The sequence below is a fragment of the Clostridium yunnanense genome (assembly GCF_016595795.1).
GTDB classification, from domain to species: domain Bacteria; phylum Bacillota; class Clostridia; order Clostridiales; family Clostridiaceae; genus Clostridium_AR; species Clostridium_AR yunnanense.
Genome location: NZ_JAENHN010000009.1, coordinates 1 through 57,671, shown reverse-complemented (window position 1 = coordinate 57,671; position 57,671 = coordinate 1). Strand labels below are relative to the sequence as shown.

The window sequence follows — 57,671 nt, the reverse complement described above, 5'->3', positions numbered from 1 at the left end:
TATCAGTTACTATACCCATAATAATTGCAATAATTTCAGATTTTGTTTTTAGATTAGCCACAAGAAGAAGGGGTAAACTTAGGGATTCTAAGGCAAACAGAAGAGTAACTTTATAAAAATATGAACATATCATATATTGAAATATTAGAAGTGATTTATGGTAGAGAATAAATTAGTTTTTTATTTATATAATAGGTATGCATCGAAAACGGGAAATAAATGTTAAAAAATGTTAATAAATTTTTTATGTAATTAGATTGATTTTATTATATAATTAACTTATATAAAAAGTTAGGTTTTAATTAAAGAAAAATAGGTGTTTATTTATAAATGGTATTATGGATGTAACACTTTAATCCGAAATCTATTTTCAAAACTCCTCTGGGTTCTGAGAAGAGGGCTTTAAAATATAAACTTTATTACGAAGTGTGATATATCCATAGATTTTTTACGTGGGGTAGAAATGAAGAATTTATAGAATATGAGAGTTTGAGATGGGGAGTGTTTGGACGATGACAAAACTAAAGGAATTGGAAGAACAATTAGTTAACTTGAAACTACAAAAGAGAAATTTGATACTTGCGGGAAAAAAGACAGATGAAGTAGATGAACTTATAAAAGAAGTAGACAGAGATATAAAAAAAGAAAAAGAGCTTTCTAAATGATAAAGATAATTATGGAAGAGCATTCATTTTGAATGCTCTTTTATTATATTGTTCTCATCTATTTAAGTTCATAATTTTATGATTAAATCATATATCATATTATGAAGTTTAAGTAGTTTGGAGGAAACTATGTTATATAAGTTTTTAGAAGGAGAACTTTACGGTTTTATAAATGAGAAAGGTGATGTTGTTGTAGAACCACAGTTTCTAGGTCTTTTGCCAGCATCTGAAGGTTTTATTCCATTTTATCGAGAAGATGGTTATGGATTCATAAGCTATGATTGTAAAATATCAAAAACCTTTAATGAGTTTAGAGCATTTGAATTCTTTGGCGGAATGTCCATTATTGAAAGAGATGGACAATATGGATTTATTAATAAAAACTTGGATGTGATCGTTGAACCACAATATGATGGTGTTATGAACTTTTCAGATGGGTTAGCATTAGTTGAATTGGATGGTAAGAAGGGCTACATTAATTCAAGTGGAAAGGTACAAGTACCTATTAGGTATGAAGAAGCAAGCAGTTTTAGTGAGGGCTTAGCAGTTGTCGGTGATAATGAGAAAATGGGTTATATAGATATTAGAGGGAATCTAGTAATAAAGCCAAAATTTCATCGATGTAGTCTTTTTAGCGAGGGATTAGCTGTTTTTGAAGATGGAGATAAATATGGTTATATAGATAAGAGAGGAAGTGTTGTAATTCCTGCTCAATTTGATATGGCTGAGGGGTTTGTTGAGGGACTTGCTATAGTAATGAAAAATGGCAAGTTAGCTGTAATAAATAAGCAAGGTGGATATGTTACAGGGTTCTTATTTGACTATTCTTTAGAGTTTAGTGAAGGAAGATGTGCTGTAGGAATTGATAGAGGAGGAAAAGAGGTCTGGGGATATATAAATTCTTTAGGTAAACCAGCTTCTGACTTCAAATTTGAAAATGCATCTTACTATAGTGAAGGACTAGCTTCAGTACAGGAGAATGGCAAGTTTGGATATATAGATTTAAAAGGAAATTACAAGGTTAAGCCTGCATTACAAATGGCTTTTGATTTTGAATATGGGCTTGGAGAGTTTTTAATGGATGATAGAAATGGGTATATAAATAAGGATGGAAAAGTAATTTTCTACTCAAAGAACAAAGTAAATCTAGAAAAGTATATTATGGATAAGAGAGTGCTTTCTATAATGTAAGGTATTGAATGATTAAAAACAGCTATGTTATGGGAGATAAAACTCGTCATAATACAGCTGTTTTCTTCATGCTTTAGGAATTTATAATTTAATTATATATATCAAACTATATTTGAACTAAGTTAGGAATATCAATATTAGGATCTATATCAATATCATAATTTAATTCCTGATGACCGAACCCAAAAAGTTTAAAGAACTCATTTCTGAAGCCTTCAATATCAGTTAATTCTCTAATGTTTTCAGAGCTTATTTTATCCCATTGAATTAGTACTTCTTTTTGTACATCTTCTCTTAATTCTAAATCGTCTAATCTAATCATTTCACTTTCATCAAGTTTATTACCAGAATATAATTTTGAATCCATAAGTCTATATATTTGTTCAATGCAAGACTCATCAATATTCTTATCTTTCATTATCTTAAATAATAAAGCTATATAAAGAGGTACAACAGGAATTGCAGAGCTTGACTGAGTTACTAAAGCTTTGTTGGAAGATATATAAGCTTTTCCTCCTATACTTGAAAGATATTTGTTTAAACCGTCAGATGTTTTTTCTAAATGTTTTTTAGCTTCACCTATGGTTCCGTTTCTATATATAGGATAAGTAAGTTCAGAGCCTACATATGTATATGCTACTGTTGATGCACCTTCAGCTAAAACTCCAGCTTCTGATAAAGCTTTAATCCAAAGTTCCCAATCTTCTCCGCCCATAACTTTTCGTGTGCTTTCAACTTCATCTTCTGAAGCAGGAGAGATTGTTACTTCTTGTATTATATCAGTATGGAAGTTTACAGCCTTATTTGTATAAGCTTCACCTATTGGTTTTAATGTTGATTGATAAATCTGTCCTGTAATTGGATCAGTTCTTCTTGGGGAAGCAATACTATAAATAATTAAGTCGATTTTTCCTAAGTCATTTCTTATGAGCTCAATAGCCTTTTCTTTGACATCGTTAGAAAAAGCGTCGCCGTTTATAGTCTTAGAATAAAGACTATCTTGTTTTGCTAATCTTTCGAATTCAGCAGTGTTATACCATCCCGCACTAGCTGTTCTTGTTTTAGCTGCAGGTCTCTCAAATACAACTCCTATTGTATTAGCTTTTGCACCAAAAGCCATTGCTATTCTTGAAGCTAATCCGTAACCAGTCGAAGCTCCGAGAATAAGAACATTTTTAGGTCCTGTTATATTTTTTTGTTTTTTTATATATTCAACTTGTTCACGTACATTTATAGCGCAACCTTCAGGATGAGCTGTTAAACATATATAATCTCTAAATTTAGGTTTAATTATCATACTTAACTCCTCACGCGATATTTTATCAATAGAATATGTATTCTTAGTTTATCATAAATTAATTTGATATTCAAAGTAATTTGTTCAACAAAATCTTACTTGCAAAAGGTATAGTTATGGTTAAGCTGATGAATGTAGAGATAAAATGAGACTATCTTTTTAAAACAATTTGTGAATCGTAGTTATAAAACTTAAACTTAAATTATTTTAATAATATAGGATTTATCTATATAGATTGTTAATAAATGGACGAAGATATATATTGAGAATTATACAAGGTTTATAATAAATAAACTGATACTAGAATTAAGATAGTTAATATAATAACTTTAAAATACATTAAGAATAATCTTTATAGCAAATATAATTTACTTTTAGGAGAATAGGATGATAAAAAATTGTATGGAAGATATAGTAGAAGATTTACTTCCTGTGGTCTTAGTCAATTATAAAGGGGGATGTACTTGCAGTAGGTGTATAGATGATGTTAAGGCCATTGCTCTTAACAATTTAAAGCCACTTTATGCTGCTTCTGAAAATGGAAGGTTATACAACAAGATGAATGAAATGAAGACTCAGTTTAGAATAGATGTAATAAATGAATTGACCAAAGCTATGGAAAAGGTTTGTGAGAATCCATTTCACTGAAAATATATAAGTATAGTAAACTAAGAAAAAAGTCTTATCATGCATGTTGTGATAAGACTTTTTTTACGTTAAAGGAAAGTATAAAACTTTAGAGTTAGGTAAATCCAGGCATTTCAAAGGCTTTAGAAATTTTTTATGGCTATATAGTAAAAGAAAATAAAACTTGTTCAACTTCTAGGTTTTTACATAGGTAAGACAATGTAAAATCACCATATAAAAATAATTGATATTAATAACGATGAAATCTATAATTACTTTAAGATTTAATACTATAAAAAAATTTATTGCACATATTAACTTGGGATGTGTAAATTTAAAAATTTATTAAGTTAGGTTAAATATTACAACTTATTAAGGAAGTTAAGTATATATTTGGTATTATAATGATGATAAGAAGTTTTTACGAATTTGTTAAGAAATAATTCAGATTTACTTAAGAGAATTTTAATTAAATACCTTTATACTAAGTATTGTAGTTATTAAAAAAGTTTTTTAGAAGTAATACTTAAATATAAAGGTTAACTTGAAAATAAGATTTAACTTTAATATTTTCAACATTAAGTGTGAATATTAAAAGGAGTGATATATATGAACGGAAAGATATTAATTATTACAGCATCTACAGGACAAGGTCATAATTCGGTGGCAGATTCATTAAAAAATGAACTTCAAGACAAGGGGTATGAGGTTAAATGTATAGAGCCTATAAGAGAAAGTGCCAAGATGTTGGATAAGGTGGTATCTGGAGGTTATGAGATATTAGCAACTAAAACTCCAACTTTATTTGGTATGTTGTACAAAGCTAGTAATCATAGAGTTACTAGTGTGGGGTTAAACAAGATAATGGGAAGCTCTATAAAGGAAAGTACTTACGAAATAATAAAAGAATATAAACCTAGTTTAATAATATCAACACATCCTTTGCTTGTTAGTGTAATTTCTTCTTTAAAAGATGCTGGAAAAATAGATGTTCCATTTATTTCAGTAGTAACAGATTATAAGGCACACAGTTCTTATGTAAATTCTAGGGTAGACGGGTATATAGTTGGAAGTAATTACACTAAGAGTAGTCTTTTAGAAAAGGGTGTTGATGAGAAAAGGGTTCATACTTATGGAATTCCTATAAAAAGAACATTTTTAAATGCAAGTAATTCATTAAAGCAAGATGATATGTTCACTATACTTTTAATGGGAGGAAGTATGGGTGTAAAGTCCATGAAGAAAGCTTTGATTAGAATAATGGATGTAGATGTACCAGTAAGAGTTATAGTGGTTTGCGGTAACAACTTAATGCTTAAACAAGAGCTTGAAGGTATATATGAAAGTGTTCCTTTAGATAAGCAGCTTATCATACTTGGATATACTCAAAAGATTTCAGAACTGATGGATGCTTCTGATGTTATAATAACTAAAGCTGGCGGTCTTACAATCACTGAAGCGTTAAATAAAAAGCTACCTATAATAGTACCGTATTATATTCCGGGACAAGAAGAAGAGAATGTGACTTTTTTAGTTGGAGAAGAAGCTGCATTATATACTGAGTTAGACAGTTTAAATGAGGTTATAAAAGAATTATTTAATAATCCTAAGAAGCTTGAAGCAATGAGAGAGAATATAGAGCGTATAATTAAGGATACCTCTTTAGATAGTACTGTTGATTTATTGACGTCTTTATTAGCAATGTAATAGTATATTTAACTTTTTTACTATATAAGAAAATATAAAAAAGTTTTGGCTTCTAAACCTAAATAGTTTAATGATTTTAGAAGTTTTTTATAGTTATAAGAACGGCTGCATCTGCTTAGATTTCAATTTATTTAGATGTAGCCTTTATTTATAATAGTATTTTTTAAAATATTAGTTTCTAGCAATACTAATAATTAACTTTGTACCCAAAACAATTCTATTACATTCAAGTATATTTAGAGATAATATATAGAGGTAGTAAAATTTAAAGGTTATAAAATAAAGATGAATTGAAAAATCAATCATTTTTACAGTTAATATTTTAAGGGGTGCGTGGATGAAGATTAAATTAACTATTTCATTAGATGAAAGACTTATATTACCTATGAACTACAATCATGTACTTAAAGATGCAATAAATAAATGGTTTGATGATCCAAGTTATGGTTTGCTTATGGGTAAAGTTATAGGTGATGATAAAACTAGTTCTAAAAAGAGATTTACATTCTCTGAAATAAAAGGACTTAGAAAGATTAATGAAGCAGAAAATTATACTACCTTCTATAGGCAGTTTGAATTTGAGTTAGAAAGCTATGATGAATGGTTCATGATGTATCTTGCTAATAACTTAGCTATGGGACACTGGTTCTTGCTAGCTGGACAACCTGTCTTTGTGAGTGATGTGCAACTGTTAAGCATGGATGCGGCGCTTAATTACTAAATTAAAATATTTCAATTTAATATAAATACTATTTAATAAATTGAAGAAAGCCTATATCTTGCAGAAGAGATATAGGCTTTTAGTATAGTTTATAAGTAATTGTCTTTATTAACTTGGCGGCAGAGCCAAGTAATAAATGAATAGGGGTCAACAGTTATAGATGTACCGCTTCGTAATAGAATTTATATTTTTAAATTCTCTCACCAGGACTTGCGATAGTTTTAAAAATATATCTCGGTTTGAAGTGATACATATTTACTTAATTTAAAAATGGAGGTGTAAAGTTTTTGGTAAGCAAACGTACATCATTGCCATTTAAAATACAATTGGCAACTAAGTCTTTCGACTTATCATATAATTCAAATATTTCTTTAGCATAGCTTGCTTCAGAGTAAACCTTCCAGTAGCCAGATAATAAGCAAGGTTCGCTTCTCTTTATGAAGCCTTCTACGTCATGAAGTGGTATACCAAGAAAGACTCCGACTTCATGAGGAAAATCATTCGATTTTAGTCTTTTATATAAGTAATTCAGAACAACATCAGTGTTGTCTAAATCAGTATACCCATAATTTTTTAATAATGATCTGATTTTTTGGCACTTTAATATATTTGTAACGGAGGATTTATCATAAATTAGGATAGTTTCCCTATCGTTATATTGCTCTATAGACATATAGTCTAGTTCTAAATCAGACACAAATTGTAAGCTTATGTCATGCCATAATGGTAACAGGTTTCTTGTATTGTTAAATAAATTAATTATTGAACATGGTTTAACACCTGTTATTACTGGTGATATCAAATATGAAATAAAGGATTTAATATAATCTTCATCTCGCATAGTGTCTAACTGTCTAAAAAACAATAGGTTATCCAAATTAAAACCTCCTAAATACAATTTAGATTAGTGATTTAGCAAATTCTATACAGCGGTCTTCTTCATTGCCTTCAGGATATCCATTAACTATAAGTCCATCTGCTAACAGAATAGCGCCGTAGTCAGACATTCTATCTTGCCAATTTCTCATCCATTCTCCGTCTCCCCAACCATAGGATCCGAATAGAGCTACTTTTTTACCTGAGATAGCTTCTTTTATGGACTCGATAAAAGGCTCCATTTCTGTTTCTTCTATCACTTCATTTCCCATAGATGGTGATCCGAAGATTATTACGTCTGAATCTTCTATATCACTCTTACTTGCTGAAGAAACTTGTAATAGGCTAACAACTGAATTATGCTCAGATAGTGCAGAACTTATTAATTCTGCCATTTTTTCTGTATTGCCTGTACCACTATAGTAAATAATAGTTACCTTTGACATTAGTCTAACCACCTTTTTATTAAAATATTAGTAATGATATTCATTATCAGTTAAATGATAATATTTTATCATTTAACTGTCAATAGTTTATATGAAAAATGTTTATATTTTAACAATAAATTCATATAGTACATAATAAAAAATCTATAATAGCTTACCAATCTATATGCAAATATAAAGAAGTATGATTATTATCCTTGTAGTACTTTAGTTTAGCTACTAAAAGTACCATAATGTATACTAGTTAGTGAATTAACAAATTTTTAGAGTTAACATAATTTACATATTATTTTAAATGTAAACTATATATATTTATTATATTTATTAAAAGTGATATAATAATAAACGTATTTTTATATAAAAGAGGGATAAAATGGATAGGTTTTTCAATAAATTTGCCCCGTTTATTATTTCTGCCAATGTATTAATGCTTCATATTGTGGGATATATATTAGACTTATATATTGCAAGGAAATACATTATATTTTTATGGCTTGCAATTTCAGTTGTAGATGTGGTATTTGCTTTTAAGTGTGGAGTAACAATAAAGAATCTTCATGTATTTGCGTATACAGATAAGCTTACAGAGTTGTACAATAGAAGGTTTTTTGTTGGTAAGATTTTAAATGAAATGAAAAAAGTGAGACATAATGAGTTAGGAATATCATTGTTAATGATAGATGTGGACAACTTTAAATTAATAAATGATACCTACGGACATAGCGCTGGTGATTTAGTTCTAAAAGAACTAGCTGATATAATAAAGCCTAATATAAGATCTAAAGATACTATAACTAGATTTGGTGGAGAAGAATTTGCAATAATTCTACCTGAAACAAATAAGGAAAAGGCTATTATAGTAGCTGAAAAAATACGAAATTTAGTTGCAAGTCATGTGTTTAAGTTTAATGAAGATGAAAGAAGTATTACTGTGAGTATAGGTGTAGTTTCAGTTTGTGAAGAGATTGATACTCAATTGTTAGTGGATTTAGCTGATAGGGCGTTGTATAAGGCTAAAGAAATAAAAAATAAAGTTGTATATTCTGAAGTTGGAGATTTAGTTGTGTAATCGTATTATACATAAAGTTATGTCTTTGCATAATTGGACAAGCATTAATGGATTTAACCATATACAAGTAAAGAGTTCCTAGAGACAGATGCGCAAAAACTCGATGAAGGAGGTCACTTCAGCGAGTTTTTTATTATTGCTCAACTTATTTATTCGATTTAGATTTTATATTATTTTTTCTAGATAAAAATATATTTACAAAAAAATATAAGAATGTATACCCCAAGCCTAAGGAAGTTACGAATGCACCTTTAGCATTGCCTATAAGTGTTAAATCAGATGGATGGCCTAAGTAACTTTTATAATAATAATAAGTATAAAATGATGAATATAAAGAAGCTATAAGAAATATTATAGAAAGCTTAATCAAATCCTTTGTATCGCTTTTACAGTACTTTTCTATATTATCTAATCCTAAAAATTCATATATTTTCTTCATAAAAAACACCACCTAATTTTATAATCCTTAGGATTATTGACATTAAGGTGGTAAAGTATACCAGAGTAGGGGTGTTAAATTTGTTTTAACATAAGAAACATGGTGATATGACTAGCACTAATAAAGATAATTTATCACCTAAGTACAATCTTTCGACTATAAAAAAGCACATCACTACCAAGTATTAATGGTTCGCTCGACCTTATAAAATATTTACACAACTATATATAACCTTTCGGCTATATATAACCATTTCAACACTCAATAAAATCTTATCTCGACCTTATATGATAAGTTGGGACCTTATTATAATCAAGAAATGACTATAATAAAGCCTTTCCTAACCATATAAAATCTTATTTAAATAACAACAGTATTAACTGCAACTATTTAAATTCCTCTTACAAAAATAGATTAAACTATTTATAAGAATTGCCTTATCACCATGTTCCTTATGATATTAATATAACCTTAATAAAGATTTAAATGCGTGGAATATAAAGGAAATATTTTAAGTTTAGGCACTGCGCTAAAATTAATTGGTTAATCATCCGACGCTCTTTAGATGAACAACTCTATAATGAGTTTATATTTTTAGGATTAGAGTTGTTCATCCTTAATGAGCTTACGCAAAGAATTAATATTAAATGATACCTTTATAGTATATTAGCAATATAAATATGAATACTTATTAAAGTAGGGTTCTTTTAAGTGGATAGGATGTGAAGAAGTATTCAGTTTAATTTTTTATTTAACTTTTAGCAATTTTATGGAGGAAGCAATGAAAGAATATTTATTTAAGGCTAGAGCAATATGTAGTGAATTTAGCATATCTAATATAGCTAAGAGGTTTGATATAAATAGGAAGATAAAGTGGGAAGAACCATTAATACTTAAAGGTAGTCAGCTTCAAGGGTATGTTAAAAATATAGAAGATAAGGCTGTATATATCTATCATTTTGGCTCGATTGTATTTGTGAATTTTACAAATGATGAGATAGATGATTTTATAAATATAATTAAACTAACACCTAATAGTATTAAAAGTCTAAATAAATATATGAAGTATCAGTGCAGAGAAGATTTTAGGGTAGTTCTACATGAGCATATGGAAGAGCAATTAGAATATGAAAGCTTGGTTATAAACAGTATAGATGAACATCATTTTTCTATGACTGCTTTGGTTGTTGCAAAATCAGTTGCATTAGAGACTATAGAGGTAACAATGGATGTGGTTTTTGATGAGGTGGAGAAGATTATAAAAAGTCTTGAAAGTGGTAATCTTAACATTAATGAAAAACAGGCTGCATCTATAATTGGAAGGGTGCTATCTTTCAAACATACAACTATATCATACATAATGCTGCTAGATAAACCAGCCATCGCTTGGAAGAATGAAAGTGCTGAAAATTTATTTAATGATTTAGCTGATTTATTTGAACTTAATGATAGATATGAGAAATTAAATGCTAAATCACAAACTATGGTAGATATAATAGAAATATTTGCTAATTTGAGCCATTCTAAGAGAGCTAATAATCTTGAAATCATAGTAATATTATTAATACTCATAGAAGTAATAATGGCTTTTAGAGATTTAATATTTAGATGAAAGAGCATCCAAGTGAATTTATAAATCTATTTAAATAGGATTATGAATATTTTGGCTAAAATAAAAAATCAACTCAGCTAGAGTTGATTTTTTTGACAGATTAACTTTGAAGTCTAAAAAACTATATTTTTTTCTTCGCCATTTATCCACGCATATACATTATCAAAAACTATGTTAGCTCTTTTTATCATAGACTCGCTAGTAGCAAAAGCTACATGAGGGGTTACTAGAGTGTTTTTTGAGCTAAAAAGTGGATGAGATGAAGCAACTGGTGGTTCAGCTTCGAAAACATCTATACCTGCTCCGGCAATGATTCCGCTATTTAAGGCTTCTGCAAGTGCATCACTATCAACAACAGGTCCTCTTGCCATGTTTATGAGAATAGCATCTTTTTTCATTAGAGATAAAGTTTCTTTATTCATAAGCTTTGTTGTTTCTTTTGTTAATGGAACATGAAGTGATACTATGTCACTATTTTTTAATAAAGTATTTAAGTCTACATAATTAATTCCTAGTTCTTTGCCTTCAGTTCTTTCAGTTCTACTGTATCCAAGAAGGTTGCAGTTAAAGGCTTTAAGGATTTGAGCTGTTCTTAGTCCTATATCACCAGTACCAACTATTCCTACAGTTTTGCCGTTTAATTCGGTTCCTACAAGTCCAAGTTTTGTTCCCTCTGTACGGACGACTTCATCACATTGTTTAACATTTCTAAGTAAAGAAATTATCATTCCTATAGTAAGTTCTGCAACAGCTTCAGTTGCATACCCTTTTGCATTCGATACCTTTATACCTCTTTCTTCACAGGCTGCTTTATCAACATGATCAACTCCAGTGAAAGCTACAGCTATATATTTAAGGGTATCCACGCTTTTTATAACTTCGCCACTTAATGGATTGTTTGCAATCATTAGGATATCAGCTCCATGAGCTCTTTCTTTTAATATTTCAACATCTTTTTCAACTGTATCAAAGGCTAGGAACTGGTGCCCCATCTCCTTGAGCTTTGATGATAGATGAGAAAGAGTGTCTTTGCTTATGCCTAATGGCTCTAATAATACTATCTTCATAAGTATCTCCTCCTTAATTAATAACAATGTAAAGATGAAACACTTCAATCCGAAAATATAAATTTTATTATGAAGTGGTTCATCTATAAGTACACAATAATATTATAACTCCTTTCTCATAAATGAGGATAAAAAATATAATCTATCCACCTATTTCTTTACACACCATTGATTCTTGGTTGAACAACATTGGCTTATAACATAATATTTAATTATATTAAAAAAACAATTAAAGGGTGGGATTTTGTGAACGGGTTAAAAAAAGTCAAAATATCAACGATGGTAGTAGTAATATCTGCTTTAGCTTTAATTTCTACACTGATAATAGGAATTTTGGCAATGAGTAACATGAGTAGGATAAACAAGAACTTAGGGAATATGTATAAGGGAGATTTGCAGACTACATACTATGTAGCACAGATAAGGGCAAACTTCCTTAATGTGAGATTGAATGCTACTTCTGTAAGTTCTAAATTTAATGAACAAGATAATAACTTGATAAAATCTTACGACAAAATAGTACAAGATAACCTGTCGTTGTACGAGAAAAATGCTGTGAATTCGGAAGAAATAAATAGCATAGCTGAATTTAAAGGGTATTATACAGAATACATTAATTTATGGAACAATAATGTTGATAATTTAAGAGGGGGAGGAAAGCTCTCATCTAAAGATGCATCAAGATTTGGAGAATTGGGTGATAAGATTGGAAGTAATCTTGAGAAAACTATGGAGATTCACCAAAAGGTAGCACAGAACGTATATAATGATAGCAATATAATTTATACTAACAGTTACAAGATGTTCTTAACAATTTTGGTTACTATATTTATATTATTATCAGCAATTTCAATAATTATAATAAAAAATATAGCAAGTTCATCAAAAGATATGATAGATAAGATACAAAAGATAGCAGCAGGTGATTTTACTGTAGATATTAAGAGTTATGGGAAAAATGAGTTTGACATGATAAAGAGGTCTTTAAATAATATGCTAAATGATATTTCTAATACTCTTAAGGGATTTGTAGATAATTCTAAAACTATAGATATACAGACAGAAAGTTTGTCAGCAGTTGCAGAAGAAATGTACGCAACTACAGCGGACATTACTAACAGTATAACAGAAATAGCATCAAGTACTAATGATCAAGCTATAGGTCTTACTGGCATAGACAAGAGTATAACTAAGTTTAATGAAGATTTAGATAGTATATTACTTTCTATAGGTGATGTAGACAATAACTCAAGAGAAGTGGTTTTATTAGCTGATACAAGTAGTGAAGGTATGAATGGGATGGTTGATTCTATCAATAAGGTTTCTGTTTCACTAAGCAAGTTTATTTCCAGGTTATATGGATTGGGTGATAGCATTAATCATATAAATGAAATAACAAGTCTTATAAATGCAATAGCAGACCAGACAAACCTCTTAGCACTTAATGCTGCTATTGAAGCTGCGAGGGCAGGAGAAGCTGGTAAGGGATTTGCGGTAGTAGCTGAGGAAATAAGGAAATTAGCAGAGCAATCGAAAAATTCTTCAGGAGAGATAAACTCAATAGTAAATAGTATATCGAGTGATACTAAAAACCTTATAGATAGCTCAGATGTTATGAATAGCGAACTTTCAAATCAGTTAGCAGGTATAAATTCATCAGCAGATTCTTTTAAAAAGATACTCGAAGAAATAAGTAATGTTATACCACAAATAGAATCTATAGCTAAGTCGGCTGATAATGTTAAAGCAGAAAAGAATGCAATAGTTAAAGGTATAGGAGATTCTTCACAATCAGCAGAAGGGATTGCTTCATCATCTCAAGTGATTGCAGCATCATCAGAAGAAATAAATGCTTCTTCAGAGGAAATTGCAACAGCTGCTCAAACATTGTCAGCTATGACAAAAGATATGGTTAGTTCTATAGACAAGTTCAAACTAAGATAGACTAAAAAGGGCTATTGCAAAATGCAATAGCCCTTTAAGTTAAAACACATAGTTTATAGTATCAGTTCTTTCACCGTGTCTTTTATATACTCGTGTAACTCTTCTTCCTATATTACAAAGAATTTCATAATTTATAGTTCCCATTATTTCTGCAATATCATCTGCATCAAACTTAACATTCTCATCTCTACCTAGAAGTATTACTTCATCTGAGATTTGTACATTCTCTAAATCAGTGACATCCACCATAATCTGATCCATACATATATTTCCTACAACAGGACAGAGTCTTCCGTTTATTATAACCTTGGCTTTGCCAGACAATATTCTAGAATAACCATCTGCATAGCCTACAGGGATTGTAGATATTTTGCTTTTTCTTGTAGTTTTAAACTTTTGACCATATCCTATATACTTATTTTCATCTAGCATTTTTAAATGTACAATCTTGCTCTTCCATGTTAGTACTGGTTTTAAATCTAGGCATTCTTTCATAACATCTTCTGAAGGATAATAGCCATATTGGATTATTCCCGGTCTTACATAATCATAGCAACTCTCAGGAACATCTATTATTCCTGCGCTGTTTGCAATATTTCTTTTAAAATTTACGTTAAACTTATTTTTTATTTTTGTTATCTCTTTATTATATATATCTAATTGTTCTTCTGTATACCTCTTATCTTTACTATCTGCTGATGCAAAATGAGAAAATATACTCTCAACCTTTATATTCTCTAGATTACATATAGCCTCGACAATTTTTATATCTTCATCACTTTGTAGAAATCCTATCCTACCCATGCCTGTATCTAGTTTTATATGAATACTGCTTATTTTATGATTTTTTATTGATGCTTCTGATAACTTTTTTGCAAAATCATAAGTTGATACAGTAGCTTCAATATCATATTTTATTATTTCTTCTATAACATCTTCTGTACATATGCCTAATATCATTATAGAATCATTAACTCCATCTTTTCTTAGTTCAAGGGCTTCCATCATATTGGCCACACCAAATCTATTTATTCCTATGTTTGATAAAAGCTTTGCACATTCTAGAGCACCATGTCCATAAGCATTGGCTTTTATAACACTTATTATCTCACTAGTTCCTATCTTATTTTTTATCTGATTTAAGTTAAATTCTAAATTATCAAGATTTATTTCTACCCAAACTGGATGCATCATCTTCAAAGCCATCATCTCCTAAGTAATTCATCTATATTTATTGTATCAATTAAGTGGTATTTATAAAACATCCATATTGCGGTTATATTTTTATCTAAGTGGTATGGAATATGTAATTTCTATATAAAAATTTAATATAACCACTTTTTATCGTATAGTATATATTAACATACATATAGAAAACTTTATCTAAAAGTAAAGATAGAAGTTTATGAATAAATTCAAGAACTTCTATCTTTATTTTATATTATAAAAATTACGTCTATAATTAGATTGTTTAAATAATATATATCAAAAACTTATACTTTAATCAAAGCCTATATTGCTTTTCTTTTATATAATAAATTTATTAATATTATCGCTATCATCCCTCCGACTAAGGCTGTAATTAGCTGAGGGATGCCCATAGATACTGCTAGTTTTTCTAACACCTTCTTAGGCATACCGATATCAATTACCTTCAATATATTTGATGCGGAGAAAGATAAAAATACAAACTTTATAAGTGATCCCAGTATGATTCCTATATATAATCCATACTTTTTACTTTTTAAAACACTAAATATTAATATATAAATTAAGTTGCCAACTACTATAAATGGTATAAATGGGACCATAGCAGTTGCAAGCTGACCAACTATCCAGGCTAATATTGGAGTAAGCAAAGCAACTAATGCTCCTAATCTAGAACCGCATATAAATGTTGCGAGTATTAATACTGCATTAACAACAGGCCCTACTAAAAATTGATTTATACCTGGTATATTTCTCCCTAAAAATTGAAATACAATAGCTATTGCTAATAGAAAAGCGGCTTTAGCTACTTTATCTGTTTTTAAATCCTGCATTTTCATCACCCCTAATATAAATATATTAAATATTAGTCAGAGTAATGATTTAGGTCTTAAATTTAATTTTGAAGTATTTTATCTTTATCTAAAAAAGTTCATTATATAACATATTTCATCTTGTGAAACTTCTATTAAATATTTACTTTCTAGATGTTCCAATGCTTTTTTTACTGAGTTGTAAATATCTAAGTTATTTTCAATAAAGGCTTCTTTTTCATTATATTCACTTGGACTCTGACCATTCGTTATTCTATTCACCATAAATGCTATATGAAGAATTATGCCTGGAAGAGTAGACTCTGCAAGTTCAATTCTAAGTAGAGATTTCGCTTTATTTAATGTATCTAATATATCTCTATAAAGTGACTTGCCATCCACACCCTGTATATTTTCAGATATAACATCTTCCATCTTTATAAGGGTTGTTTTTATATCTACTTTTTCCTGCAATTCATTTATAACCCTAAGACTAATTACGTCTTGAATATTAAATTGTTTTACGTCTGAATCAATAGGGAAAGATGATACTACAAATATAATTTCTTTTTCCTCTTCAATTTCTTTTAATCTAGATTTTATTAAATGTTTATCTACCAAGTTTAAAGGAATTATTTCTAATAGGTCCTTATCATACCTCAAGTTATGAGATAAGAAGCTCTTCATAGCTATAGCTGTGCCTTCTCCTGTAAGACATGCTGTTACTATTGCAAGTTTTTTAGTATGTTCCTTTGTAGGTCTATCATAATTGTGTTCGAACATATAGGAGTTGATTGAGATTACATCTTTATATATCTCTTCTAAGCCTATGCCGAGTCTAGCCTTTCTAGTAGCTTCTAATACATGCAAGGTTGATACTAAGGCCACAACTCTAACTGGCATTCCATACTCTTTTTCTATAGTCTCACCAAAAGTAGTTAAAGAACCCATATCTACTAAAATCAGATATCCCATTGGATTCATATCATTCTTTACATATGCTCTTAAGGCACCTAAAACTTCTAATGGACTTACTTCTATAGGAGCGTTAATAGCAACTACATAATCTTCACCTAAAAGTTTATTAGCTACATCTGCCATAGAAGTTGCAGTACTTTCTCCATGAGCTATTAAGATTACTTTGACCTTATCTTTTTCTCTATTTTCCTTCTCTAACACCCAGAATAATGTAATAAATCCAGCCTCATCCTCAGGTACGTTGATTTTAAGATGGTCTTCTAGAATCTTGACACATTCCTTAGCAACCTGAAATTCTTTAGGATACTGTTTTATTATCCAATTAAGCTGTGGGTTTATTATTGTTTTGTTATTATTTAATCTTTCTATTAGAGTGTTAACATGTAGCGCTAAAGCAGAAAAAGTATTTGAATCAAAGTTTCTTCCTAAAGTTGTTGTTGCATAATAGAACATCTTATCGATAAGTAAAAGCGTATCTTCACCTAAAATGTTTATAAGATTTTTTCTGCTTATTGCATTTTCTGCTCCTCTTATATACATCCTAAAGTATTTTGTTATATCATTTTCCAGTATGGTTTCTATATCAAAATTTGAAACGCCTTTTAGTCTTAGTTCTTGTACTTTTCTATCTATAATATCATAAATGCTTCCTTCTTCATGTTGCTTTACAATATCATCTTCACCTTTTGAGAATTTGAAAAAGTTAATTTTTTCTCCTAGTGTTTCATTCCATAGAATTCTATTTCCTTTTTCATTATATAAGCCTTCTTTTATATGAGGGGGAAGATCAGTACTTGTTATCTTGACCTCTCCTTTTTTGCCAGTTAAGAAGTCAGAGTATGCTTTTGCACATAAAAGTTGTATGTCAGCTTTTAATTGTCCAACGTTATTTGGGCAATCATAAGATAACAAGGCTCTCATGGTGTTTAAAGAAGCTGCAATTTCTCTATCTAGCCTTATTCTCTCAGCATCGAAAAAATCTCTTATTAACTGAAGTCTTTCTTTCGCTGATCTATCTCTAAGTGCAGGTAGTTTTATTGTCATTGGAATTCTTCTAGTAAAAGTCTTTAAAAGTACTGAGGATGGATCTTCAGTTGTTGCAGATATTATTAACACATCTGCTGTCCTAGTATCAGATTCACCTATCCTTCTAAAAACTCCTTTGTCCATGAAGGTGAAAAAAGCTTCCTGACCTTCAGGAGGTAATCTATGAACTTCGTCTAAAAATAATATCCCTCCATTTGCTTTTTCGATCAAGCCTTCTTTATCACTTTCAGCTCCGGTATAGGCTCCTTTTTTAACTCCAAACAGCTGAGCATTTAATAATTGTGGATTATTAGTATAATCTGCGCAATTGAAGATTATAAAAGGAGAATCTTTCTTCTTAACACCCATTTCTGTGGCATACTCATGCATGTAGTCTGCAAACATTGACTTTCCTACACCAGTTTCACCTAAGATTAAACAGTGCATGCCTTTTGGTGGATATAATATGGCTGCCTTAGCACCTTCTATAGGCTCAGCTAAACTTTCATTTTTTCTTAATAGCCTATCTAAAGAAGTTTCATTATTAGAGTGATTCTGGCCTTTTGAAGAAATAGAGTATTTAACGGGCCTTCCGCTTGATTTGCTAACTTTACCTTCTTCCCACAATCTATTTAAATCGAAGCTAACATTCGCTCTAGATATACTTAAAATCTCTGACAGCTCTGAAGCGCTTACACCAGCGGGACGGGAAAGTTCTAAAAGTTTATTATAAATTAAATCTATTCTCTTCATATTTCATCTCCCTCCTACATATAATCTCAATTATATACATAATAGTAATTAAGTATATATTAAAACATTTTCACAACAAAAGTAAATACAATTAATTTTATTAGTGTATTTTTTAAAAAACACTATTTTAATAAAAAAAAACACTATATTTATTATCGAAACACTACTGTTTTTTATACGAAACACTAATGATTTTCATCAAAACACAATGTAAACATTTACTGAAATCCTTTTGTCTAGGTGTTTTTAGAGTTTTGGCACGAGTCTTGCTATAGTATATGGCATAAGAAAAAAATAAAACAACTTACTCACCTAAAGGGGGACAGGACGATGAATATGGAAGAAATTATAATGGGTATTATCATCAACGCTGGTGATGCTAGAGCTTACGCTCATGAAGCACTAGAGAAAGCAAATAGTGGAGATTTTCAAGGAGCCTCTTCCTCGATAGAACTTGCAGACGAAGCAATAGGACGCGCTCATGATTCACAAACTTCACTTTTACACAAAGAAGCTCAAGGAGAAAAGATTGAAATAACAGCATTGTTTGTTCACAGTCAAGATCATTTAATGACTGCTATAACAGAAAAAAATCTTATACTTCAAATCATTGAGTTAAGAAGACAAATGCAACCATTACTTGACCAAGCAGCAAAAGCTTAAGAACATAAAATAAATAAGGGTTTGTTTTAGAGAGAAAAAGATATATAAAAATTAAACATTCGGTTGAAATAAAAAACTTAATTTATTAGGAGGAATTTATTATGTATAATATCGTTTTATTTTGTTCAGCAGGTATGTCAACAAGTTTATTAGTTACTAAAATGGAGGCAGCAGCAAAGGCTAAAGGCATAGAGGCTAAGATAAATGCTTACTCTGAAGCTCAGATGGCTAAATATGTTCCAGAAGCTGATGTAGTATTGTTAGGACCTCAAATAAGATTTGCTCTTGCAAGAGCTAAGAAAATATGCGATGAGCATAATGTTCCAATAGATGTAATAGCTCCTCAAGACTATGGTATGATGAATGGTCAAAAGGTTCTAGAAAAAGCAATAGCACTTATAAAGAAATAATTATTAAATAGCTTGAAATTTTTTTCATTATATATTTTTAAATTTGAAAGGAGATAAAAATTATGTCAAAACCTATGGACTTATTAGAAGAAAAGTTAATGCCCGTAGCTGCTAAGATTTCTGCTAACAGATACTTAATAGCAATTCGTGATGGTTTCATGCTTGCAATGCCATTACTAATCATCGGTGCGATGTCACTTTTAGTGGCAAATTTCCCAATTCAAGGATTTTTAGACTTTATGGCTAGCATCTTCGGAGCTAACTGGAAATCATTCTTTACAATTCCTTTTGATGCAACAATGTCAATAATGACAATCTTCGTAGTATATGGTATAGCAAACAGCTTATCACTTCACTATGAACTAGAAGGAATTAGCAGTGGTGCAATAGCACTTGTAGCATTCTTTATACTTACACCATTTGCTACAAAATTTACTCCTGCGGATTCAAAAGTTATTTATGATATAACTGGAGTTATACCAATGGACTGGTTAGGTTCAAAAGGATTATTCGTTGGTATGTTTACAGCGATATTCACTACTGAAATAATAAGATTTGTAAACGTTAGAGGATGGGTTATCAAGATGCCAGAAGGAGTTCCTCCAACTGTATCTAAAGCCTTCTCAGCACTTATCCCTGCATTTGTAGTAATAGCTTGCTTTGATGTTGTAAGACTTCTATTCACTTTCACATCATACGAAACAGTACATGGCTTCATCTACAAGGTACTTCAAGCTCCATTGACTTCATTAGGAGATAGTTTAGGTGCAACAATCATTGCTAACCTATTCATAGGATTATTCTGGGTATTTGGTATTCATGGTGCTAACGTTGTTGGTTCAGTTATGTCACCAATATGGATTTCATTATCAGGTGATAACTTAACAGCATTCAAGGCTGGTGCAGAATTACCACACGTTATTACTCAACAATTCCAAGAAATATACTTACAATTAGGTGGATCTGGTGCTACATTAGCATTATGCTTAACAATGGTATTCCTTTGTAAATCAGAACAATGTAAGAAACTTGGTAGACTAGCTATACTTCCTGGTTTATTCAATATCAATGAACCTATAACATTTGGTCTTCCAATAGTTCTTAACCCAATAATGATGATACCATTCATCATCACTCCAATCGTTCTTGCAGTAGTTTGCTATATAGCAATCTCTACTGGATTAGTTCCAAGACCTTCAGGAGTTATAATTCCTTGGACAACACCTGCAGTATTTGGTGGATTCCTTATAGCTGGCGTTAAAGGTGCATTACTACAAATAGTTGAATTATTAGTAGCGTTTGGAATCTACTATCCATTCATCAGAACTGTTGATAAACAGTACCTTGAAGAAGAAAAATCTTATAACGCAGAAAATGCAACTGTATAATAAAAAGACAATATAGTATATAATATAAAATATAGGTGGTTACATACTTGTAACCACCTATGTACATATAAATATACTAATAAATCTGAAAGGGGTTTTGATCTTGAATCTTCTAAATGAATTAAAAATAAGTCTATTTAAACCTCATTTATACCACACTCTTAAAGGTGAATCCTTTGGAAAATTATTAAGATTTGATTTAATTGTTTCACTTGTAGGACTAATATTTTTTGTAATAATGAAAGGCATCAAATCAGTTATTTATGGTAACTTTGATGTATTTGTACTATACTACAAAACTCTAGAGATACCTACTATAATTGGAATTATTCTCTATGCAACTATAGGAGTTGCTGTAGCAGCATTATTTCTTAGCGGAATATTTTTCGCATACAATAAATTTAAGCATATTAATATTCCATTCATGAATGTTTATAATTATGCTACTCATACTCTTCTCATAGCAGTATTCATAAGCAACTTAATGGGACCATTTGTAATCATATTTACTGTAGGATTTTATATGATGGCAGTAAAAGGCGATCTTCTTAAGGCAAGAGATGGGGTAAATCCTCTTAAATATCTTAAGTTTTAAGTTTTAAGTTTAGAGTACGGTGTTATTAAAGCTGTTATATAAACTTAGTAAAGTTTAAAACTATCTTTAAAAGAGAAAATAAATTTTCCTTTTAGTTTAGGAAAGTTAGAATAAATTATGTGTAAAAAATCGCTGAAGCCACTTTCTTCAGTGATTTTTTTGCGCATCTGCCTTTTTTGAACGTAGTGAAGAATCTTACAGGCGACATATTTTTCTTTCTTTCTTTATTCTTTAACTTATATTATGTCTTACGTTTGTTCGCATAACTGTCCACAGATATAATTATTAGGTAGAATGTGTTTATTAGACCATTAGTATACCAACGAGTATTAACAAAATAAGCTTCAGATACAATTAGTGTTTAACGATAGTATGAGTAAAGGTATATAACTCTACATAAAACGTTTCTTAAAACGTTTTTACTATATGCTTTAAATAAAAAATTAGGGGTGATAGTTCTGAAGCTTAAGAGGAAGATATATGTTTTATTAGTGATGGTTATGACAATCATGGTTTTGAACAGTGTCAAAGCTCAAGCTGCAACTATTCAAATTAAAGGCTTGAGTACGGATAGACAAACTGCAAAAGTAGGAGAGACTGTGAACATAAGTGCTAGTGCTATTGGTTCTATAAATCTACTTTATAAGTTTTCTATTTATGATGGAGCAAAGTGGTATACTCTTCAAGATTATACTTCGAGAGCAAATACTCAGTGGGTTCCATATAGAGCTTCTACTTCTAAGATAAAAGTTGAAGTAAAGGACAGATATAATAAATCTGTTGCTACAGTATATAAACAAATAAATTACCAGGTTTACAGCACGGTAAAAGCTCAGAGCATTACTACTAATGTTAGCTCACCTAGTAATATAGGGACAACAGTAAAGTTTACTACTAACATAAATCTAGCTAATGGGGTTCTCTATAAGTATTCGATATACAATGGACAAGTATGGAGTGTACTTAGAGATTATACTTATGATATGACGTACAATTGGAATCCTACTAATATCGGTAAATATAAGGTGAGAGTAGATATAAAACAGGCTAATTCCTTAAGAAATCCAGATACATATATTGAAACAAGTTACGAAGTTAAAAATCCAATAGCTACAATAAGTAGTGTTACATTCGATAAGGTCTCACCTGCTTTAATTAATGCCCCAATTACAATTAGTGCAGTGGGTGGTGGGACAACCAATATATTATACAAGTTTATGGTAGATAAAGGCACTGGGTGGTCTACTTTAAATGATTACTCTAATAGTAGTAAATTCATATGGACGCCGATGACAGAAGGTACCTATAAGATAAGAGTAGAAGTTAAAAATCAAGGATCTACAAGTTACTATGACAACTATATGGAAAAGACTTTTATAGTGGCTAGTATACCTCAGATTGACGATCTATCAACAAATCTAGCTTCACCAAGAAGACTTGGTAACACAATAACTGCTACTACTAAAGTAGTAGGAGGAAGTACAATATTATATAGATATTGGATTAACGATGGGATTCAGTGGACTTTAGTTAGAGATTATTCTAATAATAATAGCTATAATTGGGTTCCAATAAAAGAAGGAAAGTATAAGATAAAAGTTGATATAAAAGATACTACTTCATCAAGAAGTTTAGATAATTATAAAGAGATTGACTTTGAGATATTAAGATATGGGGTAGTAAGTTATGTAGATACAAAACTAGGCTTAGAAAGTTTTGTCGATAGTCAAATGGCGCTTTACACTAAGCCGCAAGCTTGGAGTAATGGTAATTGGATAAATGCTACAAAAGATCAGGTAACATACTATGCAAACCCAAATAACTTTATTAATGATTATGGCATATATCAATTTTTAAAGCTTAATTATGTTGAAGGTATAACTGTAGAAGACTTAAACAATGTATTAGTTGGCAAAGGTGTTCTTCAAGGTAAAGGTGCAGCCTTTATTGAAGCGGGAAAGACTTATAACATCAACCCGGTATACTTGGTTGCTCATTCACTATTAGAAACTGGCAATGGTACTTCAGCTTTAGCTACAGGGATAACAGTTAGTGCAGTACATGAGATATTTGGTGATGACAAATCTAAGCTTATACCTATAGCAGTGCCAGTTAAAGTATATAATGTTTATGGGGTTGCAGCTTATGATTCAAATCCTGACTTATGGGGTTCAGAAAATGCTTATAAACAGGGTTGGTCAACGGTTGATAAAGCAATCATTGGTGGTGCAAAGTTTATATCTCAAAGTTATATAAACAGTACAACCTATAAGCAAGATACGCTCTATAAAATGAGATGGGATATAGCTAGTATATATAAGTCACCTAATACTTTATATGCTCATCAGTACGCTACAGATATAGGTTGGGCATATAAGCAATCACAGATAATGAAAACAATAATAAGTAAAATGAATAATTCAATGTTCTATTATGAAGTGCCTAAGTTTAACTAACATTAAGTATTTATTAGAATATATAATGTTAAAGATGCTAAAGTGTATGTAATGTAAGGCTCTAATAGAGTTTAAATAAAGCTTAGACTAATGGAAAATAATTAGTCTAAGCTTTTTGTATAATAAAATATAGGTTTCTAAGATTGTTTATTTTACTGTTTAAAAGTCTTTAAAAGCTTTAGATAGTAATTAGCTTCTCGAAGTACATGGTCTGATAGTAAAGGTGGAATAATAGACTTGATTTTGCAAGCAAGTATACCAGCAGTTCCTTGCTTTTTAAAGTCTCTTAGCTTTGTAACTTGATTTATAGTTTCTCTAGTAACTCTAGCTAAATCTTCTGGACTATCTTCAAGTGCTAAGGTTGAAGCAAGTAATTTATCTAAATCATTTGCAAATCCATCGGCTGTTTCAAATAAAGCTGTTTCTGAAGGATCTAAATAACCTCTTATGAACTTGGAATGTTCATCCATAAGTCTGGTCCAATTAATTTCAAAATTTATTATTTCATTAAGTGTGTCTATTGTATCTTTCATCTGCAGCTTTCTTAAAGTCATAACTGCGAATTGAGCTTCTCTTGTAACATGGTCTAACATTAGAGGATAAGTATAGCTAAAAGCTTTACAGCTTAGGATGTCATTTAACAATTTTGTCTGGAAGGCTATTACACTTGTTGTAAGGCGTATAGCTTCATCATTGACGGCAGATATCTGAGCCAATATATTGTCTTGTCTTGACTTAGGTAGAACAGAACCAAAGATATTAATTTCCTGTTTAGTAATATTTGTCTCAATAGGGATCCCAGTTAGCTGAGATGTTATTTTTTCGGCCTCAAGGGTAAACTCTGTAATAAATTCCCCAGAGTTTATCAATCTATTGCCAACTTGTTCACTTGAGCTAAGTAAAATTACTCTTGAAAGAAGATCCTCATATGCTTTTTTGAACACGTTAGCTTGCCTCATGGTGCTTAAATTTTTTAGGGGAAGTGAAGCTGATACGAAGATGGTATGTTCTCTTGCTATCCTTAAAAAGAAAAGGTTAAATTCTAAAGAGTGAATAATATATTCTCTATCACTGATCATTGTATATCCTTTCTTATATATTATTTATGTATATGAGCTCTACATTTACTAATATATGCTTTATGTTAATAAATGGTTACTTAAGTATTTTTACTATTATAAATTGAAACAATTTAGTATAATAAAGTAAATAGAAAAATTAGAAGGTGATATGATGAAAGATATAGGATTGGTACTTGAAGGAGGAGGCTTAAGGGGAGTTTATACAGCTGGTATATTAGATTTCTTCCTGGAAAAGTCTTTACACTTTCCATACATAATAGGGGTTTCAGCAGGTGCATGTAATGCAGCATCATATATTTCTAAACAGTTTGAGAGAAACAAAAGAATTAATATAGGATACGTAAAAGACCATAGATATTTAAGTTATAGAAATCTACTAAAAGAAAAAAGTTTGTTTGGAATAGATTTTGTATATAACAAAATACCAAATGAATTAGATCCTTTTGACTATGAGGCCTTTTTTAATTCAGAACAAAAATTTGTAATCGGAGCGACGGATTGTATAACTGGTGAGCCTTTTTATGTGGAAAAGAATCAATGTTTTAAAGACAATGATGAAATTCTAAAAATTATACGTGCTTCTAGCAGCCTTCCTTTTGTTGCGCCGGTGGTTAAATACAACGAGTATAATCTATTAGATGGAGGAATATCTGATCCAATACCATTAAAGAAATCTATCAATGATGGTAATAAAAAGCATGTGGTAATACTAACTAGGCCTGATGGATATAGAAAAGAAGCTTTCAAGAGAAAGTGGGTTGTAGATAGAGTGTATTCTAAATACAAGGGGTTATCAAAGGCTATGGTAAGTAGACATGATGTTTATAATAAGACGTTAGACTTAGCTGGTGATATGGAGAAGGAAGGAAATGTATTCATATTAAGACCAAGTGAGGATCTTCAAGTTGATAGATTGGAAAAAAGACCGGAAAAGTTGTATAGACTTTATGATTTAGGTTATGAAGATGCAAAAAAGCATTATGATAGATTAAAGGCATGGTTATAAATCTATTTTTTGTGTAGTTAAAGATGTACCACTTCGTAATAAGTTTTATTACGAAGTGGTACATTCATATAATAAAGAGGAATAACTTTAAAAGTGTAAATTTAATTATGGGAGACATATATGAATATAAGTGAAACGAAAATTAAGGTAAGATATGTTGAAACTGATCAAATGGGAATAGTTCACCATTCAAACTATTATGCATGGTTTGAAGTTGGAAGAACAGAGTTCATAAAGGAATCAGGAGTTAGCTATAGTGATATGGAGAGTAAAGGTATAATGATGCCTTTAGTAGAAAGCAGCTGCAGATATATTGTTGGAGCTAAGTATGAAGATGAAGTCACAATTAAAACTTCGGTAGAAGAACTTAATGGTGCTAAGGTTATATTTACTTATGAAGTAATAAGAGATGTTGATAAGGTTATATTAGCTAAAGGAAAGACAGTTCATGCATTTGTTAATAAAGACTTTAAGATAATTAATTTAAAAAAGAATAATATAGATATATGGAATAAGATACAAGGTTTATTATAGGATACATAAAGCCTCCTATGAAGGTTAAAAATACATTCATAATAAGTTGTTAAAATAATCTTTAATAAGCAATTGAAAATAGGAGGCAAAAGATGATTATTGATTTTTACACTGCTATTAAGAGCAGAAGATCAATCTATACAATTAGTAATGAATCTACTATACCAGATGAAAGAATTGCACATATGGTGGAGGAAGCAGTTAAATGTGCTCCGACTTCTTTTAATTCACAAAGTTGTAGAGTAGTATTGTTATTGGGTAAACATCATATGAAGTTATGGGAGATTACTAAGGAATCCTTGAGAAATATAGTTCCTGAAGGAAGCTTTGCACAAACAGAAGAAAAGATAGATTCCTTTAGTAAAGGACATGGAACTATACTTTATTTTGAAGATCAGACCGTCGTAAAGGGATTACAAGATCAGTTTCCACTATATAAAGATAATTTTCCTATCTGGTCTGAGCAGTCTTCAGGTATTCTTCAGTATATAATTTGGACTTCATTAGAAATAGAAGGACTAGGAGCTTCCCTTCAACATTATAATCCTTTAATTGATGATGAAGTTAAAAAAAATTGGAATATACCTGATGAATGGGAACTAATAGCACAGATGCCCTTTGGAAAACCACTGCAACTTCCATCAGAAAAAGATTTTATGCCAATGGATGAAAAAATTAGAGTTTTTAAATGATGAAGGAACAAAAAACACCTAGGTAGGTGTTTTTTTATTCTTTAGGAATTCAGAGTTTCTTCACATAGCTTCAGAAAAGGCAGGTGCACAAAAAAGTTCACTTCAGCGACTTTTATATATATTTACAGCATATTACATTAAACATATAATATAGATAAGATGTAATGCTTCAATACGAAGATATATATATATCTATAATTATGAGTAGAGTTTTATTATATTTTTTTGTGTAAACGTTTTGCACAATGTGGATTTAAAAGGTATAGAGAAACACTCTAGTAAGGAGTCAAAATGTTAAAAAAGAAATTCATTTTAAAAAAAGGGAGCTTGTATAATAGTTTTTTTAGAATTACAGCCATAACTTTAATGGTTGTGACTATAATAATTTCTGCAGTAATGAATTTTTACTCTAATAGGATAATATATAGTGATTTAACTGCATATCTATATTCTGCTCAAAGTGAACTTTGTCAAAGTATGGACTTAGTAATAAATGACGTAAATATGGCTTCAGTGAGACTTCTATCTAGACAAGTATATAATCAAATAATAAATGATGATTCGATAACTTATGAAGAAAAGCAAAGGCGTATAAAGGAGCAATTGCTATCTCAGATGAAAGAGTATGATAATATTGCAGATGTAGTCATAATAACAAAAGAAGGAAAGAGCTATAGGATGGCCGAAGATGAAAAGTTATCATTACCTGATAAAAATTTTCTAGATAAGATTGATGATTCGGGGAAAATAACATATAGCGACGGAGTAGTTAAAGATAAGAATGGACAAGCGTATATAATGATTGGTCGCAAGTTTAGAAATTTAGATACTGGAAGAATAAATGGGTATTTAGTAACTTATGTTAAATCCAATAATCTCATTAAAATATATAATCATTTACTTGTTAATAATAGCTTTTCTATGATTGTAAACAGTGAAGGAAAAATAATGTCTTCGATGGATAGTGAAAGTATAGGTGAAACCATATATGATTATAAGTTTAGTTCTATCGTAGATAAAAAATTGAATCATATAGAGTTCAAAGGAGAAAAGATGGTAGTCGCCAATACTTCCTTTGATAAGCAGCTTAAGGATATTGGGTTTAACTGGTATATACTTACTTATATAAAAGAAGAAAATATTGATATGATAACTAAACAGATAAGTTATAACGTGTGGATTATATCAACAGTAAGTGCAGTGATTGCTATAGCGCTTTCGTTTTTGACCGTTGCATATATATTAAAACCTTTAAGAAGGTTGCAAGCTGCTATGAAAGGGTTTAAAGGAGGAAAACAAAGTATTGGTATAGCTAAAGAAACTAAGGTACATGATGAATTCTTTGAACTAGAAAAAGCATATGTGGATATGGTAGAAAGAATAGACGAGCTCATAGTTAAAAATAATGAAGAAAAAGAAAAACAAAGAGAATTAGAATTAGCTGCAATGCAAGCTCAGATAAATCCACATTTTTTATATAATACTTTAGATACTATTGTTTGGATGGCTAAAATAAAAAAAGAACCGGATATTGAAAAAATCACTATGGCTCTTTCTAGGTTTTTTAGAATGAGTTTGCATAAGGGAGAAAAATATATAACAATAAGTGAAGAGATAAGTTTAATACAAAGCTTCGTTGTTATAGAGCAGATGAGGTTTCCGAATGAACTTCAGATTTCATATAACATCCCTGACGATATTCTTGATGAATATATTCTTAAACTTACTATTCAACCTATAGTTGAAAATGCATTAAAGCATGGAGTTAGAGGTAAGAAAGAAAATGGCAGGATAGAAATTAACGGAATGAAGTATGATGACATGTTGATTTTCGAAGTTATAGATAACGGTAAGGGGTTTAATCCTAAAATGCTAGACGAATTCGATAACTTGGATAAAAGCAAATCTGGGGGTTACGGATTGAAGAATGTAGATGAGAGAATAAAATTAGAATATGGGAGTAAGTACGGTATTAGTATATTAAGCCAACCTAATAAGGGGACCACTGTTATCATAAGAGTAGCAAGAAGGGAAAAACAGTAAAATCTAGTCTGTAAGATTCCCTTTATACATAGGGAAAGGCAGATTTGCAAAAAACTCACTGAAAAAGGCTGATATGTATTGTTTATATAAACAGTTTTATTATTTTGACTGTCTATTATAAAGTAAGTATATCGTGACCTTGCAGTGAGTTTTTTTCATTATACGTTTTAATCATGATATTGGATCATCTTATCATGAAGAGATATTATTGGGTTTAATATATTATTCACAAACCTACTATAAAGTAATATGAGTGTCATAAGTAATACAATAGCTATCAATACAAAAGATGCTTTTAGTTTGCCAGTCTCCTTGTAAAAATTATTTAGGGATATAGTCTTTACTACATAGGTATCTTTATCTAGTAAGTTTTCTATAATTATTAATTTTGTCTTATCTTTACTGAGGGTGTAGTTCTTTCCGGAGGAAAGAATGTTCATAAGTTCTGCTTCTTTAGGTGGCACTAGGGCTTGGTCACCATACTCATATATTGGTTCAGTTCCAGGAGTATATACCGAGAGAGAGAACTTAGAATCAAATACATCATATGAAAAGTAATCCATGAAGGATCCTGTAGTTATATTTACGATGACTAATCCTAAGGAAGAAGAAACATCATGTATCTTAGAGATATATGATACTACATTAGTACTTTTTGAGTTAGTGTATCTGTATTTAGGAATATCATCTGAACACAGCATCCACATTGAACTTTTAGAAGTCTTAATAAAATTACTGTATTCTTTTGTTTTAGAAAATGAATCAAAGGACGGAAAGTTATAATTACTATTGCTTTCGTACCTGAGGCCGTTAGAGGAATAGATGGTAGAACCAATTATGTCTAGATTTATAGATCTCAAATCAGACAAGCTATTAGTTACAGTAGAATTATATGAAGTATCCTTAAGTGAATCAGTGACCTGGGGAGAATTAATTGAATAGTCGGTAATGTTTTCTATGAGTTTTCTAAAGTAATCTATATTTTGTGACTGTATTTTCATCGTTTCAACATAAGACTGAATACGGTTTTGAAGAAGTACATTTTGCATTTTTTTATATCCGATAAACATTATTAAGATAATAGATAATATAACAATTGCTACTGATTGGAATATTATACGTGTTTTTGCAGACATCAAATCACCCCACGAAACTAGATTAATTTAAATTATATATGTACATGGTAACCTTTTCAATGTTGTATGTAAAATATGTGCAGATTAACAAACTATTTAGCATGATTATAGCCTGTTTTCACTTTTGGGAATCTTGTATACTTTTAATTGTAAGAGGGATGCAAATATTTAAGGAGGTAATGTTATGAGAAAACGTTTAGCACTAATACTTATATCTGCGATTTTAGCAGTTACATCTTTGACAGCATGTAATAAGCAAGAAGATAAGCCAGCTGCAGCTGATGGACACAAGAAGGTTACAGTAAAGATTGGTATGTGGCCAGAGGATACTGATGCAGAGCAAGTTGCATTATTCAATAAGTACAAAGCAGAGTGCGAGAAAAAATATAATTGGATAACTATCGAACCTGCACACTATAAATATAGTGTAGAAAGCTTTGTTCCTTTAGCAGAAAGTGGACAACTACCAACAGTATTTGAAACTTGGTATACAGAACCACAAAAGTTGATAGCAAACAAATATGTAGCAGATATCACTGATGAGTTAAAAACAAATAAGTGGTTAGATGCAATGGATCCAAAGATAAAAGATCTATTATCTAAAGATGGAAAGACATACGGAATTCCACGTGATGGATATGCATTAGGTTTGTACGTTAACATAAAACTATTCAAACAAGCAGGATTAATGGATGGAGATATACCTAAATATCCAAAGACTATGGACGAATTAGCTCAAACAGCTGCAACAATTAAGCAGAAGACAGGAAAAGCAGGAATTGTATTACTATCAAAAGACAATTCTGGTGGATGGCATTTCTCAAATATAGCATGGGCATTTGGAGCAAAGCTTCAAGTAGAAGACAATGGAAAGTGGAAATCTAACTTGAATTCTAAAGAAGCAGTAGCAGCAATGCAATATGTAAAGGATTTAAAGTGGAAATATAATGCGGTGACTGATGAAATTCTTCAAGATTGGACATCAGGTATGCAAGCAATAGGTACTAGCAATGCAGCAATGTACTTTGCAGCACAAGATGGTGTAAATGTTCCAACTAAAGATTATGGGTTAAGTAAAGACGATTTAGCTTTAGTGCCATTCCCAGCAGGTCCTGGCGGACAATACTCATTAATGGGAGGAACTCCTTATATGTTCTCTTCAACAGCTTCAAAAGAAGAAGTAGATGGAGCGCTTAAATTCATAGAGATAATGGGTAAAGCACCAGTTCTTAACGCTGACACAGAAAAAGGACTTAAGGATGATGCAGATTATCGTAAGAAAAATAATATTCCAGTTATTCCATCATTCCAAGTTTGGACAAATAAAGATTACCTAGATAAGGTTGAAGAAATCAGAAAAGCTAATGAAAATATAAACTACAACTTATTTAAGGATTACTTCAGTAATGTACCAAAAACTCTTCATACTGAAGAACCAAATCTTACTCAAGATATGTATGCTGAATTATACCCAGTTATTCAGGCTGTATTAACTAATAAAGATGCAAATGTTCAAGCTCTTATGGATAAGGCTAATAGCAACTTCCAACAAAAGCTAGATACAAATATAAATAAGAAATAATTTATTTCATGTATTAAATAAGGCTGTATAAAGCACTAGTAAGATATAAAGATGAACAATTATATTATTTAAATTTTATCTTCAAATCATCTTGGTTTAACCCCCCAGAGTTTTGAAATATTTAGTCAGAAAGATTGTTCATCTTTATCTATCAGAAAAGTGGTATGCAGCTTTTTATATATAGATGTACCACTTCGAACAGCAATCTATTTTTAAAACTCTCACGGCTTCTGGTGAGAAAATTTAAAAATAATAAATTTCATTACGAAGTGGTACATCCATATAAAGAATAAAGAAAGGAGTCGATGATGCCATGAAACTTGCTACACAAACACCAATAAAAAGTAGAAAAATCGGCAAAAATGTATGGCGAAAAGATATCTCAGGATGGATAATAATGATTCCATCATTGGTGTTATTTGCTTTTTTCGTATGGGTACCTATTCTTCAAAGTCTTAAACTATCATTTTATAGCACACAGGGGTTTAATCCTGTAGCTTTTGTAGGATTTAAAAACTACATAAATGTATTTCAAGATCCAGTGTTTATGAAGGCTTTAAGTAATACTTTTGTTTATATTTTTTGGTCTTTAGTAGTAGGATTTTTAGTTCCTATAATAATGGCAATTTTATTAAATGAAGTCGTGTATTTTAAATCGTTATTTAGAGTTGGGATGTATTTTCCTAACGTTGTTCCAGGGGTAGCTACTGTTATGATGTGGTCTTTAATTATGACTCCTGGTGGAAACGGTATATTAAATGTTTTTTTAAGTAAGTTTGGAGTGGAACCGCATAAGTGGTTAGAAGATCCAAAGTGGACTATTCTTTTAATAGTAATTACAATGACTTGGAAGGGTGCAGGGTCAACGGCTTTAGTTTATCTTGCAAGATTACAAGGCTTAAATCAAGAACACTATGAAGCTGCAGCTATGGATGGTGCAGGAATATGGCAAAGGATTTTTTATATAACCATTCCAGGATTATTTAGTACTTGTAAAACTTTATTTATACTTCAAATTATAGCGGTATTCCAAGTATTGTATGAACCAATGGTAATGACAGGTGGAGGACCTAATAATGCTTCTATTTCTCTAATGCAGTTAAATTACAAATATGCATTCCAAGATATGAAGATAGCTCAAGCAACAGCATTAAGTGTTATTATAGCTATAATACTTATAGCGTTAACTTGTGTATATAATCTTCTTAACAGAAACAGTGAGGAATAGAAAGGAGAGGCCAAATGTTAAAATCGAAAATAAGTAATAAAAGCTATGGTGCTATAACTACCTTTGATCTAAAGCGAAAACCAGTAAAAACTGCATATATGATTATGATTGTAATATGCTTTGTTATAGTGATAGCTTCAATTGTGCCACCATTATGGGTAATGCTATCAAGCTTTAAATCACAAGAAGAGTTTTTTAGACAACCACCAACTTTTTGGCCAGATAAGTTTCATCCAGAAAGATTGGCTGACACTTGGAATAAGCTTGATTTCATAAAATATTACAAGAATTCTTTAATATCTGTTGTAGGTAGTGTAGTTTGTGCAATAGTTTTTAATGGTTTACTTGCTTATGTAATAGCCATAATTAAACCAAGAGGAAGTAAAGTTATTCATGCTTTAGTTATGATAAGTTTAATGATACCGGCAACTACTAGTTTAGTTCCAGTATTTAAGAATATAGTAGCCTTGCATTTAAACAATCAAATCACTCCACTATGGTTCGTGGCAGGAGCAAATGCATTTTACGTTATACTGTATATAACATTTTTTAAGTCAATTCCAACATCTCTTATTGAAGCTGCTAGGTTAGATGGATGTTCAGATTTTCAGATATTCTTCAAGATAGTGGCACCATTAAGTAAAGCTATAAACATGGTTATCGGTATGTATGCAGTTAATGCTGCATGGTCTGATTTTCTTCTTCCTTACTTAGTTTTAAAGAAGGATAGTAGTTTCACTGTTATGGTTAAGTTATTTGTAGCTCGTCAAGGTGGAAAGATGACACCAGATCAGCTTATGATGTGTATTACCCTGGCAATAATACCACCTATAATTTTATTTATACTTTTCCAAAAGCAGATCACTGCAGGAGCAATGGAAGGTAGCATAAAGGAATAGTTTATACTATTTTTAGGTAATGTTAAGGCACTATGTTGAAATTAAGTGGTTATACATCCAATGCTTTAATGAGCTTACGCAAAGAATTAATATGATTTTCTCATATTCCATGGCTAAAACTGTAAACTCACTACGTTCGAACAGTACAGTTTATTAACGCCATTACATCTGACAAAATCATTTAATTCTAATAGCTCGCTCATATAGCATCTCCTTTATAACCACTTAATTTCAATAATAATCTTAATCATATCCTGTTTTTAATATAGTAGTGCATAAAGACCTTCCTTAGTTATTCAACCCATAACTGAAGAAGGTCTATGTTTTAATAAATATGAGCCTTTTTGGAATATTCGCTAGGGGTCATTCCTGTAGAACGTTTAAATACCTGACTAAAGTATTTTATATCATTATATCCAACTTTATAACATACTTCGTAAACCTTATATTTTGGATTAACCAACAACTCTTTAGCAGCATTTATTCTAGCTTCCTTTAGACATTCGTTGAAGGTTTTACCTATATTGTCTTTTAAAAGATGCATCAGATAAGAAGGACTTATATACAATGCGTTTGCCACATCATCTACTGAAATATCCTTGTTATAGTTTGAGGTTATATATTTTATAGCTTCATTAATCTTCCTTGAAGACATATTGTTTTCTATTCCATCAATGCTTAATATGCGGTTTATATCAGTGAACATATTATTGTTTACAGCCTTTTCGGCTTCTTCACAAGCAGTGTGGACGATTGATAGATCTTTGCATACATTACTTACTCCTACACAGCATGTAAGTGTGGTAATTTGCTCAAACTCATAAATGATTTTTTTAGCAGAGTTCTTTATTGCCTTAACTGCGTTCTCTATATGTGGATGACTCAAAATTATAGTCCACTTTAAATCAGAAGTCTCTGTGTACACATAACTGATATTACCATCATTTAGATATTTTGAGATTAAGCTAGTCAAGGTGTTTCGAATCAAACTAATCGTATCTTTATCTGAAGATTTGAGAATATCATCACTTGAATTTACTGTTAAGAATAATACATAGTTATTATTTGGGGATATATAAATGCCATATAGTTTAAGTTTTTCTTTTATTTCATCTAAATCGGTAAGTTTGCCTGTAATGAGGTTATTCAAAAACAGCTGTTTTACATTTGGAAGTTCACTTTCTAACAATGAATACTGTTTTTGTTTATTTCGTCTCTTGTCCAACTCTTTAATTCCATCTAAAACGGTTTTTATAAGCTCATTATTATCAATAGGTTTTAATAAATATGCGAAGGCTCCGCTGTGAAGGGCTGTACGAACATATTCAAATTCTTCGTAGCCGCTTAAAATAATAACTATACAGTCTATATTAGAAGCTTTTATAGCCTTTAAAAACTCTAGGCCGTCCCACTCGGGCATTCTGATATCAGTTATTATAATATCAGGATTGAACTTAAGAGCTAATTCTAAACCGGTTTTTCCGTTATCAGCATCTGCAACTATCTCAATGGAGTATTCATTCCAATCAATTGTTTCTCTAATTCCATATCTGACAATATACTCATCATCTAAAATCAACATTGAATACATAGTAACCCCACCCCTTACTTACTACAATATTAAAACGTATACATTTATGATGTGCCACTTCGTAATAGAATTTATTATTTTAAAGACTCTCACCAGAACCCGTGAGAGTTTTTAAAATAGATTTCGGATCGAAGTGGTACATCTTTATAGACACTATCTCAAATATATTCTAACAAATCATTAATAAGAATTCACTACATATAATTAAACTCAGCATTATTAGAAACTATTTAGCAGAATTACAACCTATACTCAAATATTTATAAAACCTATAATTTAATCATAATTGAATACTAGCAAAACACCGTGTTTAAATTAAGTGGTCACGCATCCGATGCTTTAATGAGCTTACGCAAAGAATTAATATGATTCTGTCAAATTCCATGGCTAAAACTGTAAACTCACTACGTTCGAACAGTACAGTTTTACTTTTTAAAAATCTATGAATTCTATAAAGGTTTTATATTGTAAATTTAATGAAATAAAAAATGCTATCTGATTTTAAAAGTAAAAAGTGAAAATATATCGCCTGCCAGAATTTCTTCACGTACGTTCAGAAAAGGCAGATGCGTAAAAAAATTACTAATAAAGAGCGATTAGCAATTTTTTAGAGCCATTCCATCTGCCAAAATCATTTAATTCTAATAGCTTGCTCATATAGCATCTCCTGCATAACCACTTAATTTAAACAATGTTGCTGAAAATATATTAATTTTATTACTAAGTTGTGCAGCTAAATAAATAATAAGTAAAATTAGATTTTTATAAGTATAGGATTGAATATAGGAGGAGTAGAAAATATGCAGAAATATGCAGATAAGTACTTGAAATTAGATCCATGGAGGATAATTGAAGAAGGGTTTGATTCAGAGAGATGTAATGTATCGGAATCAATTTTTTCTTTAGGAAATGAGTACATGGGGGTAAGAGGATATTTTGAGGAAGGTTATAAAAAAGGTGAGTTCGTAGGATCTTATTTTAATGGAGTATATGAAGAAACTAGGGAAACATCAGCTTTACACTATAAAGGTATAGTAAGAGATACTCATTTTATGCTTAATTCTATCAATTGGCTATATACAAGAATTTATGTTGATGATGAATTATTAGACTTATCATCAAGTGAATTTGATGAATATAAAAGAATACTTGATTTAAAAACTGGAATCTTAAATCGTAGCTTTATATGGAAAACAAGTAGTGAAAAACATTTGAAACTTGATTTTGAGAGATTTGTTAGTATGGATAGCCCGAGATATGGATTTCAAAGAATAACTATTAAGCCGCTAAACTTCGATGGCCAAGTAAAGGTTGTCATGGGTCTTGATTTTAATGTGATTCAAAAAACTACAGCAAAGAAATATTGGACAACTATTGAGAGAGAAGCACTAGAGGATTATATATATATACTTGGTAAAACTTCCTTCACCGAGCAAAAGGTATTTTCAGCTTCTAATATATCGTTAGATAATATCCATGAAGGTAAAGTTATAAAAAATGAAGATTTTATAGGATATGAGCTTATCATAAATGGAACACAAGGGATTGAAACAAAAATAGATAAAGCTGTACTTAATTACGTAGAAAAAAGAAAAGAGATTGAAGTTGATAAAGTAATTAAAGAAGCATCTAAACTAGTAAATAATTTTGATAACATATGCTATGAGAAAGAAAAGGAAAAGCACATAGATTATTGGACAAAGGTTTGGGATAAGTTTGACATAACAATAGATGGAGATATGGATAATCAGCAGGGTATAAGATATTGCATTTTCCAAATGCATCAAACTTATCATGGTGAAGATCCTTCACTTAACATTGGAGCAAAGGGCTTAACTGGAGAGGCTTATAACGGACATACTTTCTGGGATACAGAGACATACTGTCTGCCTTTTTACATCTTTAACAATCCTAAAGCAGCTAAAAATCTACTAGAGTATAGATATAATACTTTGCCTATGGCGATTGAAAGAGCTAAACAATTAGATTGTGAGGGAGCTTGCTATCCTATAGCAACCTTAAATGGAAAGGAAGCCTGCTCTTTATGGCAACATGCAAGTCTTCAAATGCAGCCAAGTACTGCAGTAGCTTATGGAGTATTTCACTATGTTAAGCTTACAGATGATAAGGCATTTTTATATGATAAAGGCTGTGAGATGTTAGTGCAGATATGTAGATATTTAGCAACTAGAGGTGATTGGAGTGGACAGACAGGAGAGTATGGATATTTCGGAGTTATGGGTCCAGACGAGTTCCAGATGATGGTCAACAATAATTGTTATACAAACTATATGGCAAAGAAAACCTTTGATTATACCCTTGATGTGATAAAGGATATGAAGATTAACTGTCCAGATGGTTTATCACGATTAATAAAAAAGGTTGATTTATTAGATGATGAATTGCAAGCGTGGTCAAGCATGGCAAGCAAAATGAAGATAACTTTGGATAAAGAAACAGGGATATATGAACAGCATGAAGGATATTTCAATCTTCCACATGTAGATATAAATAGTATTCCTGTAGAGGAGTTCCCTCTATATAACAATTGGTCTTATGACAGGATATATAGGAATGATATGATAAAACAACCAGACGTGCTTATGTTTATGTTTCTTTTTAGAAGTGAGTTCTCAGAGGAAAGCAAAAAGGTGAATTATGAGTACTACGAACCAAGATGTATACATGAATCCTCACTTTCGCCATCAATACACTCAATATTTGCATCAGAACTTAATAAACATGAAGAAGCCTTCGACTTTTTTAACTTTGCAACAAGAATGGATTTAGATAATTACAATAGAAATACCAATGAAGGCTTGCACACTACTTCCATAGCAGCAGCATGGGTAAATATTGTTTATGGATTTGGTGGTTTAAAATCTGATGGTGAGAAGATAGAGCTTAATCCATCTATACCAAAATCCTGGAACAGTTACTCTTTTAGAATCTTGTACAAAGGAACTGTTGTAGAAATTTTAGTAGATAAAACAGATGTAAGAGCAAGGGTGGTTGAGGGAACAGAAGTTAATATTAATGTATATGGAATAGAGTATGAAATAGATAAGGAAGGAATAAAGCTGGAGATTCCTGTGGTTGCAAGAGGATAAAACAAGTATTTTATAGGAAGGTGATATTGTGGAGTGGTTAATAAAAGAAAGTGGATTTGATAAGGATAAAATTGAACTTAATGGTAATAAATTTCTCATTGGAAACGGCTATATGGGCTATCGTGGCACTATGGAGGAATTCTCAAAGGAGCAATTAGTTGCTTGTAATTTATCTGACTTATATGATAAGGTAGGCGACAAATGGAGGGAACCGGTCAATGCACCAAATGGACTGTTTACAAGATTATATTGTAATGGAGAATTACTTAGTGTTCTTAGTGGTGATATAGAGGAGCATGAGCAAGAGCTTAATATAAGAAGTTCAACACATAGAAGATATACTAAGTTTATCACCAGTAGTGGAATAAAGGTTGAAGTAAAGGCAGAAAGATTTCTAAGCTTATATAATCTGCATCTTGTATGTATGAAATACTCGATTAAGGCATCAAAACCATGTGATATATCAATTGAAACAGGAATTGATGGACAGGTGTGGGATATAAATGGGCCACACCTCATAAATGTAGAAACATATCAGCATGAGGAGAATTGCATATTGCATGCAATTACCAATGAAAATAAAAATTCTTTAGCAGTGGCTGAAAGAATTGAAATTGATTTTGGTAGCGAGGTTTATAATAGTAATAGCTATAATTCACTTAGGGAAATATCATCAAATATTGAAGCTGATAAAGAATATACCTTTGTAAAATATGTGTCTGTATTTAAGGATAGAGACGAAGTTGAGGATTGTGTAAGTGCAGCAATTAAGTCAAATATGGTTGCAGCTAATCTTGGATATGATAAATTATTAGAAGTGAATAAGGAATTATGGGATCAGAGATGGAATGATGTTGATGTGGAGATTGAAGGAGATGATTATTCTCAGTTAGCACTAAGATATAGTATATATCATTTAATGATTATTGCACCAACTCATACAGACAAGACCTCAATACCAGCAAGAGGACTCTCAGGGCAAGTCTATAAAGGTGCTATATTTTGGGATACAGAAATATTCATGTTGCCATTTTTCTTAAATACAAAGCCTGAAATAGCTAGAAATTTATTAAAATATAGATGTAATACTTTAGATGGTGCCAGAAGAAAAGCAGCTGATTATGGATATAGAGGAGCATTTTATGCTTGGGAAAGCCAGGATACTGGTGATGATGCATGTACTTATTTTAATGTTACAGACGTATTTACTGGAAGACCTATGAGGACTTACTTTAGAGATAAGCAAGTTCATATAAGCGCAGATGTTGCGTACGCTATATGGCAGTACTATGTTGCTACAGGAGATGAAAGCCTCCTTGTTGAAGGTGGGGCAGAAACAATAATTGAATGTGCTAGGTTCTTCTATTCTTATGCTTATTTTAATATGGATAAAAACAGATATGAAATATTAGATGTTACTGGTCCAGATGAATATCACGAAAGAGTAAATAACAATGCATATACGAGTATAATGGTTAAGTATACCTTAGAGGCCGCATTATCAGCTATTAGGCTCCTAAGTGATAAATATGAAAACGAATATATAAATCTAAACTTGGCAATTAGTTTTGAAGAAGAAATAGATAAATTTAAAGATATGTTTCAAAAGTTATATATTCCTAGCCCTGATAAAGAAACAAGTATAATAGAACAATTTGATGGATATGAGCGATTAGAAAATGTAAGCCTTGAAAAATTAAAAGAGAGAATTATAGACCCAAATGAGTATTTAGGCGGTGGTAATGGATTAGCTACGACTACTAAAATACTTAAGCAAGCAGATGTTGTACTAGCTTTAAATTTGTTTAAAGACAGATACTCAGAGCAAGTTAAGAAGAGTAACTGGGAGTATTATGAACCTCAGACTGAGCATGGATCTAGCTTAAGTGCCTGTGTTTATGCACTTCTAGCTGCTGATCTCGGTAAAGTTGATTGGGCATACAAGTATTTTCTAAAGACAGCTACAATTGATTTAACAGGGGATTCTAAACAATATGTTGGAACTCTTTATATTGGAGGAACACATCCTGCATCAAATGGTGGAGCTTGGATGACTGCAGTTTTAGGATTTGGAGGAGTTAAAGCCAGAGAAGGACAGATAACTATAAATCCTAAATTACCAGAAGGTTGGGTTTCTTTAAAGTTTAGAGTAGTACATTATGGACAAAAGTACTCTGTAAATATTACAAAAAACCAAATAACAATTAAAGCAGATGATATAAACAAAAAATCCAATGAATTTATTATAAATAGTCAAAAAGTTATATGTAATCCAGGTCAAATAATAGAAATTACTTATTATAGATAAACCAGTTCCAAATAGAATATATATTCTATAATACTATAACCATTAAGAGTTAGAAGAACTATCACTTAGTTTTATTAGATGGAATTGGACTATATATAAAAAATTGTCTAGAAGTAGAAATATTACCTTTAGACAGTTTTTTGTCGTTTTAATTTTTATTTTTGAACTTTAATAATAAATTCAATTATTCATTTACCAAGTTTAGAGTCTAGTATCAGTGGATACATAAATAAGTGACTGTATTCAAATAATAAAATAAAACTTTTATAAATGCTACAATCAGTTACTTTAGAGTGAAAGGAGGTTTTTATGTGATCAAAGAATTAATAGTAAACCTTTCAATACTGATAAGTGCCATAAGTTTAGGCACACAGCTAAGAAAGGAGTATGATCATTTAAAAGCAAATCCTTATACTCATCAATTAACTTTCGGTTTCCTTACAGGGCTTTTGTCCATTGCACTAATGTATTTTGGTTTCATCATTTATAATGGTTCAGTTATTGATTTTAGAAATATAGCAATAATGATTGCAGTTATTCATGGTGGAGGAATATCACTATATGTATGCAGTATTATGACTGCAGTTTTCAGAATAATATATTTTGGTGTTAATGTAGGATCAATATACGGAGTAATATTAACTATAATAACTAGTATTGGGTGTTGGGTTATAGCTAGTAATAGGCTTAGAGATTGGCAGAAGTGGACTTATTGCACTTTATTCAATACAGTGGCGGCTAGCATAGTGTTAGTAATAAATCATTTCTATAGAGAAGATTTTAAGTTTATTTTAAGTATATTTATAATAGCATCTACTGTTGTGTCAGCAATAACCTTTAGTTATCTAGAATATTGTTTTATGATGAATAAACTCTATGTAAGGTTAGTGAAGGAATCTACACAAGATTTTCTCACTGGAGTAAACAATGTAAGACAGTTTTATAAGGTTCTAAAGCAACTGGCAGCTAATGCTGTTGATAAGGATGAAAAACTTTCTATATTAGTCATAGATATAGATAATTTTAAAGGAGTTAATGATACTTATGGACATAACAATGGAGATATAGTTTTAAAGGAAGTTGCAAGTATATTAAAAGCTAGTAGCAGATCCTTCGATGTTATATCTAGAAATGGTGGAGAAGAGTTTACAGTTATTCTTCTTGATTGTGGGAAGGATAATGCTATAAAAATAGCTGAAAAGATAAGAACTAATATAGAGAAGCATAGTTTTATCTTGTCAAATGAGCATGAGATATATGTGACTGTATCTATAGGAACTGCTAGCTTTCCTGAGAGTACAGGAGATATAAAAAGACTATATGAATTGGCAGATGAAGCTCTATACGAATCTAAAAAAACCGGAAAGAATAAAGTATCTCATGTATAGATATTTTTAGAAAAGGAGAATTTTATGATGAAGGATAAAAATATAAAGAATAGTAGCAATAATATTAATGAAGCAAAAGCAACTAAAAACCCAGTAGAGATATTCCAAGGACATCTAAAAGAGATAAAAAATATAGATGAACCCTTCGCAGAAGCGATAATAATGGCTAAAAAGTTTTAATAATTGATTTTCTAAAAATCCGCAGTAGCGGATTTTTTCATTTAGAAAACTATAATCTGATAGATGCAAGAGTAAATTTTATTGATAGAGTGAAAAATTTACAAACAGGTGAAACCTTTCTATAATTAATTACGTTATATATGTGAGATAAGTAAATACATATTAGATTTTTTATAAAACATAAATGAGATGAAGTAAAACTGATTTTAAAAGGGGTATTGAGATGATTATAGATGATGAACAGCTAATACAGGCTGTTATTAAGGGAGATAGAGAATCGGCTGATTTTTTGGTTAATAAATACTATAAGATAATTTATTCTTTTGTGTACAAGCTTACACAGGATTACCATATATCTTATGACTTGACTCAAGAAGTGTTTATTAAAGCTATAAGATCAATTAAGAAATACAAGCATCAAGATAAATTAAAAGCTTGGCTATTAGCGATAGCATCTAATTCGGTAAAAGACTATTTTAGAAAGGAAAGTAGAGAAAAGCTACAAGTTTACGACATCAATTTAGATATTGAGGATCAGTGTAGTAATAATTCCTTAGAAAAGCTTGAGAGAGAAGAAAATAAAGAGTATTTAAAGAGGGCTATAGATGCTCTTAGCCTTGATATGAAAGAAGTTATAATGCTTAGATATTTTTATAATATGAAAATAAGTGAGATAAGCAAGATAACCTCTACCAATGAATCTACAGTAAAAACAAGATTAAGACGTGCGCTTAAGTATCTAAATAATAAGCTAGAAGGAGGTGCTGATTATGAGAAAAAAGCTTATTAGCTCATATGAAGACTTCGAGAGAGAGTATAGAGATGTTAAAGATCAGATCACTGATATAGATGTCTATGAGGATATAGATTTCCCTACTTTTGAAATGATGGAGAAGGTTAAAGACAATTTAGCTTGTGAAGTTGTTACTGAGGAACAGAATATATTTAAGTATAAAAGGAGTAAGACAATAAAGATATTAGTAGCCAGCATACTTCTTTTTGTAATAGTTGGAGAGTTTGCAGTTTTAAAATCATCTTTTATGGATTCTTTTAATATAACGAAGGGAACCTCACAAAAAAAGCTTGAAGATAAGAGTGATGAAAAGGTTGAAGTGTTTAAAGGCAATGATTTATCAGTTTATGAGAAAGCAGTAGAGGAGTTTTCAAAAAAGCAAGGGTATAATATTGTAAAAAGCAGTGCTATAAATATGAATATTCGTCTTCCAAAGACTTTTGATGAGTTTATAAATAATGTAAATATTGGTGATACCTTAGAATTAGAAAAGATAAATGGACTTTCTAAGCAGTTTGGGTATGACTTTAAAAAATACTTGGGCAAAAAATTAGCACTTTATGCTGTAAATATAGAGAAGAATAATACCAATAAAGGACTATTAATAACACTTATATACAATAATAATATTGTTGGCGCTTGGATTAGTGAAAAAGATGACCTGCAGAACATTATTAAGACCTGTAAGGAGAATGATGATAAGAATATATCTACACAACAAGCCTTGGATAATGCAAAAGATTTTATTAAAAGATATTTCAACTCAGATGAAACTATGAAGAATATAATCACTAAAGACAAAGAAACTAACTATGTAAAGCCCACTTATGAACTTAAGTTTGAACATTCTACTGTGAAAGTAGACGCTCAAAGTGGCAAGGTTATTGGATATGATACAGTGAATTCAGCAAAAAGTAACAAAAGTTTGAGTGAGCAAAGCCTAAGAAATAAAGCTTCTGATTACTACAAACATTTAGGTTTTCCAACAGAATTTGAGAACAATGCATCAGTAATCAATACTGATGGATCCATATGTGCTGATTTTTCACAATCAATACATGTTAATGATAAAACCATATATAATCCCTATAATTCTGTAAGAATAATATTAAATTCTGACGGAACCCTTAGAGGAATAGTGTCTTTCTATAAACCGCTAATTTTTACTGATAAGTCCAATAATATACTGATTTCAGAAGATAAAGTAAAAACATATTATGCAGGAGTTGGTCATGACAAAGGGGTGTCCAACTTCCAAATACCAAAATTGGAGATAGTGGTGCCAAACAATGGAGATCTAATATATTCAGAAAGTTATATGAAGGAGAACCCTACTGCAGTGTATAGTGAAGAAGATTACTGTAGATTAGCATGGGTTGCAAAGGGATCTGATGATAAGAGATCGATGATGCTATATATAGATGCTGAAAGTGGAGAGGTTATAGGAGCAGCAGCATACAAATAAAATAATTCAAACTATATAAGTTTGATATGGACTTAACGAATAGGAATCATGCATTCCATAGGATTTTAGGATAACTTGGAGACAAGGTACATTTTACTAAGTTCTATGAATGCATGATTTTTTAATTTTGAGCATAATGCAGATGATCTTTAAGTAACAATGTTATCTTGTATTGTTTAGAATTATATTTAAAAGATACTGATTAATTAAAAAATCTTTTAGAAATACTATAATACAGAAAGTTACTACTAAGGATAAAGGTGATATCGAATGAAACTTATATTATTGCGAATTATACCACTTTCCATATTTCTTATTAGTGCGTATAGATGGGGAGATTGGAAGAGATGGCAGAGGTATTACCCTACTATGCTTTTTTTCGGTTTTGGAGATTTAATTTATATTGCTGTTTTTCACGATAAAGTATTATGGGAGTTTCCAACAAATTTTTTAGTGCCTTCTCTTGATGAGTTGTTATTAATATTTGGTATATTTTTTCCTACAACTTTATTATTCTTAAGTCATTATCCTAAAAGAGTATATTTCCAAATTATCTACATTGTTATGTGGGTAGCAATTTATATGTTTATAGAAGCAGTTGATTTAATAACTGGAATAATAGTATATTCCAACGGCTGGAGTATATGGTGGTCATTATTACATAATACTGTGCAATTTCCCTTAATAGCGCTCCATTATAGAAAACCTTTGCTAACATGGATTATAGCATTGATTTTTTTGGCAATCATTATGAATATATTTAATGTACCTTTTATGGTAGTAAAACATCCTAATAGTATGCAAAATATAAATTTGCTAATTGATAGAAGTTAATTTGATATATTGCCAAAAACAATAATATAAAATGTTGTTAAAATAATAGATTGTTAAAATGAAACAGAAAAATATTCCTTATTTATACTTAATCATATATAAAATTAACTATTTTTAAATTTATGTAAGAAATTTAGGGGAAATTAGCGGAAAATGATGATATATAATAAAAATCCTGCTAAACAAAAGGAATATAATTTGAAATGTTTATAATTTACTATATAATATATTAACGGGATGACAAATTTTCAGTAAATATTGTTATTTATTAATAAATTATTTGTTTTGGGGCCTATTAAGGAGGATTTTAATGAATATTTTCAAGAAAAAGACAGCAGAGCAGATGCTTGAAGGAGCAGTTAAGACTGGTCTTAAAAAGAACTTAAAGGCTAAAGATATTGCCGCATTAGGGATTGGAGCTGTTGTAGGAGTTGGTATATTTGTAGCTACCGGAGAAGGCGCTCATCTCGCTGGACCTGCGGTAATTATATCATTTATTATAGCTGCAGTAGTAGCATGTCTATGTGGACTTAGCTATTCGGAACTTGCAACTATGTTTCCTGTAGCAGGAAGTACATATTCTTATGCATATATTACTTTTGGAGAAATAGTAGCTATGATTATAGGGTGGTGTTTAACTGCTGAGTATCTAGTTGCTTGTAGTGCTGTTGCCTCAGGATGGTCAGGAACCTTCCAAGGAATATTAGCTAATTTAGGAGTAAATATACCTAAAGCTTTAGCAGCTTCACCAAGTAAAGGTGGAATAATTGACGTGCCTGCTGTACTTATAATTGTTTTAATAACAGCACTTTTGTGTTATGGAATGCAAGAAAGTGCAAAAATAAACAACTTAATGGTTGGAATTAAGATATGTATCATAATTCTATTTGTTGGACTAGGAGTTACACATATAGATGTAGCCAACTATAAGCCTTTTAATCCTTATGGACTTAAAGGAATATTTGCTGGTACAGCTACTATCTTCTTCTCATACATAGGATTTGATGCTATTTCGACTGCAGCGGAAGAAGCGGAAAATCCAAAACGAGATATACCTTTAGGGCTAATAATGTGTCTTGTTGTAGTAAGTTTACTTTATATATCGGTTGCAGCTGTACTTACAGGGATGGTTCCATTTAAAGAAATAATTTCTGAAAATGCAGTGCCAGGAGCTTTGGCTAGAGTAGGAATTAACTGGGGATCAGCTTTAGTTGGTACTGGTGCAGTTATAGGTATGATATCTACACTTTTAGCTGTACTTTATGGTCAAGTAAGAGTTTTCATGGTTATGTCTAGAGATGGGCTTTTACCTAAGTTGTTCTCAAAGGTTCATCCGGTTCACAAAACACCATATTTATCTACTATAATAACTGGTACTGTTGCTGCTATTATAGCAGGATTACTTCCGCTTGATATAATAGTTCAATTCTTAAGTATAGGAACTCTATTAGGATTTATAGTGGTATCTTTAAGTGTAATAGTGCTTAGAAAGAGAATGCCTAACTTTAACAGAATATTTACATGTCCAGGTGTTCCGTTTACACCTATAATAACTGTTATATGCTGTTTATATCTTCTTTCAAGACTACAGGCTAAAACATGGATTGGGTTTGCAGTATGGCTTATAATAGGTCTTATAGTTTACTTTACTTACGGAAGAAAACATAGTTTATTACAAAATGAATAATATATAATATAGGAATAGCTAATGAAATCATTTATTGAATTCATTAGCTATTTTTTGCTATACAGTAAAAAATAAATTTATCTGTCTTGTAAGTTTCTCCATATACATTCAGAAAGGCAGATGAGTTAAAAGAGCTCACTTCAGCGACTTTTTTATAAATTAATATATTAGTCATTTAATAAACATATAATAAAATATAATTCAGGTTTGTAGGAGGTTATATAACGGTGTAAGTATAACCATGATAAATTTGATTTTTAATTAACTTATAGTTATACAGTTTTATTTATCAATGTCGTCGGAGGAGTGTAGATGGAGGGATATGAGTATATTCTGATCGCAGTAGGATTTGTACTACTTTTACTAAGTTATCTAGTAGGGATAGGGAACAAAAGTTTTTCAAAGGTAAATGATAATATAACTGCAGAAGACATAGAGGAAAAAGATAAGCTTATAAATGAGATTGCTATACCTCCTGCTCTTATCGGAATGGCTATAATAATATCTACCTTCCTATACAGAGTATCAAAGCTATTTGGCATAATATTGATCGTAGTGGTGTCGATATATTCTTTAATTAGAGAATTCAAAGTGCTATTTAGTATGAAAAACAAATGAGATAGAAATAAATGGGCTACTGTAGTTGAACTGAAGTTGTTCACTTACAATAGCCTCTTTATATAGTTTTCCTCTAATTTTTAGTTTTTAAATATATTGTTGAAGTTTAAAAAGAGTGTGCAAATAGATTTGTATCATCTCTTTTCTATTTTTATGTGAAAATTATGGTGATAAATTTTAAAGCTATTTACTTTTGTATATAGTATTAATTTTTTTATTACTTAAATTAAATTCATTTATAGTATATTTATTCGGTTTTTCTAGGCTTTTTATAAATACTATAGTATTATCATCTTTTATACCAATTAGGCCTGAAGCACTTATATCTAGATTAACTAAGCCGTTTGATGAAATAATTGAAGAATTATTTAATTGAATAATTCTATTTGTTTCATTTGCTGTGTAAGGGTAATTTAACCAGTATTTACCTGTGGGACTAGCTATATCATACGTGAATTTTAAATTCTTCGGAATACTTATATTATTAATTTGCTTTGTATTTAGATTGAATGTGTGCAATGAAATTAAATCAGAGAAGTTTATTTCCTCTAAGTAGATATTGTCACTATTGTAATTAGAAGTATGATTAAATTGAAGATCAGTAGACTTTCCTAAGTCGGCAATTTTGACAAATGAACCGTTTAAGTATTCTAATAATGTATACATGTTAGTTTTATTATTTTTAGATAGTAGCAATATTCTATCGTTAACGGTAAAGGTATCTAGATGCATTGAATATGGATCTTTTTCAACTAAATCACCAATTTTTAATTTTTTATCGTAGGTATCATTAGTGTTTATAAATATATAATCATGTGTTACTACATTACCAGAATTGGTTAGCTCCAAGCTTGTAGTATCTGCTGATAATTCAACAGAAGTCTTACTATCTAAATTATTTAAATCAAAAATTTGATGTTTCAATAAGTTATAATCGCTTAATACAGCTAAGTACTCGTCATTATCTGACCATTTTACTATTGAAGTATCTATAATAAAATTACTTGAGGCTAAATTAGAAAGTAAAGCTTCACTATTATATTTGAGTGATATAGCTAAATCATAGGTCTTATTTTTGATAGTATCTATTAATATACTTTTGTTATTATCAATAGAAAAAAGAAAGATATACTTTCCGTTTGGGCTACTGCTAACTAAAGGTTTATTCTTAGTGGAATTCATATTAAGTTTATTGATATCTATGGAATTTAATAATCCTTTTTCGTATGAATAATAGCTTATGATATTGCTATTTCCAAACATAACAAAGTTCTTATTGCTAAGAATAACATCATAAAGCATAGAGGAATCATTACTTATAGTATTGGTGGTTTTGTTGTTATAAATATTGTTTTTTAGCTCATTGCTAAAAATTTTAAATATCGAAATTATACAAATAATTATTAAGGCAGCTAATATGCTTGAAGAAACTAGTGGTGAGGTTCTTATTAACTTTTTCTTATTATTTTTAGCTTTAATAACACTATTTAAACTTGACATTATGTGCTCTGTATTATCTGTGAAATTTACGGGATTCTCATTGAGAGCTGATTTAAAAGCATTATGAGAATATATAAGTGAATTAAATTCTTTAGAACAACTTTCACATGTATCTAGATGCTTTATATGATCATCCGAAAGTACTAGATTATCTATTTGATCAATATGAGAAATTACACTTTTTTTAAAGAAATTACAATCCATAAACTACACCACCTTTTATGTGTTTTTCTGCAAATTTAATAAATTGCTTATGCATAGTATAGTATCTTTTTTTTACGGCATATTCACTAAGGTTCAGAATTGCAGAAATTTCTTTAAAAGTCATTTTTTCATTTTGGTATTTTAAGTAGAGTATTCTTTTGTTAATAAAGTTTTGCTTTTGTATAAACTTTTCAACTAACTTCTTTGTTTCATGAAAATTAATGTTGTCATCTAAAGAGGTACCGATGGTGTCTAAGTTTTTACTTAATTCATTATTGGCTAGGGTGTATTTACTACTTTTTCTAATGAAATCTATAGACTTGTTTTTTGCAATTTTATATAACCAAGCAGAAAAACTATAATTTTTATTGAATGTATCTATTTTTTGATATACAGCTATAAATGTTTCTTGAACAATATCATTAGTGTTTTCGAAATCATTTACGATACTGAAGACATATCTGCTTAAGTTAATATTATATTTTTTTATTAACAATTCAAAGGCCTTCATATCGCCCTGTTTAACTTTCAAAACTAGTTCGATGTCCTCCATTACAACTATTCCTCCAATCCATTTCCTATATTATATAACGTACTAATTTGTGAAAAGTGACTTTAATTCTATTTATAAATAATAAATTACGTATATATGGAGCTAAGACTTGAAACAGAGGACCAGAATATTAAAAATGCAGATTAAACTAAAAAATGATTAAGCGGAAAAATCTCGATACTAATAAGAGACTTTTCCGCTTAATTGTTAAGTTAGTAATTGTAGTATAGCAAAGGACTTTAATGTCATAATATCAAATCTAAGAATTACTTTATTTACTAAAACGCCTTCTATAATCGCACTTCCTGCAAAGTTCTTCTTTCACTTGCCTGTTAGAAAAACCGTTGAATATATTTAAAGCGCGCTCGCCTTCTACTATATCGTTAAGAGAATTAGCAGCATATATATTTCCGAGATTCATTACTCCTTCACCATCTAAGCAACAAGGAACTACAGTGCCATCAACTAATATGGCTATTTGATTTCTAAGTCCATGGCAAAAACCGAAATCATCTTCGCCTTCTAGTTTTGTATCAGGCCACTTAAACTCAGAGCCTTGATTTAGATAAACTCTTTCTTTGATCTTTATACCTCTAGCAGGAATGACTTTTTCCTCTATCTTGTAGTCTAATGAAAAAAAGTCTTCAATCATTTCTAATATGTAATTATTTCTTTTATTTTTTAGGTTTATAGTGTTATCTTCAGTAAGATTCCAAAGTCTTAAGGATACAGTTATATTTGACTTATCTATCGCTTCCTTTGTAAAAGACAATATATCAGTTACATAAGAATATTTGTCGTTAGAAGTTTCGTTACCATCAAAGCTATGCAATGAAAAGTTGATTTGTCTTAAAGAAGGCTTGTTTATTATCTTTTCGCTCACCTTATTAATCAAAGTTCCATTTGTAGTTATATTAACCTTAAAGTCTTTTTCATAACTAACATCTAACAATTGCTCTAATTGAGGATGGAGCAGAGGTTCTCCTTTTACATGAAGATATATGTGATCGCCATGACCTTTAATTTTATCCAGAACTTCGCTGAACTTATCCACAGTAATAGTTTCTGCTTTTCTTTTTGTCTGTGGACAAAATTCACAAGATAGATTGCACACATTAGTGATTTCGATATATATTTTCTTAAATCTCTTCATTATGTATTCTCCTATGTGTAATTGAGTAGGGATTTTATTTATGTTTCAAGATAACAAGCTCTAAAAATAGATTTACCATTAAAGTAGTATGTGTATAGGGGATTAAAAAGTTTATATAAAATAAAAAAACTAGAGAAACCTAATCTCTAGCAACTGACAGAATTTGACAAATTATTTTAAGTGCAAATACACCACACTAATATCTTTTTCTAATTTATATTTATACTATAAACAAAAAACTAGATATTGTCAAGATAAATGAAGAAAAAGTTAGAAAAAACATGGTTAAAATCAAATTGATTGAAAGGAACAGCATCAGTGAGTGTAATATAATGGTAATCAGTGTTTTATCTTTTCGAGTATTTACTATAAAATATTATGTATCTCAGTTAATACATATATGAAGGTACTACTTTAGAGGAACACCTTAACCAATGTGGCACAAATAAAATTTAAGGAGTGAGTTGAATGGCAGGAACAGAGCATCCTGATTATGAAAAGGAAATACAAAGACTAGAGTTAACTCTAAAATATCTTAAAAGCTATAATGAAAAAGTATTGGCACATAAGAATAAGGTTGATACAGAGGTTGAATATGGTTTATCTCATTATAACTCAGACAATGCAGAGCAGTTCAACGAATTATCTATAAATTATGTGCTTCAGAAAAATTTAGAATTTAAAACTAAAGGTTTAGCAAGCAGCATAGAAAAACCTTACTTTGCAAGAGTTGACTTTAAAGAAAAAGATAAAGATAGGATTCAACAACTTTATATAGGTAAGACTTCACTGCTTGATGATGAGACTAATGAAATGATCATAATAGATTGGAGATCGCCTGTTGCAACTCTTTATTACGAAGGTAGACTAGGGGAAGGTCACTATAATTGCGAGGATGGAAATATAAAAGGTGACATAAGCTTAAAGCGGCAATACAGTATTGAAAAGTCAAAAATTCAAGAAATATATGATATTGATATAACTACAAATGATGAATTCCTACAAGCAAGCCTAAATTCTTTAAAAGATAATAGATTAAAGGACATTGTATCTACAATACAAGAAGAACAAAATAGAGTTATAAGAGCTAACATGTGGAAACCTTTATTGGTACAAGGAGCCGCAGGTGGAGGAAAAACTACTATAGCACTTCATAGAATAGCATACCTTTTATATAATTATGAAAAGACAGTATCTTCAGATGGATTTATGATAATAGCACCAAATAGATTTTTTCTAAGCTATATTTCAGACGTACTTCCTGAACTTGGAGTTCACAGTGTTCGTCAGAATACTTTCGAAGACTTCGCATTAGAAATTATTGAAGAGAAGTTTCATATAAAAGAACCTTCTGAAAAACTGAAAGATATAATTGAAGGAGATATTAAAGTTAATAAAATAAGTACCTTCAAATCATCTATTGAATACAAACTTATGTTAGATAAATTTCTAAAGTTTGTTGAATCTAAATATATTCCAAAAGCAGATTTTAAGATTCATGATACCATTATATATTCTTATAGGGATATTAAATCACTTTTTATAAGTAGTTATAATCATCTACCTTTTGAAAAAAGAATAATCGAAATAAGAAAACATCTTTCAAACAAATTAAAACTAAATAAAAAAGATATCCTTGAGACTATTGAAAGAGATTATGACTGGAGAATAAACAAACTAAGAAGAGAAATGGGTGACTGTGCTGAAAGAAGAGCTAAGATAATTGAAATAGCAGATGAAAGAGATCTTGTGCTAAAAAGAGCAAAAACCAAAATGAGCAGCTTAGTTAGAGATTATTTTGAAAAAATAAAACCACTTAGTGTTAGCGAATATTATAAAGAATTCATGAGGATGCTGAAAGAGTGGAAACCTGAAGGGCTTATAGCAAAACTATCAGAGCAAACTATTCTTTCCGTAGACAGCAAGAGTATAGACGTAGAGGATTTAGCTCCACTTATGTATATAAAGTTAAAGGTTTATGGATTAGAAGAAAAATTAAATTTAAGGCATGTAGTTGTGGATGAAGCACAGGACTTTAGTGTGTTTCAATTCTTAGTACTTAAAGAAGTAATAGGTTCTAGTTCAATGACTATATTAGGCGATATATGCCAAGGTATTTATAGCTACAGGGGTACAACGGATTGGGAATATGTAAATAAAAGCATATTTGGTGGAGAAGCTGAGATGCTTACTTTAGAACAAAGCTATAGAACAACCGTTGAAATAATGAGCGGTGCAACTGAAGTAATCAAGAATCTAAAAGGTAAACAGCTTCCTTTAGCCAAACCTGTTATAAGACACGGTGAACCTATAAAGGTTGATAAGGTAAGTAGTGTTGACGAATTGTCCTTAAGAATAAGATCAGACATAGAATTGTGGAAACAAAAAGGATATAAGTCATTAGCTCTTATCTGCAAGAACTTAGAGGAGTGTAAAAAACTCAAGAAAAAGTTAGATGGTCTAAACATAGATACTTCAATGGTTACTGGTGGAGAAAGTGACTTTAATGGAGGAATAGTTATAATACCAACCTACCTAGTAAAAGGACTTGAATTTGATATGGTAATAATCTGCAATGCCTCGAATGATATGTACGCTGATAGTGATCTAGATATAAAGCTTTTATATGTGGCAATGACAAGACCACTGCACTATTTAAAAATTTATCATGTAGGTGAAAGAAGCAAACTGCTTGCGCATATAGCATCTCCTGCATAACTATTTAATTTCAACAATATTCTTAAAGATAGCATGAAATTAAATTAAGCTTAAATGCTGTATTGAAATTAATGGTACCTTATAATTTAGTACTAAATTATAAGGTACCATTTTAAATGTATTAAGTTTTATGTTAATTCCAAATGGGTATTTCCCCAGTTGTACAGCTCTTTAATTATAGGTTTTATAGTTAAGCCGAGTTCAGTTAATTCGTATTCAACCTTTGGGGGAACTTCTGCGTATACAGTCCTTTTTACAAGTCCATCGCTTTCAAGCTCACGAAGTTGTAGTGTGAGCATTCTATGAGTTATTTTAGGCATATCTCGTCTTAGTTCATTGAATCTTTTCTTTCCGTATAAGAGTCTATATAGGATGACTCCCTTCCACTTTCCACCTATGATATTTAAGGTGGCCTCTACTGCACACTTGGTTGAGGGACAAGGTGGATCAATAGCTAAAGTTTCTTCTGTATTCATAAGACACCTCTTTACATCACTTTTGATACTAAGTATAAATTTTATACCTAGGTATATTATTGTATATTATATATTAAAAATGTGCATTCTTCAATATATGATTAAGGTGTAATATAATTTACTAAAATAGATATATTTAGAAAGGTGGAATACCATAATGGATTCAATGAAAGCAAAAATATTAGAAGCATATGATTTTAGGCACGCATGCAAGGAGTTTGATGATAGCAAAAAGATATCAAAGGAAGATTTTGATTTTATATTAGAAACAGCAAGATTATCTCCTAGCTCTTTTGGTTTTGAACCTTGGAAGTTTGTTGTTGTTCAAAACCCTGAATTCAGAGAAGAATTAAGAAAAGTTTCATGGGGGGCTCAAAGGCAACTACCAACAGCTAGTCATTTTATTGTAGCTCTTTCAAGAACAAATGAAGATATGAAGTATGACTCAGAATATATTTCGAAATTTATGGAGGAGGTTAAGAAGCTTCCTGCTGAAGTTGCAGAAGGGATGAGAGAAAGACTAAAAGATTTTCAAGAAAATGACTTTAAGTTATTTGAAACTAGCACTGCACTTAATGATTGGGCATCAAAGCAAACTTATATTGCTTTAGGAAATATGATGACTGCTGCTGCACAAATAGGAATTGATTCATGTCCTATAGAAGGCTTTAATAAGGATAAGGTTGAAGAAGTACTAAATAGCAGAGGTATACTTGAAGAAGGAAGTCTTACAGTATCATATATGGTAGCCTTTGGATATAGAAAAGCCGATCCAAGACCAAAGACAAGACAAAGTATAGATAAAATAGTAAGTTGGATATAGAGAAATAAAAATCAACATGTTGTGAAAGTTATCATATTAAAAGAAGTTTCTTCTTTTAATATGATAACTTTATTTTTATTTAAAAAAATATAACATTTTTTAGCTGATGTACTAATAAAGTTGATTTTATTTGCTGATTTATTACTTTGGAAGCGCTTTATCATATATAAGTTGTTTTAGATAAGTGATTTGCTCAAGTATAGGGTTGGAATTAAATCGTTATACAGGAGATGCCATATTAATTCTTTGCGAAGGCTCATTAGAGCATCGGATGAATAACGATTTAATTTCAACAATACCTTTAAATATATGCAAAATAATAGCTTTTTAATAACTTTCTTCTATTTAGTTTATTTGCTAAGATTTCCTCTAGTTAACATGATAAAGTTACTTTATTAGTTTAAAAAAATATGTTAGAATAAATTTCACGAGAGTATTTTGTCGATAGATGTAGAATTACAAGGGTTACATATTGAAATTGTTTACAAATGCCATAAAAATATAATTGACGGTAGAGTTTTTGTATATTAATATAAATATGTAAGCGATAACATATTTAACTACACTTACATAATAGATAATATTTAAGATGCCTAAGCCTAATGATATAAGAATTTCTTGTTGTTATACATTTAGGTTTTTAATAATGTAGAAATCTTATATATTTATATGGCGTAAAGATGAACAAGTTAAATAATTAAACATCTTTTTAAACTCTTGAGGGGTCTGTGGTTTGAAATTAAAACATAGGTAGTCTCATATCAATATTAATTTTAAGAGAAAAAAGTTTTGATTAGGAGGTATCAGTCATGACAAAAGTGGTAGAAATGAAGGGCATCACAAAAATATTCCCAGGAACCATAGCTAACGATGATGTTAATTTTGATCTTAACAAAAGTGAGACTCACGTTTTGCTAGGTGAAAACGGAGCGGGAAAAACCACTTTAATGAACATACTATATGGGTTGTACCAACAAGAGAAGGGTGAAATATATGTTAACGGGCAGTTAGCCAAGATAACAAACCCTAACGATGCTATAAAGCTTGGAATTGGTATGGTGCATCAACATTTTATGCTTGTTCATAATTTTACAGTTGCAGAAAATATAGTTCTAGGAATTGAACCTAAAAAAGGTTTAAAGGTAGACATGAAGAAAGCGATAGAGGATGTTAAAGCTATTGCTAAAAAGTACGGTTTCAACATAGATCCAAATGAAGTAATTGAAGACATCACAGTTGGTAAACAGCAAAAGGTAGAAATACTTAAGGCTTTATATAGAGGAGCAGATATATTAATACTTGACGAACCTACGGCGGTTCTAACTCCTCAAGAAATAGATGAACTTGGGGTTATTATAGACAACCTAAAGTCACAAGGTAAGTCAGTAATTCTAATCACTCATAAGCTTAAGGAAGTTATGAAGATGAGTGATAGAGTAACTATAATAAGAAGAGGTAAGGTTACTGGAACTGTAAATACTAAGGATACTAATATCGACCAATTAGCAGAGCTAATGGTAGGTAGAAAAGTTAATCTTGTAGTAGAAAAGGCTGAAGCAAAGGTAGGCCGTGAAATCCTTAAGATAGAAAACTTAAATGCTAACGATCATAGAAAACTTCCTGTAGTTAAGAATCTTGATCTTACAGTACATGCAGGTGAAGTAGTTGGTATAGCTGGAGTAGATGGTAACGGACAGTCAGAGTTTATAGAAGCTTTAACTGGTCTTAGAAAAGCAGCTAGTGGAAAGGTAACTATTAATGGTAAAGATATATTTAACAAGACACCTAAAATAGTTATGGAATCTGGCGTTGGACATGTTCCTGAAGACAGACATAAAAGAGGACTAATACTTAAATATTCATTATTTGAAAACTCAATCTTAGGTATTCATAGAAATAAACCTTTTAGCAAAGGTATTGTATTAAACTATAACGAAGTCAGAAAGCATTGCAATAAGCTTATAGAAGAGTTTGACGTAAGAACTCCAAACGATGAAGTTTCAGCATCAGCTTTATCAGGAGGAAATCAACAAAAGCTTATAGTAGCGAGAGAAATCTCAAAGGATCCAGAACTTCTAATAGTATGTCAACCAACAAGAGGCCTTGATGTTGGAGCT

The 57,671-nt window shown here is 30.5% G+C and carries 48 protein-coding genes (1 of these 48 running past the window's edge); 33 read left to right on the top strand and 15 right to left on the bottom strand.

Annotation, left to right across the window (positions count from 1 at the left end; translation table 11 throughout):
* From JHL18_RS03275 to JHL18_RS03265, 3 genes are all read left to right on the top strand, one after another.
* On the top strand, window positions 1-116 hold the 3' portion of the coding sequence (locus JHL18_RS03275) for a hypothetical protein (RefSeq protein ID WP_200266204.1). The gene continues 208 nt to the left of window position 1, outside the view; only the last 116 of its 324 coding nucleotides appear in the window; the start codon falls outside the window, past its left edge; the stop codon is at window positions 114-116.
* Between the two features lie 396 nt (window positions 117-512).
* Window positions 513-665: a hypothetical protein gene (locus JHL18_RS03270; protein WP_200266203.1), complete on the top strand. Its 153-nt coding sequence runs from the start codon at window positions 513-515 to the stop codon at window positions 663-665.
* Window positions 666-794: 129 nt separating this feature from the next.
* Window positions 795-1,856: a WG repeat-containing protein gene (locus JHL18_RS03265; RefSeq protein WP_200266202.1), complete on the top strand. Its 1,062-nt coding sequence runs from the start codon at window positions 795-797 to the stop codon at window positions 1,854-1,856.
* A 106-nt stretch (window positions 1,857-1,962) separates the two neighbouring features.
* Here the strand turns inward: JHL18_RS03265 and fabV are convergent, their stop codons facing one another.
* Entirely contained in the window at window positions 1,963-3,153 is a 1,191-nt protein-coding gene (gene fabV, locus JHL18_RS03260; RefSeq protein ID WP_200266201.1) for an enoyl-ACP reductase FabV, read from the bottom strand.
* A gap of 387 nt (window positions 3,154-3,540) precedes the next feature.
* On the opposite strand from fabV, the gene JHL18_RS03255 reads away from it, so the two are divergent.
* The 3 genes from JHL18_RS03255 to JHL18_RS03245 all read left to right on the top strand — a co-directional run bounded on the left by JHL18_RS03255 (window position 3,541) and on the right by JHL18_RS03245 (window position 6,208).
* The gene (locus tag JHL18_RS03255; protein ID WP_200266200.1) at window positions 3,541-3,801 is read left to right on the top strand and encodes a late competence development ComFB family protein; all 261 of its coding nucleotides are present in this window, start codon (window positions 3,541-3,543) and stop codon (window positions 3,799-3,801) included.
* 588 nt (window positions 3,802-4,389) lie between these two features.
* Window positions 4,390-5,487 (top strand): MGDG synthase family glycosyltransferase, encoded by a 1,098-nt coding sequence (locus tag JHL18_RS03250; protein WP_200266199.1) that lies wholly within the window; start codon window positions 4,390-4,392, stop codon window positions 5,485-5,487.
* 337 nt (window positions 5,488-5,824) lie between these two features.
* Window positions 5,825-6,208, top strand: a complete 384-nt coding sequence (locus JHL18_RS03245) for a hypothetical protein (protein WP_200266198.1) — start codon at window positions 5,825-5,827, stop codon at window positions 6,206-6,208.
* A gap of 259 nt (window positions 6,209-6,467) precedes the next feature.
* Here JHL18_RS03245 and JHL18_RS03240 read toward each other — a convergent pair whose 3' ends face one another.
* Together JHL18_RS03240 and JHL18_RS03235 are read right to left on the bottom strand one after the other, a co-directional pair.
* Window positions 6,468-7,085: a DUF3793 family protein gene (locus tag JHL18_RS03240; protein WP_200266197.1), complete on the bottom strand. Its 618-nt coding sequence runs from the start codon at window positions 7,083-7,085 to the stop codon at window positions 6,468-6,470.
* 22 nt (window positions 7,086-7,107) lie between these two features.
* Window positions 7,108-7,530: a flavodoxin gene (locus JHL18_RS03235; RefSeq protein ID WP_200266196.1), complete on the bottom strand. Its 423-nt coding sequence runs from the start codon at window positions 7,528-7,530 to the stop codon at window positions 7,108-7,110.
* 373 nt (window positions 7,531-7,903) lie between these two features.
* On the opposite strand from JHL18_RS03235, the gene JHL18_RS03230 reads away from it, so the two are divergent.
* A complete protein-coding gene (locus JHL18_RS03230; protein ID WP_200266195.1) occupies window positions 7,904-8,599 on the top strand; it encodes a GGDEF domain-containing protein in 696 nt (231 codons plus the stop codon).
* Between the two features lie 145 nt (window positions 8,600-8,744).
* On the opposite strand, the gene JHL18_RS03225 is transcribed toward JHL18_RS03230, so the two are convergent.
* Window positions 8,745-9,038, bottom strand: coding sequence for a hypothetical protein (locus JHL18_RS03225; protein ID WP_200266194.1), 294 nt, complete (start codon window positions 9,036-9,038; stop codon window positions 8,745-8,747).
* A 781-nt stretch (window positions 9,039-9,819) separates the two neighbouring features.
* Between JHL18_RS03225 and JHL18_RS03220 the strand changes: the two genes are divergently transcribed.
* Window positions 9,820-10,650 carry an RMD1 family protein gene (locus tag JHL18_RS03220; protein ID WP_200266193.1) on the top strand — a complete coding sequence of 277 codons (831 nt, stop codon included), beginning with the start codon at window positions 9,820-9,822 and terminating at the stop codon, window positions 10,648-10,650.
* 113 nt (window positions 10,651-10,763) lie between these two features.
* On the opposite strand, the gene JHL18_RS03215 is transcribed toward JHL18_RS03220, so the two are convergent.
* The gene (locus JHL18_RS03215) at window positions 10,764-11,717 is read right to left on the bottom strand and encodes a 2-hydroxyacid dehydrogenase (protein ID WP_200266192.1); all 954 of its coding nucleotides are present in this window, start codon (window positions 11,715-11,717) and stop codon (window positions 10,764-10,766) included.
* 246 nt (window positions 11,718-11,963) lie between these two features.
* Here JHL18_RS03215 and JHL18_RS03210 point away from each other — a divergent pair, with 246 nt between their 5' ends.
* Window positions 11,964-13,661 (top strand): methyl-accepting chemotaxis protein, encoded by a 1,698-nt coding sequence (locus JHL18_RS03210; RefSeq protein WP_200266191.1) that lies wholly within the window; start codon window positions 11,964-11,966, stop codon window positions 13,659-13,661.
* A gap of 39 nt (window positions 13,662-13,700) precedes the next feature.
* On the opposite strand, the gene alr is transcribed toward JHL18_RS03210, so the two are convergent.
* The 3 genes from alr to JHL18_RS03195 form a co-directional block, all read right to left on the bottom strand.
* Window positions 13,701-14,855 (bottom strand): alanine racemase, encoded by a 1,155-nt coding sequence (gene alr / locus JHL18_RS03205; protein WP_243277773.1) that lies wholly within the window; start codon window positions 14,853-14,855, stop codon window positions 13,701-13,703.
* A 317-nt stretch (window positions 14,856-15,172) separates the two neighbouring features.
* Window positions 15,173-15,703 (bottom strand): ECF transporter S component, encoded by a 531-nt coding sequence (locus JHL18_RS03200; protein ID WP_200266189.1) that lies wholly within the window; start codon window positions 15,701-15,703, stop codon window positions 15,173-15,175.
* Window positions 15,704-15,787: 84 nt separating this feature from the next.
* A complete protein-coding gene (locus tag JHL18_RS03195) occupies window positions 15,788-18,439 on the bottom strand; it encodes a sigma-54-dependent transcriptional regulator (RefSeq protein ID WP_200266188.1) in 2,652 nt (883 codons plus the stop codon).
* Window positions 18,440-18,769: 330 nt separating this feature from the next.
* On the opposite strand from JHL18_RS03195, the gene JHL18_RS03190 reads away from it, so the two are divergent.
* The 5 genes from JHL18_RS03190 to JHL18_RS03170 all read left to right on the top strand — a co-directional run bounded on the left by JHL18_RS03190 (window position 18,770) and on the right by JHL18_RS03170 (window position 23,951).
* The gene (locus JHL18_RS03190) at window positions 18,770-19,102 is read left to right on the top strand and encodes a PTS lactose/cellobiose transporter subunit IIA (protein ID WP_420839206.1); all 333 of its coding nucleotides are present in this window, start codon (window positions 18,770-18,772) and stop codon (window positions 19,100-19,102) included.
* A gap of 101 nt (window positions 19,103-19,203) precedes the next feature.
* Window positions 19,204-19,512, top strand: coding sequence for a PTS sugar transporter subunit IIB (locus JHL18_RS03185; protein ID WP_183279966.1), 309 nt, complete (start codon window positions 19,204-19,206; stop codon window positions 19,510-19,512).
* A 62-nt stretch (window positions 19,513-19,574) separates the two neighbouring features.
* On the top strand, window positions 19,575-20,900 hold the full coding sequence (gene celB, locus JHL18_RS03180; RefSeq protein WP_243277770.1) for a PTS cellobiose transporter subunit IIC: 1,326 nt from the start codon (window positions 19,575-19,577) through the stop codon (window positions 20,898-20,900).
* Window positions 20,901-21,003: 103 nt separating this feature from the next.
* Window positions 21,004-21,495 (top strand): hypothetical protein, encoded by a 492-nt coding sequence (locus JHL18_RS03175; RefSeq protein ID WP_200266187.1) that lies wholly within the window; start codon window positions 21,004-21,006, stop codon window positions 21,493-21,495.
* A gap of 494 nt (window positions 21,496-21,989) precedes the next feature.
* Window positions 21,990-23,951 (top strand): triple tyrosine motif-containing protein, encoded by a 1,962-nt coding sequence (locus JHL18_RS03170; protein ID WP_207752953.1) that lies wholly within the window; start codon window positions 21,990-21,992, stop codon window positions 23,949-23,951.
* Between the two features lie 152 nt (window positions 23,952-24,103).
* Here the strand turns inward: JHL18_RS03170 and JHL18_RS03165 are convergent, their stop codons facing one another.
* Window positions 24,104-25,030 (bottom strand): DUF2935 domain-containing protein, encoded by a 927-nt coding sequence (locus JHL18_RS03165; protein ID WP_200266185.1) that lies wholly within the window; start codon window positions 25,028-25,030, stop codon window positions 24,104-24,106.
* Window positions 25,031-25,184: 154 nt separating this feature from the next.
* Between JHL18_RS03165 and JHL18_RS03160 the strand changes: the two genes are divergently transcribed.
* From JHL18_RS03160 to JHL18_RS03145, 4 genes are all read left to right on the top strand, one after another.
* Window positions 25,185-26,039 (top strand): patatin-like phospholipase family protein, encoded by an 855-nt coding sequence (locus JHL18_RS03160; protein ID WP_200266221.1) that lies wholly within the window; start codon window positions 25,185-25,187, stop codon window positions 26,037-26,039.
* Window positions 26,040-26,159: 120 nt separating this feature from the next.
* Entirely contained in the window at window positions 26,160-26,573 is a 414-nt protein-coding gene (locus JHL18_RS03155) for an acyl-CoA thioesterase (protein ID WP_200266184.1), read from the top strand.
* A 92-nt stretch (window positions 26,574-26,665) separates the two neighbouring features.
* Entirely contained in the window at window positions 26,666-27,265 is a 600-nt protein-coding gene (locus tag JHL18_RS03150) for a nitroreductase family protein (protein WP_200266183.1), read from the top strand.
* Window positions 27,266-27,556: 291 nt separating this feature from the next.
* Window positions 27,557-29,308 (top strand): sensor histidine kinase, encoded by a 1,752-nt coding sequence (locus JHL18_RS03145; protein WP_200266182.1) that lies wholly within the window; start codon window positions 27,557-27,559, stop codon window positions 29,306-29,308.
* A 167-nt stretch (window positions 29,309-29,475) separates the two neighbouring features.
* On the opposite strand, the gene JHL18_RS03140 is transcribed toward JHL18_RS03145, so the two are convergent.
* The gene (locus JHL18_RS03140; RefSeq protein WP_200266181.1) at window positions 29,476-30,444 is read right to left on the bottom strand and encodes a hypothetical protein; all 969 of its coding nucleotides are present in this window, start codon (window positions 30,442-30,444) and stop codon (window positions 29,476-29,478) included.
* 184 nt (window positions 30,445-30,628) lie between these two features.
* On the opposite strand from JHL18_RS03140, the gene JHL18_RS03135 reads away from it, so the two are divergent.
* The 3 genes from JHL18_RS03135 to JHL18_RS03125 all read left to right on the top strand — a co-directional run bounded on the left by JHL18_RS03135 (window position 30,629) and on the right by JHL18_RS03125 (window position 34,153).
* Complete coding sequence (locus JHL18_RS03135; RefSeq protein ID WP_200266180.1) at window positions 30,629-32,026, top strand: ABC transporter substrate-binding protein; 1,398 nt, start codon at window positions 30,629-30,631, stop codon at window positions 32,024-32,026.
* A 313-nt stretch (window positions 32,027-32,339) separates the two neighbouring features.
* Entirely contained in the window at window positions 32,340-33,254 is a 915-nt protein-coding gene (locus tag JHL18_RS03130) for a carbohydrate ABC transporter permease (protein ID WP_200266179.1), read from the top strand.
* A 14-nt stretch (window positions 33,255-33,268) separates the two neighbouring features.
* Window positions 33,269-34,153: a carbohydrate ABC transporter permease gene (locus tag JHL18_RS03125; protein WP_200266178.1), complete on the top strand. Its 885-nt coding sequence runs from the start codon at window positions 33,269-33,271 to the stop codon at window positions 34,151-34,153.
* A 325-nt stretch (window positions 34,154-34,478) separates the two neighbouring features.
* Here the strand turns inward: JHL18_RS03125 and JHL18_RS03120 are convergent, their stop codons facing one another.
* Entirely contained in the window at window positions 34,479-35,744 is a 1,266-nt protein-coding gene (locus JHL18_RS03120) for a response regulator (protein WP_200266177.1), read from the bottom strand.
* 800 nt (window positions 35,745-36,544) lie between these two features.
* Here JHL18_RS03120 and JHL18_RS03115 point away from each other — a divergent pair.
* The 9 genes from JHL18_RS03115 (at window position 36,545) to JHL18_RS03075 (ending at window position 48,127) form a co-directional block, all read left to right on the top strand.
* The gene (locus JHL18_RS03115; protein WP_200266176.1) at window positions 36,545-38,854 is read left to right on the top strand and encodes a glycoside hydrolase family 65 protein; all 2,310 of its coding nucleotides are present in this window, start codon (window positions 36,545-36,547) and stop codon (window positions 38,852-38,854) included.
* 28 nt (window positions 38,855-38,882) lie between these two features.
* Window positions 38,883-41,162, top strand: a complete 2,280-nt coding sequence (locus tag JHL18_RS25780) for a glycoside hydrolase family 65 protein (protein ID WP_200266175.1) — start codon at window positions 38,883-38,885, stop codon at window positions 41,160-41,162.
* A 311-nt stretch (window positions 41,163-41,473) separates the two neighbouring features.
* Window positions 41,474-42,550, top strand: coding sequence for a diguanylate cyclase (locus JHL18_RS03105; protein ID WP_200266174.1), 1,077 nt, complete (start codon window positions 41,474-41,476; stop codon window positions 42,548-42,550).
* A gap of 24 nt (window positions 42,551-42,574) precedes the next feature.
* Window positions 42,575-42,730: a hypothetical protein gene (locus tag JHL18_RS03100; protein WP_200266173.1), complete on the top strand. Its 156-nt coding sequence runs from the start codon at window positions 42,575-42,577 to the stop codon at window positions 42,728-42,730.
* Window positions 42,731-42,953: 223 nt separating this feature from the next.
* On the top strand, window positions 42,954-43,520 hold the full coding sequence (locus JHL18_RS03095) for an RNA polymerase sigma factor (protein WP_200266172.1): 567 nt from the start codon (window positions 42,954-42,956) through the stop codon (window positions 43,518-43,520).
* Window positions 43,501-44,988, top strand: a complete 1,488-nt coding sequence (locus JHL18_RS03090; RefSeq protein ID WP_200266171.1) for a PepSY domain-containing protein — start codon at window positions 43,501-43,503, stop codon at window positions 44,986-44,988. The genes JHL18_RS03095 and JHL18_RS03090 overlap by 20 nt, the downstream gene beginning before the upstream one ends.
* 270 nt (window positions 44,989-45,258) lie before the next feature.
* Window positions 45,259-45,822 (top strand): CBO0543 family protein, encoded by a 564-nt coding sequence (locus JHL18_RS03085; protein WP_200266170.1) that lies wholly within the window; start codon window positions 45,259-45,261, stop codon window positions 45,820-45,822.
* Between the two features lie 310 nt (window positions 45,823-46,132).
* Window positions 46,133-47,509, top strand: a complete 1,377-nt coding sequence (locus JHL18_RS03080) for an amino acid permease (RefSeq protein ID WP_200266169.1) — start codon at window positions 46,133-46,135, stop codon at window positions 47,507-47,509.
* 312 nt (window positions 47,510-47,821) lie between these two features.
* Entirely contained in the window at window positions 47,822-48,127 is a 306-nt protein-coding gene (locus JHL18_RS03075) for a hypothetical protein (protein ID WP_200266168.1), read from the top strand.
* Window positions 48,128-48,310: 183 nt separating this feature from the next.
* Here the strand turns inward: JHL18_RS03075 and JHL18_RS03070 are convergent, their stop codons facing one another.
* The 3 genes from JHL18_RS03070 to JHL18_RS03060 all read right to left on the bottom strand — a co-directional run bounded on the left by JHL18_RS03070 (window position 48,311) and on the right by JHL18_RS03060 (window position 51,537).
* Window positions 48,311-49,831, bottom strand: a complete 1,521-nt coding sequence (locus tag JHL18_RS03070) for a hypothetical protein (protein WP_200266167.1) — start codon at window positions 49,829-49,831, stop codon at window positions 48,311-48,313.
* Window positions 49,821-50,384, bottom strand: a complete 564-nt coding sequence (locus JHL18_RS03065; RefSeq protein WP_200266166.1) for an RNA polymerase sigma factor — start codon at window positions 50,382-50,384, stop codon at window positions 49,821-49,823. Before JHL18_RS03065 ends, JHL18_RS03070 begins: the two co-directional genes overlap by 11 nt.
* Window positions 50,385-50,655: 271 nt before the next feature.
* A complete protein-coding gene (locus JHL18_RS03060; protein ID WP_200266165.1) occupies window positions 50,656-51,537 on the bottom strand; it encodes a radical SAM/SPASM domain-containing protein in 882 nt (293 codons plus the stop codon).
* Window positions 51,538-52,005: 468 nt separating this feature from the next.
* Between JHL18_RS03060 and helD the strand changes: the two genes are divergently transcribed.
* Window positions 52,006-54,255 carry an RNA polymerase recycling motor HelD gene (gene helD / locus JHL18_RS03055; RefSeq protein ID WP_200266164.1) on the top strand — a complete coding sequence of 750 codons (2,250 nt, stop codon included), beginning with the start codon at window positions 52,006-52,008 and terminating at the stop codon, window positions 54,253-54,255.
* A 128-nt stretch (window positions 54,256-54,383) separates the two neighbouring features.
* Here helD and JHL18_RS03050 read toward each other — a convergent pair whose 3' ends face one another.
* Entirely contained in the window at window positions 54,384-54,731 is a 348-nt protein-coding gene (locus JHL18_RS03050) for a winged helix-turn-helix transcriptional regulator (RefSeq protein WP_200266163.1), read from the bottom strand.
* Window positions 54,732-54,888: 157 nt separating this feature from the next.
* Between JHL18_RS03050 and JHL18_RS03045 the strand changes: the two genes are divergently transcribed.
* Both JHL18_RS03045 and JHL18_RS03040 read left to right on the top strand, forming a co-directional pair.
* The gene (locus JHL18_RS03045) at window positions 54,889-55,554 is read left to right on the top strand and encodes an NAD(P)H-dependent oxidoreductase (protein ID WP_200266162.1); all 666 of its coding nucleotides are present in this window, start codon (window positions 54,889-54,891) and stop codon (window positions 55,552-55,554) included.
* 809 nt (window positions 55,555-56,363) lie between these two features.
* The coding region (locus JHL18_RS03040) for an ABC transporter ATP-binding protein (RefSeq protein WP_200266161.1) at window positions 56,364-57,671 on the top strand (1,308 nt) is incomplete at its 3' end.

What these genes read in the sequence shown, in the direction of transcription:
- JHL18_RS03060 (WP_200266165.1), bottom strand. Translation starts at nt 51,537, where the DNA reads ATGAAGAGATTTAAGAAAATATATATCGAAATCACTAATGTGTGCAAT.
- JHL18_RS03085 (WP_200266170.1), top strand. Translation starts at nt 45,259, where the DNA reads ATGAAACTTATATTATTGCGAATTATACCACTTTCCATATTTCTTATT.
- JHL18_RS03090 (WP_200266171.1), top strand. Translation starts at nt 43,501, where the DNA reads ATGAGAAAAAAGCTTATTAGCTCATATGAAGACTTCGAGAGAGAGTAT.
- JHL18_RS03245 (WP_200266198.1), top strand. Translation starts at nt 5,825, where the DNA reads ATGAAGATTAAATTAACTATTTCATTAGATGAAAGACTTATATTACCT.
- JHL18_RS03155 (WP_200266184.1), top strand. Translation starts at nt 26,160, where the DNA reads ATGAATATAAGTGAAACGAAAATTAAGGTAAGATATGTTGAAACTGAT.
- JHL18_RS03190 (WP_420839206.1), top strand. Translation starts at nt 18,770, where the DNA reads ATGAATATGGAAGAAATTATAATGGGTATTATCATCAACGCTGGTGAT.
- JHL18_RS03255 (WP_200266200.1), top strand. Translation starts at nt 3,541, where the DNA reads ATGATAAAAAATTGTATGGAAGATATAGTAGAAGATTTACTTCCTGTG.
- alr (WP_243277773.1), bottom strand. Translation starts at nt 14,855, where the DNA reads ATGATGCATCCAGTTTGGGTAGAAATAAATCTTGATAATTTAGAATTT.
- JHL18_RS03200 (WP_200266189.1), bottom strand. Translation starts at nt 15,703, where the DNA reads ATGCAGGATTTAAAAACAGATAAAGTAGCTAAAGCCGCTTTTCTATTA.
- JHL18_RS03070 (WP_200266167.1), bottom strand. Translation starts at nt 49,831, where the DNA reads ATGGATTGTAATTTCTTTAAAAAAAGTGTAATTTCTCATATTGATCAA.
- JHL18_RS03195 (WP_200266188.1), bottom strand. Translation starts at nt 18,439, where the DNA reads ATGAAGAGAATAGATTTAATTTATAATAAACTTTTAGAACTTTCCCGT.
- JHL18_RS03160 (WP_200266221.1), top strand. Translation starts at nt 25,185, where the DNA reads ATGAAAGATATAGGATTGGTACTTGAAGGAGGAGGCTTAAGGGGAGTT.
- JHL18_RS03065 (WP_200266166.1), bottom strand. Translation starts at nt 50,384, where the DNA reads ATGGAGGACATCGAACTAGTTTTGAAAGTTAAACAGGGCGATATGAAG.
- JHL18_RS03135 (WP_200266180.1), top strand. Translation starts at nt 30,629, where the DNA reads ATGAGAAAACGTTTAGCACTAATACTTATATCTGCGATTTTAGCAGTT.
- JHL18_RS03080 (WP_200266169.1), top strand. Translation starts at nt 46,133, where the DNA reads ATGAATATTTTCAAGAAAAAGACAGCAGAGCAGATGCTTGAAGGAGCA.
- JHL18_RS03165 (WP_200266185.1), bottom strand. Translation starts at nt 25,030, where the DNA reads ATGATCAGTGATAGAGAATATATTATTCACTCTTTAGAATTTAACCTT.
- JHL18_RS03050 (WP_200266163.1), bottom strand. Translation starts at nt 54,731, where the DNA reads ATGAATACAGAAGAAACTTTAGCTATTGATCCACCTTGTCCCTCAACC.
- JHL18_RS03235 (WP_200266196.1), bottom strand. Translation starts at nt 7,530, where the DNA reads ATGTCAAAGGTAACTATTATTTACTATAGTGGTACAGGCAATACAGAA.
- celB (WP_243277770.1), top strand. Translation starts at nt 19,575, where the DNA reads ATGTCAAAACCTATGGACTTATTAGAAGAAAAGTTAATGCCCGTAGCT.
- JHL18_RS03225 (WP_200266194.1), bottom strand. Translation starts at nt 9,038, where the DNA reads ATGAAGAAAATATATGAATTTTTAGGATTAGATAATATAGAAAAGTAC.
- JHL18_RS03115 (WP_200266176.1), top strand. Translation starts at nt 36,545, where the DNA reads ATGCAGAAATATGCAGATAAGTACTTGAAATTAGATCCATGGAGGATA.
- fabV (WP_200266201.1), bottom strand. Translation starts at nt 3,153, where the DNA reads ATGATAATTAAACCTAAATTTAGAGATTATATATGTTTAACAGCTCAT.
- JHL18_RS03045 (WP_200266162.1), top strand. Translation starts at nt 54,889, where the DNA reads ATGGATTCAATGAAAGCAAAAATATTAGAAGCATATGATTTTAGGCAC.
- JHL18_RS03075 (WP_200266168.1), top strand. Translation starts at nt 47,822, where the DNA reads ATGGAGGGATATGAGTATATTCTGATCGCAGTAGGATTTGTACTACTT.
- JHL18_RS03215 (WP_200266192.1), bottom strand. Translation starts at nt 11,717, where the DNA reads ATGAAGATAGTATTATTAGAGCCATTAGGCATAAGCAAAGACACTCTT.
- JHL18_RS03270 (WP_200266203.1), top strand. Translation starts at nt 513, where the DNA reads ATGACAAAACTAAAGGAATTGGAAGAACAATTAGTTAACTTGAAACTA.
- JHL18_RS03130 (WP_200266179.1), top strand. Translation starts at nt 32,340, where the DNA reads ATGAAACTTGCTACACAAACACCAATAAAAAGTAGAAAAATCGGCAAA.
- JHL18_RS03145 (WP_200266182.1), top strand. Translation starts at nt 27,557, where the DNA reads ATGTTAAAAAAGAAATTCATTTTAAAAAAAGGGAGCTTGTATAATAGT.
- JHL18_RS03170 (WP_207752953.1), top strand. Translation starts at nt 21,990, where the DNA reads ATGGTTATGACAATCATGGTTTTGAACAGTGTCAAAGCTCAAGCTGCA.
- JHL18_RS03265 (WP_200266202.1), top strand. Translation starts at nt 795, where the DNA reads ATGTTATATAAGTTTTTAGAAGGAGAACTTTACGGTTTTATAAATGAG.
- JHL18_RS03230 (WP_200266195.1), top strand. Translation starts at nt 7,904, where the DNA reads ATGGATAGGTTTTTCAATAAATTTGCCCCGTTTATTATTTCTGCCAAT.
- JHL18_RS03150 (WP_200266183.1), top strand. Translation starts at nt 26,666, where the DNA reads ATGATTATTGATTTTTACACTGCTATTAAGAGCAGAAGATCAATCTAT.
- JHL18_RS03140 (WP_200266181.1), bottom strand. Translation starts at nt 30,444, where the DNA reads ATGTCTGCAAAAACACGTATAATATTCCAATCAGTAGCAATTGTTATA.
- JHL18_RS03100 (WP_200266173.1), top strand. Translation starts at nt 42,575, where the DNA reads ATGATGAAGGATAAAAATATAAAGAATAGTAGCAATAATATTAATGAA.
- helD (WP_200266164.1), top strand. Translation starts at nt 52,006, where the DNA reads ATGGCAGGAACAGAGCATCCTGATTATGAAAAGGAAATACAAAGACTA.
- JHL18_RS03220 (WP_200266193.1), top strand. Translation starts at nt 9,820, where the DNA reads ATGAAAGAATATTTATTTAAGGCTAGAGCAATATGTAGTGAATTTAGC.
- JHL18_RS03185 (WP_183279966.1), top strand. Translation starts at nt 19,204, where the DNA reads ATGTATAATATCGTTTTATTTTGTTCAGCAGGTATGTCAACAAGTTTA.
- JHL18_RS03125 (WP_200266178.1), top strand. Translation starts at nt 33,269, where the DNA reads ATGTTAAAATCGAAAATAAGTAATAAAAGCTATGGTGCTATAACTACC.
- JHL18_RS03120 (WP_200266177.1), bottom strand. Translation starts at nt 35,744, where the DNA reads ATGTATTCAATGTTGATTTTAGATGATGAGTATATTGTCAGATATGGA.
- JHL18_RS03095 (WP_200266172.1), top strand. Translation starts at nt 42,954, where the DNA reads ATGATTATAGATGATGAACAGCTAATACAGGCTGTTATTAAGGGAGAT.
- JHL18_RS03250 (WP_200266199.1), top strand. Translation starts at nt 4,390, where the DNA reads ATGAACGGAAAGATATTAATTATTACAGCATCTACAGGACAAGGTCAT.